General features: G+C 55.3%; 60 protein-coding genes and 4 tRNA genes. 58 read left to right on the top strand and 6 right to left on the bottom strand.

What is annotated here, in order from left to right:
- The first annotated feature begins 212 nt into the window (after nt 1–212).
- The 50 genes from birA to bfr all read left to right on the top strand — a co-directional run bounded on the left by birA (nt 213) and on the right by bfr (nt 36,803).
- Nucleotides 213–1,169 (top strand): bifunctional biotin--[acetyl-CoA-carboxylase] ligase/biotin operon repressor BirA, encoded by a 957-nt coding sequence (birA, locus tag B0E42_RS29325; protein WP_053182468.1) that lies wholly within the window; start codon nt 213–215, stop codon nt 1,167–1,169.
- Nucleotides 1,159–1,908: a pantothenate kinase gene (locus tag B0E42_RS29320; protein WP_053182466.1), complete on the top strand. Its 750-nt coding sequence runs from the start codon at nt 1,159–1,161 to the stop codon at nt 1,906–1,908. The genes birA and B0E42_RS29320 overlap by 11 nt, the downstream gene beginning before the upstream one ends.
- A gap of 7 nt (nt 1,909–1,915) precedes the next feature.
- Entirely contained in the window at nt 1,916–2,371 is a 456-nt protein-coding gene (locus B0E42_RS29315; RefSeq protein WP_077508796.1) for a hypothetical protein, read from the top strand.
- A gap of 142 nt (nt 2,372–2,513) precedes the next feature.
- Nucleotides 2,514–2,598 (top strand) — tRNA-Tyr (locus tag B0E42_RS29310).
- A gap of 24 nt (nt 2,599–2,622) precedes the next feature.
- Nucleotides 2,623–2,696, top strand: a tRNA-Gly gene (locus B0E42_RS29305).
- 26 nt (nt 2,697–2,722) lie between these two features.
- Nucleotides 2,723–2,798: transfer RNA gene (locus tag B0E42_RS29300), tRNA-Thr, on the top strand.
- 84 nt (nt 2,799–2,882) lie between these two features.
- Entirely contained in the window at nt 2,883–4,076 is a 1,194-nt protein-coding gene (gene tuf, locus B0E42_RS29295) for an elongation factor Tu (RefSeq protein ID WP_003186103.1), read from the top strand.
- Nucleotides 4,077–4,129: 53 nt separating this feature from the next.
- Nucleotides 4,130–4,205, top strand: a tRNA-Trp gene (locus tag B0E42_RS29290).
- A gap of 45 nt (nt 4,206–4,250) precedes the next feature.
- The gene (gene secE / locus B0E42_RS29285; protein ID WP_003206102.1) at nt 4,251–4,619 is read left to right on the top strand and encodes a preprotein translocase subunit SecE; all 369 of its coding nucleotides are present in this window, start codon (nt 4,251–4,253) and stop codon (nt 4,617–4,619) included.
- 9 nt (nt 4,620–4,628) lie between these two features.
- A complete protein-coding gene (gene nusG / locus B0E42_RS29280) occupies nt 4,629–5,162 on the top strand; it encodes a transcription termination/antitermination protein NusG (RefSeq protein ID WP_003186097.1) in 534 nt (177 codons plus the stop codon).
- Nucleotides 5,163–5,279: 117 nt separating this feature from the next.
- Complete coding sequence (rplK, locus tag B0E42_RS29275; RefSeq protein WP_003176435.1) at nt 5,280–5,711, top strand: 50S ribosomal protein L11; 432 nt, start codon at nt 5,280–5,282, stop codon at nt 5,709–5,711.
- On the top strand, nt 5,711–6,406 hold the full coding sequence (rplA, locus tag B0E42_RS29270; protein ID WP_003186095.1) for a 50S ribosomal protein L1: 696 nt from the start codon (nt 5,711–5,713) through the stop codon (nt 6,404–6,406). Before rplK ends, rplA begins: the two co-directional genes overlap by 1 nt.
- A gap of 198 nt (nt 6,407–6,604) precedes the next feature.
- Nucleotides 6,605–7,105 carry a 50S ribosomal protein L10 gene (gene rplJ / locus B0E42_RS29265; RefSeq protein ID WP_003206099.1) on the top strand — a complete coding sequence of 167 codons (501 nt, stop codon included), beginning with the start codon at nt 6,605–6,607 and terminating at the stop codon, nt 7,103–7,105.
- Between the two features lie 78 nt (nt 7,106–7,183).
- Nucleotides 7,184–7,549 carry a 50S ribosomal protein L7/L12 gene (rplL, locus tag B0E42_RS29260; RefSeq protein WP_003206098.1) on the top strand — a complete coding sequence of 122 codons (366 nt, stop codon included), beginning with the start codon at nt 7,184–7,186 and terminating at the stop codon, nt 7,547–7,549.
- 220 nt (nt 7,550–7,769) lie between these two features.
- The gene (gene rpoB, locus B0E42_RS29255; RefSeq protein WP_024619109.1) at nt 7,770–11,843 is read left to right on the top strand and encodes a DNA-directed RNA polymerase subunit beta; all 4,074 of its coding nucleotides are present in this window, start codon (nt 7,770–7,772) and stop codon (nt 11,841–11,843) included.
- A 64-nt stretch (nt 11,844–11,907) separates the two neighbouring features.
- On the top strand, nt 11,908–16,107 hold the full coding sequence (gene rpoC, locus B0E42_RS29250; RefSeq protein ID WP_018611969.1) for a DNA-directed RNA polymerase subunit beta': 4,200 nt from the start codon (nt 11,908–11,910) through the stop codon (nt 16,105–16,107).
- Between the two features lie 216 nt (nt 16,108–16,323).
- Nucleotides 16,324–16,695, top strand: coding sequence for a 30S ribosomal protein S12 (rpsL, locus tag B0E42_RS29245; protein ID WP_002555494.1), 372 nt, complete (start codon nt 16,324–16,326; stop codon nt 16,693–16,695).
- 120 nt (nt 16,696–16,815) lie between these two features.
- The gene (gene rpsG / locus B0E42_RS29240) at nt 16,816–17,286 is read left to right on the top strand and encodes a 30S ribosomal protein S7 (protein WP_003186074.1); all 471 of its coding nucleotides are present in this window, start codon (nt 16,816–16,818) and stop codon (nt 17,284–17,286) included.
- 30 nt (nt 17,287–17,316) lie between these two features.
- On the top strand, nt 17,317–19,422 hold the full coding sequence (gene fusA, locus B0E42_RS29235; RefSeq protein WP_018612014.1) for an elongation factor G: 2,106 nt from the start codon (nt 17,317–17,319) through the stop codon (nt 19,420–19,422).
- Between the two features lie 30 nt (nt 19,423–19,452).
- The gene (tuf, locus tag B0E42_RS29230; RefSeq protein ID WP_003186071.1) at nt 19,453–20,646 is read left to right on the top strand and encodes an elongation factor Tu; all 1,194 of its coding nucleotides are present in this window, start codon (nt 19,453–19,455) and stop codon (nt 20,644–20,646) included.
- A gap of 156 nt (nt 20,647–20,802) precedes the next feature.
- The gene (gene rpsJ / locus B0E42_RS29225) at nt 20,803–21,114 is read left to right on the top strand and encodes a 30S ribosomal protein S10 (protein WP_003186070.1); all 312 of its coding nucleotides are present in this window, start codon (nt 20,803–20,805) and stop codon (nt 21,112–21,114) included.
- 80 nt (nt 21,115–21,194) lie between these two features.
- Complete coding sequence (gene rplC, locus B0E42_RS29220) at nt 21,195–21,830, top strand: 50S ribosomal protein L3 (RefSeq protein ID WP_003186059.1); 636 nt, start codon at nt 21,195–21,197, stop codon at nt 21,828–21,830.
- 12 nt (nt 21,831–21,842) lie between these two features.
- Nucleotides 21,843–22,445, top strand: a complete 603-nt coding sequence (gene rplD, locus B0E42_RS29215; protein WP_003186057.1) for a 50S ribosomal protein L4 — start codon at nt 21,843–21,845, stop codon at nt 22,443–22,445.
- Nucleotides 22,442–22,741 carry a 50S ribosomal protein L23 gene (rplW, locus tag B0E42_RS29210; RefSeq protein WP_002555488.1) on the top strand — a complete coding sequence of 100 codons (300 nt, stop codon included), beginning with the start codon at nt 22,442–22,444 and terminating at the stop codon, nt 22,739–22,741. The genes rplD and rplW overlap by 4 nt, the downstream gene beginning before the upstream one ends.
- A gap of 14 nt (nt 22,742–22,755) precedes the next feature.
- The gene (gene rplB, locus B0E42_RS29205; RefSeq protein ID WP_003186055.1) at nt 22,756–23,580 is read left to right on the top strand and encodes a 50S ribosomal protein L2; all 825 of its coding nucleotides are present in this window, start codon (nt 22,756–22,758) and stop codon (nt 23,578–23,580) included.
- A gap of 16 nt (nt 23,581–23,596) precedes the next feature.
- Complete coding sequence (rpsS, locus tag B0E42_RS29200) at nt 23,597–23,872, top strand: 30S ribosomal protein S19 (RefSeq protein ID WP_002555486.1); 276 nt, start codon at nt 23,597–23,599, stop codon at nt 23,870–23,872.
- An 11-nt stretch (nt 23,873–23,883) separates the two neighbouring features.
- On the top strand, nt 23,884–24,216 hold the full coding sequence (gene rplV, locus B0E42_RS29195; RefSeq protein WP_003103908.1) for a 50S ribosomal protein L22: 333 nt from the start codon (nt 23,884–23,886) through the stop codon (nt 24,214–24,216).
- Nucleotides 24,217–24,229: 13 nt separating this feature from the next.
- Nucleotides 24,230–24,916, top strand: a complete 687-nt coding sequence (rpsC, locus tag B0E42_RS29190) for a 30S ribosomal protein S3 (RefSeq protein WP_003176422.1) — start codon at nt 24,230–24,232, stop codon at nt 24,914–24,916.
- Nucleotides 24,917–24,928: 12 nt separating this feature from the next.
- Nucleotides 24,929–25,342: a 50S ribosomal protein L16 gene (gene rplP / locus B0E42_RS29185; RefSeq protein ID WP_003186052.1), complete on the top strand. Its 414-nt coding sequence runs from the start codon at nt 24,929–24,931 to the stop codon at nt 25,340–25,342.
- Nucleotides 25,342–25,533: a 50S ribosomal protein L29 gene (gene rpmC / locus B0E42_RS29180; RefSeq protein ID WP_002555481.1), complete on the top strand. Its 192-nt coding sequence runs from the start codon at nt 25,342–25,344 to the stop codon at nt 25,531–25,533. Before rplP ends, rpmC begins: the two co-directional genes overlap by 1 nt.
- A 2-nt stretch (nt 25,534–25,535) precedes the next feature.
- A complete protein-coding gene (gene rpsQ / locus B0E42_RS29175; protein WP_003176419.1) occupies nt 25,536–25,802 on the top strand; it encodes a 30S ribosomal protein S17 in 267 nt (88 codons plus the stop codon).
- Between the two features lie 23 nt (nt 25,803–25,825).
- Complete coding sequence (gene rplN, locus B0E42_RS29170; RefSeq protein WP_002555479.1) at nt 25,826–26,194, top strand: 50S ribosomal protein L14; 369 nt, start codon at nt 25,826–25,828, stop codon at nt 26,192–26,194.
- A gap of 11 nt (nt 26,195–26,205) precedes the next feature.
- Nucleotides 26,206–26,520: a 50S ribosomal protein L24 gene (rplX, locus tag B0E42_RS29165; RefSeq protein WP_007896770.1), complete on the top strand. Its 315-nt coding sequence runs from the start codon at nt 26,206–26,208 to the stop codon at nt 26,518–26,520.
- Between the two features lie 20 nt (nt 26,521–26,540).
- Nucleotides 26,541–27,080, top strand: coding sequence for a 50S ribosomal protein L5 (gene rplE / locus B0E42_RS29160; RefSeq protein WP_003186044.1), 540 nt, complete (start codon nt 26,541–26,543; stop codon nt 27,078–27,080).
- Between the two features lie 13 nt (nt 27,081–27,093).
- Nucleotides 27,094–27,399 carry a 30S ribosomal protein S14 gene (rpsN, locus tag B0E42_RS29155; RefSeq protein WP_003186042.1) on the top strand — a complete coding sequence of 102 codons (306 nt, stop codon included), beginning with the start codon at nt 27,094–27,096 and terminating at the stop codon, nt 27,397–27,399.
- Nucleotides 27,400–27,609: 210 nt separating this feature from the next.
- Nucleotides 27,610–28,002, top strand: coding sequence for a 30S ribosomal protein S8 (rpsH, locus tag B0E42_RS29150; protein ID WP_003186040.1), 393 nt, complete (start codon nt 27,610–27,612; stop codon nt 28,000–28,002).
- Nucleotides 28,003–28,014: 12 nt separating this feature from the next.
- Nucleotides 28,015–28,548 carry a 50S ribosomal protein L6 gene (gene rplF / locus B0E42_RS29145; protein WP_003186039.1) on the top strand — a complete coding sequence of 178 codons (534 nt, stop codon included), beginning with the start codon at nt 28,015–28,017 and terminating at the stop codon, nt 28,546–28,548.
- 10 nt (nt 28,549–28,558) lie between these two features.
- Nucleotides 28,559–28,909 (top strand): 50S ribosomal protein L18, encoded by a 351-nt coding sequence (gene rplR / locus B0E42_RS29140; protein ID WP_003186037.1) that lies wholly within the window; start codon nt 28,559–28,561, stop codon nt 28,907–28,909.
- Nucleotides 28,910–28,912: 3 nt separating this feature from the next.
- Nucleotides 28,913–29,413 carry a 30S ribosomal protein S5 gene (rpsE, locus tag B0E42_RS29135; protein WP_003186035.1) on the top strand — a complete coding sequence of 167 codons (501 nt, stop codon included), beginning with the start codon at nt 28,913–28,915 and terminating at the stop codon, nt 29,411–29,413.
- 2 nt (nt 29,414–29,415) lie between these two features.
- The gene (gene rpmD, locus B0E42_RS29130) at nt 29,416–29,592 is read left to right on the top strand and encodes a 50S ribosomal protein L30 (RefSeq protein ID WP_010438202.1); all 177 of its coding nucleotides are present in this window, start codon (nt 29,416–29,418) and stop codon (nt 29,590–29,592) included.
- A gap of 3 nt (nt 29,593–29,595) precedes the next feature.
- On the top strand, nt 29,596–30,033 hold the full coding sequence (gene rplO / locus B0E42_RS29125; protein ID WP_003186032.1) for a 50S ribosomal protein L15: 438 nt from the start codon (nt 29,596–29,598) through the stop codon (nt 30,031–30,033).
- The gene (secY, locus tag B0E42_RS29120; RefSeq protein WP_018612224.1) at nt 30,034–31,362 is read left to right on the top strand and encodes a preprotein translocase subunit SecY; all 1,329 of its coding nucleotides are present in this window, start codon (nt 30,034–30,036) and stop codon (nt 31,360–31,362) included.
- 30 nt (nt 31,363–31,392) lie between these two features.
- Nucleotides 31,393–31,509: a 50S ribosomal protein L36 gene (gene rpmJ, locus B0E42_RS29115; protein WP_002555468.1), complete on the top strand. Its 117-nt coding sequence runs from the start codon at nt 31,393–31,395 to the stop codon at nt 31,507–31,509.
- Between the two features lie 129 nt (nt 31,510–31,638).
- The gene (gene rpsM, locus B0E42_RS29110) at nt 31,639–31,995 is read left to right on the top strand and encodes a 30S ribosomal protein S13 (RefSeq protein WP_003186020.1); all 357 of its coding nucleotides are present in this window, start codon (nt 31,639–31,641) and stop codon (nt 31,993–31,995) included.
- A 30-nt stretch (nt 31,996–32,025) separates the two neighbouring features.
- On the top strand, nt 32,026–32,415 hold the full coding sequence (gene rpsK, locus B0E42_RS29105; protein ID WP_002555466.1) for a 30S ribosomal protein S11: 390 nt from the start codon (nt 32,026–32,028) through the stop codon (nt 32,413–32,415).
- 18 nt (nt 32,416–32,433) lie between these two features.
- The gene (gene rpsD / locus B0E42_RS29100; protein ID WP_003176404.1) at nt 32,434–33,054 is read left to right on the top strand and encodes a 30S ribosomal protein S4; all 621 of its coding nucleotides are present in this window, start codon (nt 32,434–32,436) and stop codon (nt 33,052–33,054) included.
- 22 nt (nt 33,055–33,076) lie between these two features.
- A complete protein-coding gene (gene rpoA, locus B0E42_RS29095) occupies nt 33,077–34,078 on the top strand; it encodes a DNA-directed RNA polymerase subunit alpha (protein WP_003186012.1) in 1,002 nt (333 codons plus the stop codon).
- Between the two features lie 42 nt (nt 34,079–34,120).
- The gene (gene rplQ, locus B0E42_RS29090; RefSeq protein ID WP_003186009.1) at nt 34,121–34,507 is read left to right on the top strand and encodes a 50S ribosomal protein L17; all 387 of its coding nucleotides are present in this window, start codon (nt 34,121–34,123) and stop codon (nt 34,505–34,507) included.
- 224 nt (nt 34,508–34,731) lie between these two features.
- Entirely contained in the window at nt 34,732–36,180 is a 1,449-nt protein-coding gene (locus tag B0E42_RS29085; RefSeq protein WP_077508794.1) for a catalase, read from the top strand.
- 158 nt (nt 36,181–36,338) lie between these two features.
- Complete coding sequence (gene bfr, locus B0E42_RS29080; RefSeq protein WP_014340470.1) at nt 36,339–36,803, top strand: bacterioferritin; 465 nt, start codon at nt 36,339–36,341, stop codon at nt 36,801–36,803.
- Between the two features lie 123 nt (nt 36,804–36,926).
- Here bfr and uvrA read toward each other — a convergent pair whose 3' ends face one another.
- Complete coding sequence (uvrA, locus tag B0E42_RS29075; RefSeq protein WP_014340469.1) at nt 36,927–39,761, bottom strand: excinuclease ABC subunit UvrA; 2,835 nt, start codon at nt 39,759–39,761, stop codon at nt 36,927–36,929.
- Nucleotides 39,762–39,940: 179 nt separating this feature from the next.
- Between uvrA and B0E42_RS29070 the strand changes: the two genes are divergently transcribed.
- The 6 genes from B0E42_RS29070 (at nt 39,941) to B0E42_RS29045 (ending at nt 47,484) form a co-directional block, all read left to right on the top strand.
- A complete protein-coding gene (locus B0E42_RS29070; RefSeq protein WP_077508792.1) occupies nt 39,941–41,338 on the top strand; it encodes an MFS transporter in 1,398 nt (465 codons plus the stop codon).
- Nucleotides 41,339–41,347: 9 nt separating this feature from the next.
- Nucleotides 41,348–41,869 carry a single-stranded DNA-binding protein gene (locus tag B0E42_RS29065; protein WP_003206078.1) on the top strand — a complete coding sequence of 174 codons (522 nt, stop codon included), beginning with the start codon at nt 41,348–41,350 and terminating at the stop codon, nt 41,867–41,869.
- 212 nt (nt 41,870–42,081) lie between these two features.
- Nucleotides 42,082–43,269 carry a site-specific integrase gene (locus tag B0E42_RS29060; RefSeq protein ID WP_168188551.1) on the top strand — a complete coding sequence of 396 codons (1,188 nt, stop codon included), beginning with the start codon at nt 42,082–42,084 and terminating at the stop codon, nt 43,267–43,269.
- Nucleotides 43,256–44,842, top strand: coding sequence for a hypothetical protein (locus B0E42_RS29055; RefSeq protein ID WP_077508788.1), 1,587 nt, complete (start codon nt 43,256–43,258; stop codon nt 44,840–44,842). The genes B0E42_RS29060 and B0E42_RS29055 overlap by 14 nt, the downstream gene beginning before the upstream one ends.
- Nucleotides 44,839–46,989, top strand: coding sequence for a hypothetical protein (locus B0E42_RS29050; protein WP_139353247.1), 2,151 nt, complete (start codon nt 44,839–44,841; stop codon nt 46,987–46,989). The genes B0E42_RS29055 and B0E42_RS29050 overlap by 4 nt, the downstream gene beginning before the upstream one ends.
- An 18-nt stretch (nt 46,990–47,007) precedes the next feature.
- Nucleotides 47,008–47,484, top strand: a complete 477-nt coding sequence (locus B0E42_RS29045) for a hypothetical protein (protein ID WP_077508784.1) — start codon at nt 47,008–47,010, stop codon at nt 47,482–47,484.
- A 61-nt stretch (nt 47,485–47,545) separates the two neighbouring features.
- Here B0E42_RS29045 and B0E42_RS31635 read toward each other — a convergent pair whose 3' ends face one another.
- The 5 genes from B0E42_RS31635 to B0E42_RS29015 form a co-directional block, all read right to left on the bottom strand.
- Nucleotides 47,546–48,742 carry a hypothetical protein gene (locus B0E42_RS31635; protein WP_256578371.1) on the bottom strand — a complete coding sequence of 399 codons (1,197 nt, stop codon included), beginning with the start codon at nt 48,740–48,742 and terminating at the stop codon, nt 47,546–47,548.
- A 42-nt stretch (nt 48,743–48,784) separates the two neighbouring features.
- Nucleotides 48,785–49,657, bottom strand: a complete 873-nt coding sequence (locus tag B0E42_RS29030) for a restriction endonuclease (protein WP_077508778.1) — start codon at nt 49,655–49,657, stop codon at nt 48,785–48,787.
- Between the two features lie 299 nt (nt 49,658–49,956).
- A complete protein-coding gene (locus tag B0E42_RS31630) occupies nt 49,957–50,346 on the bottom strand; it encodes a hypothetical protein (protein ID WP_077508776.1) in 390 nt (129 codons plus the stop codon).
- A gap of 2 nt (nt 50,347–50,348) precedes the next feature.
- A complete protein-coding gene (locus B0E42_RS29020) occupies nt 50,349–50,819 on the bottom strand; it encodes a hypothetical protein (RefSeq protein ID WP_077508774.1) in 471 nt (156 codons plus the stop codon).
- Nucleotides 50,820–50,859: 40 nt separating this feature from the next.
- Nucleotides 50,860–51,255, bottom strand: coding sequence for a hypothetical protein (locus B0E42_RS29015; RefSeq protein ID WP_077508798.1), 396 nt, complete (start codon nt 51,253–51,255; stop codon nt 50,860–50,862).
- A 156-nt stretch (nt 51,256–51,411) separates the two neighbouring features.
- Between B0E42_RS29015 and B0E42_RS29010 the strand changes: the two genes are divergently transcribed.
- Nucleotides 51,412–51,864: a helix-turn-helix domain-containing protein gene (locus B0E42_RS29010; protein ID WP_077508772.1), complete on the top strand. Its 453-nt coding sequence runs from the start codon at nt 51,412–51,414 to the stop codon at nt 51,862–51,864.
- 81 nt (nt 51,865–51,945) lie between these two features.
- The gene (locus B0E42_RS29005) at nt 51,946–52,551 is read left to right on the top strand and encodes a DUF4238 domain-containing protein (RefSeq protein ID WP_077508770.1); all 606 of its coding nucleotides are present in this window, start codon (nt 51,946–51,948) and stop codon (nt 52,549–52,551) included.
- The last annotated feature ends 114 nt before the right edge of the window (nt 52,552–52,665 follow it).

Below are 52,665 nucleotides of genomic sequence, written 5' to 3'. Positions count from 1 at the left end.
CCCGAACTCAGCAGTGAAACGATGCATCGCCGATGGTAGTGTGGGGTTTCCCCATGTGAGAGTAGGTCATCGTCAAGATTAAATTCCGAAACCCCTATCTGCTGATGCAGGTAGGGGTTTTGTTTTTGCCCGCAGGAAAGTCATTTTGTGTTTCTATGCAACTGTCTTGTGCATGGCTATCATGCGGGCCTCATTATCAGGGCGCAGTCCGCATGCTCACGTTGCTAAAACTTCTGAAGGATGGTCGCTTTCATTCAGGGCAGGCGCTGGGTGCTGCGCTGGGTATCAGCCGTAGTGCTGTATGGAAGCAATTGCAGCACTTGGAAGCAGAAATAGGGCTGTCTGTTCATAAGGTTCGAGGTAGGGGGTATCAGTTGGCTAAGCCTCTGGTGCTTTTGGATGCCGCAGAGATTCACGCAAAAGGCCTTCATGAGTGGCCTGTCCATATCTTTGATGCTATCGACTCGACCAACGCCGAGGCGCTGCGTTTGATCGAGCGTGGGGCGGCGGCGCCGTTCATGGTTTTGGCCGAGCGACAGACCGCTGGTCGCGGTCGTCGTGGCCGTAAGTGGGTCAGTCCGTTTGCCGAGAACCTCTATCACAGCCTGGTCCTGCGCATTGACGGTGGCATGCGGCAGATCGAAGGGCTGAGCCTGGTCGTCGGACTTGCTGTCATGCATGCCCTGCGCGATATGGGGATCGCTGAGGCGGGGCTGAAATGGCCTAATGATGTCCTGGTGGGAGAGAAAAAGATCGCCGGCATCTTGCTTGAGTTGGTGGGGGATCCTGCAGACGTTTGCCATGTTGTCCTGGGCGTGGGGATTAATGTGAATATGCAATCGACTGATGAGGTCGACCAGCAGTGGACATCCATGTGCCTTGAAGCAGGAAGGGATTTTGATCGAAATGAGCTGGTGGCACGATTGGGTGCGAAGCTTCAGCACTATCTGAGGCTTCATCACGCATCGGGGTTTGCCGCAATACAGTCGGAGTGGGAGCAATATCATCTTTGGCAGGGCAGGGCTGTCTCCCTGATTGCTGGTGTTAATAGAATTGACGGTGTTGTGCTGGGCATTGATCACCAGGGTGCGCTGCGTTTGAAGGTAGACGGTGTGGAAAAAAACTTTAGCGGTGGTGAGCTCAGTCTGAGGTTGCGTAATGATTCTTGAGCTTGACTGCGGCAATAGCTTTATCAAATGGCGTGTTCTTCGTGCTGACGGAGTGACGCCTGTCGAAGGTGGCGTGGTCAGCTCCGATAGCGATTTGCTGGTGAGCCTGAGTAACGCCGAGAAGTTCCAGCTCGAGAAATGTCGTCTTGTTAGCGTGAGGACTCTGGAGGAGACAGATTCATTGGTCGCCTCTCTCGTTGATGTGTTTGGGGTGTCGGTGACCCGTGCTGTGCCTGCCCGAGAGATGGCGGGGGTGAAAAACGGCTACCAGGATTACGAACGGTTGGGGCTCGATCGATGGTTGGCCTTGCTTGGTGGGTACCATCTTGCTTCAGGCGCGTGTCTGGTCCTTGATTTTGGTACTGCCATTACGGCTGATTTTGTGGCGGCGGACGGTGAGCATCTCGGCGGATTCATTTGTCCGGGCATGCCTTTGATGCGCAACCAATTGCGTACTCATACGCGAAGAATTCGCTATGACGATATGGCCGCCGAGCGAGCCCATGAGAGTCTCGCTCCAGGTCGGACAACTGTCGAAGCGGTCGAGCGCGGTTGCATGTTGATGCTCAGAGGGTTTGTCCTGACGCAGCTTGAATTGGCGCAGCAATATTGGGGAAAGGATTTCGTGGTGTTTCTCACGGGTGGGGACGCCAATCTGGTTTCCGGGGTTGTTCCTGATGCCAAGGTGGTGCCCGACCTGGTTTTTGTCGGTTTGGCGATGGCCTGTCCCTTGTCTTGAGGTTTCTATGCGGTGGTTGTTTCTGTTGTTGCTGGTTTTGAATGTCTTCTACTACATCTGGCATCAGCAGGAGGCCCCACTTCGCGCCAAGGATGTGACTCCGCTCAGTTTGTACCGCGGTTCGCAGCAGGATATTCACCTGTTGAGCGAAACGGCGGATGCACTTGTCAGGCGCGACCTGGGTAAATCCGGTGAGGCGCAAAAGACTTGTGTTTACTTGGGTGGTTTTGTTCGTCCGGAGCTGGCCAGGCAGTTGGAGCAGCGATTGGCTGCCTCGGGCATCGTAAGTCGTTCTGCTGCGCCGAACTCGCCAAATGTCCCTGAGGGTGGGGGATTCTGGGTTCAGGTTTCCCAGGAAGGCGCGGGAAAGGTGAATGAAACGTTGCTTCAAAACCTTTCTAAAGAATTCAATGAGTTAAAACATAAAATAATGCCATGCGAGGGGGTTGCACCCGCTGGGTAGTTTGCATAGAATGGCGCCCGCTTCGCAGCGAAGACCTTTAAAGGTTAGCGATACGAAGCGACGTCAACGCAGCTAACCTCAGGTTTTTAATGAGAAAATGCTTGACAGAAGGCTGGCATCATATAGAATGCCGGCTCGCTTAGGAGGGGTTCCCGAGCGGCCAAAGGGATCAGACTGTAAATCTGACGTCTACGACTTCGAAGGTTCGAATCCTTCCCCCTCCACCATTTTTAGCGTGAGCTGCAAGCTCCGCGGGTATAGTTTAGTGGTAGAACCTCAGCCTTCCAAGCTGATGATGCGGGTTCGATTCCCGCTACCCGCTCCAAGTTTGCAGGTTGTGCAAAGTGTTTCGCTCTTGTAGCTCAGTTGGTAGAGCACACCCTTGGTAAGGGTGAGGTCAGCGGTTCAAATCCGCTCAAGAGCTCCATATAACAAGGCAGATATGAAAATATCTGCCTTTGTTTTAATGGCTTGTGTGACTCGCTAAATTCTTCTCCTAGGGGTGATTTCGATGGCTAAGGAAAAGTTCGAACGTAATAAGCCGCACGTCAACGTTGGTACCATTGGTCACGTTGACCACGGTAAAACCACGCTGACCGCTGCTCTGACCCGTGTCTGCTCCGAAGTTTTCGGTTCGGCCAAGGTTGACTTCGACAAGATCGACAGCGCCCCGGAAGAGAAAGCTCGCGGTATCACCATCAACACCGCTCACGTTGAATACGATTCGGCCGTGCGTCACTACGCACACGTTGACTGCCCAGGTCACGCCGACTACGTAAAAAACATGATTACTGGTGCTGCCCAGATGGATGGCGCGATCCTGGTTTGCTCGGCCGCTGATGGTCCGATGCCTCAAACCCGTGAGCACATCCTGCTGTCCCGCCAGGTAGGCGTTCCGTACATCGTTGTCTTCCTGAACAAGGCTGACATGGTTGACGACGCTGAGCTGCTGGAACTGGTTGAGATGGAAGTGCGCGACCTGCTGAGCACTTACGATTTCCCAGGTGATGACACTCCAATCATCATCGGTTCGGCTCTGATGGCTCTGAACGGCCAAGACGACAACGAAATGGGCACCACTGCTGTCAAGAAGCTGGTGGAAACTCTGGACAGCTACATCCCAGAGCCAGAGCGTGCTATCGACAAGCCGTTCCTGATGCCAATCGAAGACGTATTCTCGATCTCCGGTCGCGGTACTGTTGTGACTGGTCGTGTTGAGCGTGGCATCGTCCGTATCCAGGAGGAAGTTGAGATCGTCGGTCTGCGCGATACTCAGAAAACTACCTGCACTGGCGTTGAAATGTTCCGCAAGCTGCTCGACGAAGGTCGTGCTGGCGAGAACTGCGGCGTGCTGCTGCGCGGCACCAAGCGTGACGACGTTGAGCGTGGCCAGGTTCTGGTCAAGCCAGGCACCGTCAAGCCGCACACCAAGTTCACCGCAGAGGTTTACGTTCTGAGCAAGGAGGAAGGCGGTCGTCATACTCCGTTCTTCAAAGGCTACCGTCCACAGTTCTACTTCCGTACGACTGACGTGACTGGTAACTGCGAGCTGCCAGAAGGCGTTGAAATGGTAATGCCAGGTGACAACATTCAGATGACTGTTACCTTGATCAAGACCATTGCGATGGAAGACGGTCTGCGTTTCGCTATCCGTGAAGGCGGTCGTACCGTCGGCGCCGGCGTCGTAGCCAAAGTCATCGAGTAAACAGTTGTAATGTCTTTTTCGGGCCGGCATAATGGTCGGCCTGATTTTGTTTTAGGTCAGTAGCTCAATTGGCAGAGCGACGGTCTCCAAAACCGTAGGTTGGGGGTTCGATTCCCTCCTGACCTGCCAGATTCACTCAGTGTGTTTGGCTTTCTTTTCACAGGATCTTCATAGATGACTCCTAAAGCTGAAGCTCAAGGCTCTCGCTTCGATCTGCTCAAGTGGCTAGTGGTAGTCGCTTTGGTGGTTATTGGCGTTGTTGGCAATCAGTATTATTCTGCTTCGCCGATCCTGTACCGCGTACTTGCATTGCTCGCCATTGCTGCTGTTGCTGCCTTTGTAGGCCTGCAGACAGCCAAGGGCAAGTCTTTCTTTGTACTCGCTAAGGAAGCTCGCACTGAAATTCGTAAAGTCGTATGGCCGACTCGCCAAGAAACCACGCAGACCACGTTGATCGTTGTGGCTGTTGTTCTGGTAATGGCGTTGCTGTTGTGGGGGCTCGATTCCCTGCTCGGCTGGCTTGTTTCCTTGATTGTTGGCTAAGGGTGTCCCGTGGCTAAGCGTTGGTACGTTGTGCATGCTTACTCGGGTTACGAGAAGCATGTTATGCGCTCGCTGGTAGAGCGCGTAAAGCTGGCTGGCATGGAAGATGGCTTTGGCGAAATTCTGGTCCCCACTGAAGAAGTGGTTGAGATGCGTAATGGCCAGAAGCGCAAAAGTGAACGTAAGTTCTTTCCTGGCTACGTGCTGGTACAGATGGACATGAACGAAGGGACTTGGCACTTGGTCAAGGATACCCCTCGGGTGATGGGCTTCATTGGCGGTACCGCCGACAAGCCTGCGCCGATCACAGATAAAGAGGCAGAAGCGATTCTGCGTCGCGTCGCTGATGGTAGCGACAAGCCGAAGCCGAAGACACTGTTTGAACCAGGTGAGGTTGTACGCGTCACCGACGGTCCATTCGCTGATTTCAATGGCACGGTTGAAGAAGTTAACTACGAAAAGAGCCGGATCCAAGTGGCAGTGCTCATTTTCGGTCGCTCTACTCCGGTAGAGCTAGAGTTCAGTCAGGTCGAAAAGGTCTGATTGAGCAGGCATCCCAACCCCGCAGCCCAAGGCTGTGGGGTTTTGTCGTCACTGGGATAAACGCGCAAGTAACCGGGGAGCCTTTCGAGGCGTTCGAACCCGTAATTGGAGTGCCTCATGGCCAAGAAAATTACCGCTTACATCAAGCTGCAAGTGAAGGCCGCTCAGGCTAACCCAAGCCCACCTGTTGGTCCTGCCCTGGGTCAGCACGGCGTGAACATCATGGAATTCTGCAAGGCCTTCAACGCCCGTACTCAGGGTCTTGAGCCAGGTCTGCCGACTCCAGTGATCATCACTGTCTACAGCGACCGTAGCTTCACTTTCGAAACAAAAAGCACCCCAGCTTCGGTTCTGCTGAAGAAGGCTGCAGGTTTGACCAGCGGTTCCGCTCGTCCAAACACCGTTAAGGTTGGCACCGTTACCCGTGCTCAGCTGGAAGAAATCGCGAAAACCAAAAACGCGGATCTGACTGCAGCTGATATGGATGCAGCCGTGCGTACTATCGCCGGTTCTGCTCGTAGCATGGGCCTTAACGTGGAGGGTGTGTAATGGCTAAGCTGACCAAGCGTCAAAAGGCTATCGCCGGCAAAATCGAAGCAGGCAAGGCCTACAACTTTGTAGACGCCGCCGCTCTGCTGGCTGAGCTGTCGACTGTCAAGTTCAGCGAGTCGTTCGACGTTGCTGTAAACCTGGGCGTTGACCCACGTAAATCCGACCAGGTCGTTCGTAGCGCTACTGTGCTGCCACACGGCACTGGCAAGACCGTTCGTGTTGCTGTCTTCACCCAGGGCCCAGCAGCTGAAGCTGCTCTGGCTGCTGGTGCTGATCGCGTAGGCATGGACGATCTGGCTGCTGAAATGAAGGGCGGCGACCTGAACTATGACGTAGTGATCGCATCCCCGGATGCCATGCGCGTTGTAGGTCAGTTGGGTCAGATCCTCGGTCCACGTGGTCTGATGCCTAACCCTAAAGTCGGCACCGTAACGCCAGACGTAGCCACCGCGGTTAAAAACGCCAAGGCTGGTCAGGTTCGTTATCGCACCGACAAAAACGGCATCATCCACACTTCCGTTGGCAAGATCGGCTTCGACGCCGTCAAGCTGAAGGAAAACGTTGAAGCCCTGATCGCTGATCTGAAGCGTATCAAGCCAGCTTCTTCGAAAGGTATCTACGTCAAGCGCGTTACCCTGAGCACCACTATGGGCCCAGGTCTGGTTATCGATCAGAGCTCGCTCGACGCGTAAGACTCAGGTTGGCGCAAGTAATTGCGCCAATCAAAAAATTGGGGTCCCTGCCTGGCGGGGGCTGTCCAAGACCGTAGGCGACGCAAGTCTTAAACCACAAGCCTACGCAGATGGTGCTCCCGGTTCCTTACCGAATCAGACACCAAAACGACATTCGGTTTCGACCGGATGAAACGGTAACAAGCAGGAGTTAAACCCGTGGCAATTAAACTCGAAGACAAGAAGGCCATCGTCGCTGAAGTCAACGAGGCTGCCAAAGCTGCTCTGTCCGCTGTCGTGGCTGATGCCCGTGGCGTAACAGTAGGCGCTATGACCGGACTCCGTAAAGAGGCTCGTGAAGCTGGCGTTTACGTACGTGTTGTACGTAACACCCTGCTCAAGCGCGCTGTTGCTGACACTGAATACAGTGTCCTCAACGACGTGTTCACCGGCCCGACCTTGATCGCGTTCTCCACCCAACATCCTGGCGCAGCTGCCCGTTTGTTCAAGGAATTCGCCAAAGGTCAGGACAAGTTCGAGATTAAGGCAGCTGCGTTCGAGGGCAAGTTCCTCGCAGCTAACCAGATCGACGTACTGGCAACTCTGCCGACCCGTGACGAAGCAATTTCCCAGCTGATGAGCGTGATTCAAGGCGCAACCAGCAAATTGGCTCGTACTCTGGCGGCACTGCGCGACCAGAAAGAAGCTGCCGCAGCCTAAGGCTCGACACTCCTTTTCGCGTTTTTTGTTTATTTCGATGGTCGCGTAGGCCGTCCCCCAATCCAGGAATTTAGAGTCATGTCTATCTCTCAAAACGATATCCTCGAAGCCGTTGGCAACATGTCCGTAATGGAAGTTGTTGAGCTGATCAAAGCTTTCGAAGAAAAATTCGGTGTTACCGCTGCTGCTGCTTCCGCTGGTCCAGCTGTTGCTGCTGCCGTTGCTGAAGAGCAAACCGAATTCAACGTCATGCTGACCGAAGCTGGCGAGAAGAAAGTAAACGTGATCAAGGCAGTACGTGAACTGACCGGTCTGGGCCTGAAAGAAGCCAAGGCTGTAGTTGACGGCGCTCCTGCCATGGTTCTGGAAGCTGTTGCCAAAGACGCAGCTGACAAAGCCAAAGCAGTTCTGGAAGAAGCAGGCGCTAAAGTCGAGCTGAAGTAAGCATCGACTTTGCGTCTCCAGCCCGAGCGTTAAGCGACAGGCTGATGGCTGGTGGCTCTTGCCACCGGCCTTTTTCCGTTATTGGCAGCCGACTGGGTCGGTGCTGATCGCGAGCTGTAACCACCCGATGTGGTGGCGCAAACCATGGGGTTTGCACGATTTTCTGGCTGCTCCCGTCGGGAGGGGCCAAACAAGCAGGTGACCAAGCTGGGGAACGCTGATGGCTTACTCATATACTGAGAAAAAACGTATCCGCAAGGACTTTAGCAAGTTGCCGGACGTCATGGATGTGCCGTACCTCCTGGCCATCCAGCTGGATTCGTATCGTGAATTCTTGCAAGCGGGAGCGACTAAAGATCAGTTCCGCGACGTGGGCCTGCATGCGGCCTTCAAATCCGTTTTCCCGATCATCAGCTACTCCGGCAATGCTGCGCTGGAGTACGTCGGTTATCGCCTGGGCGAACCGGCATTTGATGTCAAAGAATGCGTATTGCGCGGTGTTACTTACGCCGTACCTTTGCGGGTAAAAGTGCGCCTGATCATTTTCGACAAAGAATCGTCGAACAAAGCGATCAAGGACATCAAAGAGCAAGAAGTCTACATGGGTGAAATTCCCCTGATGACTGAGAACGGTACCTTCGTAATCAACGGTACCGAGCGTGTAATCGTTTCCCAGCTGCACCGTTCTCCGGGCGTGTTCTTCGACCACGACCGTGGCAAGACGCACAGCTCCGGCAAACTGCTTTACTCCGCGCGCATCATTCCTTACCGCGGTTCGTGGTTGGACTTCGAGTTCGACCCGAAAGACTGCGTATTCGTGCGTATCGACCGTCGTCGCAAGCTGCCTGCATCGGTACTGCTGCGCGCGCTCGGCTATACCACCGAAGAAGTGCTGGACGCGTTCTACACCACCAACGTCTTCCATGTGCAAGGTGAAAACCTCAGCCTGGAACTGGTGCCTCAGCGCCTGCGCGGTGAAATCGCTGTCCTCGATATCCAGGATGACAAAGGCAAGGTTATTGTCGAGCAGGGTCGTCGTATCACCGCTCGCCACATCAACCAGCTGGAAAAAGCCGGGATCAAAGAGCTGCAGGTGCCTCTGGACTACGTCCTGGGTCGCACCACGGCCAAGGTCATCGTGCATCCGGCCACCGGCGAAATCCTGGCGGAGTGCAACACCGAGCTGAACACCGAGATCTTGGCAAAAATCGCCAAGGCCCAGGTCGTTCGCATCGAGACGCTGTACACCAACGACATCGACTGCGGTCCGTTCATCTCCGACACGCTGAAGATCGACTCCACCGGCAACCAACTGGAAGCCCTGGTCGAGATCTATCGCATGATGCGTCCTGGCGAGCCGCCAACCAAGGATGCAGCCGAGACCCTGTTCAACAACCTGTTCTTCAGCCCTGAGCGTTATGACCTGTCTGCGGTCGGCCGGATGAAGTTCAACCGTCGTATCGGTCGTACCGAGATCGAAGGTTCGGGTGTACTGAACAAGGACGACATCGTCGCGGTCCTCAAGACCCTGGTCGACATCCGTAACGGCAAGGGCATCGTCGATGACATCGACCACCTGGGTAACCGTCGTGTTCGCTGTGTAGGCGAGATGGCCGAGAACCAGTTCCGTGTTGGCCTGGTGCGCGTAGAGCGCGCGGTCAAGGAACGTCTGTCGATGGCTGAAAGCGAAGGCCTGATGCCGCAAGACCTGATCAACGCCAAGCCTGTGGCTGCGGCGGTGAAGGAGTTCTTCGGTTCGAGCCAGCTGTCCCAGTTCATGGACCAGAACAACCCGCTGTCCGAGATCACCCACAAGCGTCGTGTCTCCGCACTTGGCCCGGGCGGTCTGACCCGTGAGCGTGCAGGCTTCGAAGTTCGTGACGTACACCCGACGCACTACGGTCGTGTCTGCCCGATCGAAACGCCGGAAGGTCCGAACATCGGTCTGATCAACTCCCTGGCTGCCTATGCGCGCACCAACCAGTACGGCTTCCTCGAGAGCCCGTACCGTGTGGTGAAAGACGCCCTGGTGACCGACGAGATCGTGTTCCTGTCCGCCATCGAAGAAGCAGATCACGTGATCGCTCAGGCTTCGGCCACGATGAACGACAAGAAAGTCCTGATCGACGAGCTGGTCGCTGTTCGTCACTTGAACGAGTTCACCGTCAAGGCGCCGGAAGACGTCACCTTGATGGACGTATCGCCGAAGCAGGTAGTTTCGGTTGCAGCGTCGCTGATCCCGTTCCTCGAGCACGACGACGCCAACCGTGCGTTGATGGGTTCGAACATGCAGCGTCAAGCTGTACCCACCCTGCGTGCCGACAAGCCGCTGGTAGGTACCGGCATGGAGCGTAACGTTGCCCGTGACTCCGGCGTTTGCGTCGTGGCTCGTCGTGGTGGCGTGATCGACTCCGTCGACGCCAGCCGTATCGTGGTTCGTGTTGCCGATGACGAAGTTGAAACTGGCGAAGCCGGTGTCGACATCTACAACCTGACCAAATACACCCGCTCCAACCAGAACACCTGCATCAACCAGCGTCCGCTGGTAAGCAAGGGTGATCGGGTTCAGCGCAGCGACATCATGGCCGACGGTCCGTCCACCGATATGGGTGAACTGGCGCTGGGTCAGAACATGCGCATCGCGTTCATGGCATGGAACGGCTTCAACTTCGAAGACTCCATCTGCCTGTCCGAGCGTGTGGTTCAGGAAGACCGCTTCACCACGATCCACATCCAGGAACTGACCTGTGTGGCCCGTGACACCAAGCTTGGCCCAGAGGAAATCACTGCGGACATCCCGAACGTGGGTGAAGCTGCGCTGAACAAGCTGGACGAAGCCGGTATCGTTTACGTAGGTGCTGAAGTAGGCGCAGGCGACATCCTGGTGGGCAAGGTCACTCCGAAAGGCGAGACCCAGCTGACTCCGGAAGAAAAACTGCTGCGTGCCATCTTCGGTGAAAAAGCCAGCGACGTTAAAGACACCTCCCTGCGCGTGCCTACCGGCACCAAGGGTACCGTCATCGACGTCCAGGTCTTCACTCGCGACGGCGTTGAGCGTGATGCTCGTGCACTGTCCATCGAGAAGACTCAACTCGACGAGATCCGCAAGGACCTGAACGAAGAGTTCCGTATCGTTGAAGGCGCAACTTTCGAGCGTCTGCGCTCCGCTCTGGTCGGCCACAAAGCCGAAGGCGGCGCCGGCCTGAAGAAAGGTCAGGAAATCACCGACGAAGTTCTCGACGGTCTTGAGCATGGCCAGTGGTTCAAACTGCGCATGGCTGAAGATGCTCTGAACGAGCAGCTCGAGAAGGCTCAGGCCTACATCGTTGATCGCCGCCGTCTGCTGGACGACAAGTTCGAAGACAAGAAGCGCAAACTGCAGCAGGGCGATGACCTGGCTCCAGGCGTGCTGAAAATCGTCAAGGTTTACCTGGCAATCCGTCGCCGCATCCAGCCGGGCGACAAGATGGCCGGTCGTCACGGTAACAAGGGTGTGGTCTCCGTGATCATGCCGGTTGAAGACATGCCGCACGATGCCAATGGCACCCCGGTCGATGTGGTCCTCAACCCGTTGGGCGTACCTTCGCGTATGAACGTTGGTCAGATCCTTGAAACCCACCTGGGCCTCGCGGCCAAGGGCTTGGGCGAGAAGATCAACCGTATGATCGAAGAGCAGCGCAAGGTCGCTGACCTGCGTAAGTTCCTGCACGAGATCTACAACGAGATCGGCGGCCGCAACGAAGAGCTGGACACCTTCACCGACCAGGAAATCCTGGATCTGGCGAAGAACCTGCGCGGCGGCGTTCCAATGGCTACTCCGGTGTTCGACGGTGCCAAGGAAAGCGAAATCAAGGCCATGCTGAAACTGGCAGACCTGCCAGAAAGCGGCCAGATGCAGCTGTTCGACGGCCGTACCGGCAACAAGTTCGAGCGCCCGGTTACCGTTGGCTACATGTACATGCTGAAGCTGAACCACTTGGTAGACGACAAGATGCACGCTCGTTCTACCGGTTCTTACAGCCTGGTTACCCAGCAGCCGCTGGGTGGTAAGGCGCAGTTCGGTGGTCAGCGTTTCGGGGAGATGGAGGTCTGGGCACTGGAAGCGTACGGTGCTGCATACACTCTGCAAGAAATGCTCACAGTGAAGTCGGACGATGTGAACGGCCGGACCAAGATGTACAAAAACATCGTGGACGGCGATCACCGTATGGAGCCGGGCATGCCCGAGTCTTTCAACGTGTTGATCAAGGAAATTCGTTCCCTCGGCATCGATATCGATCTGGAAACCGAATAACACGTGACGCGAATCGAGAGCGGGGCTGTTTTGCCCGCTCTCTGCTCCGCCAGGAGGAAAGGCCTTGAAAGACCTACTGAATTTGCTGAAAAACCAGGGTCAAGTCGAAGAGTTCGACGCCATCCGTATTGGATTGGCCTCGCCTGAGATGATCCGTTCGTGGTCGTTCGGTGAAGTTAAAAAGCCGGAAACCATCAACTACCGTACGTTCAAACCTGAGCGTGACGGCCTGTTCTGCGCCAAGATCTTTGGCCCGGTCAAGGATTACGAGTGCCTGTGCGGTAAGTACAAGCGCTTGAAGCACCGCGGTGTGATCTGCGAGAAGTGCGGCGTTGAAGTCGCGCTGGCAAAAGTTCGTCGTGAGCGCATGGCGCACATCGAACTGGCCTCGCCGGTTGCTCACATCTGGTTCCTGAAATCGCTGCCGTCCCGTATCGGCCTGCTGATGGACATGACCCTGCGTGATATCGAACGCGTTCTCTACTTCGAGAGCTATGTCGTTATCGATCCAGGCATGACCACCCTTGAAAAAGGTCAGCTGCTCAACGACGAGCAGTACTTCGAAGCGCTGGAAGAGTTCGGCGACGATTTCGATGCCCGCATGGGTGCCGAAGCTGTTCGCGAACTGCTGCACGCGATCGACCTAGAGCACGAGATTGGCCGTCTGCGCGAAGAAATTCCGCAAACCAACTCCGAAACCAAGATCAAGAAGCTGTCCAAGCGTCTGAAGTTGATGGAAGCCTTCCAGGGTTCCGGCAACCTGCCAGAGTGGATGGTGCTGACCGTTCTGCCGGTTCTGCCGCCAGACCTGCGTCCACTGGTTCCGCTCGATGGCGGTCGTTTCGCGACTTCCGACCTCAACGATCTGTATCGTCGAGTGATCAACCGTAACAACCGCTTGAAGCGCCTGCTTGATCTGTCCGCTCCGGACATCATCGTGCGCAACGAAAAGCGTATGTTGCAGGAAGCGGTCGATGCACTGCTCGACAACGGTCGTCGTGGCCGCGCTATCACCGGTTCCAACAAGCGTCCTCTGAAATCCCTGGCTGACATGATCAAGGGTAAGCAGGGTCGTTTCCGTCAGAACTTGCTCGGTAAGCGTGTTGACTACTCCGGTCGTTCGGTAATTACCGTAGGCCCGACCCTGCGTCTGCACCAGTGCGGTCTGCCTAAGAAAATGGCTCTGGAGCTGTTCAAGCCGTTCATTTTCGGCAAGCTGGAAATGCGTGGTCTCGCGACTACCATCAAGGCCGCCAAGAAGATGGTCGAGCGCGAGCTGCCAGAGGTCTGGGACGTTCTCGCCGAAGTGATTCGCGAACACCCGGTTCTGCTCAACCGTGCACCGACCCTTCACCGTCTGGGTATCCAGGCGTTTGAACCGGTACTGATCGAAGGTAAGGCTATCCAGCTGCACCCATTGGTCTGTGCTGCGTACAACGCCGACTTCGACGGCGACCAAATGGCCGTGCACGTACCGCTGACACTGGAAGCCCAGTTGGAAGCGCGTGCGTTGATGATGTCGACCAACAACATTCTGTCGCCAGCCAACGGTGAGCCAATCATCGTTCCGTCGCAGGACGTTGTATTGGGTCTGTACTACATGACGCGTGAAGCGATCAACGCCAAGGGCGAAGGTCGTGTGTTCGCGGATCTGCAAGAAGTTGACCGTGTGTTCCGTGCCGGCGAAGCCGCACTGCACGCCAAGGTCAAGGTGCGGATCAACGAAACCGTGAACGATCGTGATGGCGGCAGCGTGACCAACACTCGTATTGTCGACACTACCGTCGGCCGTGCGCTGTTGTTCCAGGTTGTGCCAAAAGGTCTGTCCTACGACGTCGTCAACCTGCCGATGAAGAAAAAGGCGATCTCCAAGCTGATCAACCAGTGCTACCGCGTGGTTGGTCTGAAAGAGACCGTGATCTTCGCTGACCAGTTGATGTACACCGGTTTTGCCTATTCGACCATTTCCGGCGTTTCCATCGGTGTTAACGACTTCGTTATCCCGGATGAAAAAGCCCGCATCATCGGTGCTGCTACCGAAGAAGTGAAAGAGATCGAAAGTCAGTACGCCTCCGGCCTGGTAACCCAGGGCGAGAAGTACAACAAGGTGATCGACCTCTGGTCCAAGGCGAACGACGAAGTTTCCAAGGCGATGATGGCCAACCTCTCGAAAGAGAAAGTCATCGACCGTCATGGCAACGAAGTCGACCAGGAATCCTTCAACTCGATGTACATGATGGCCGACTCGGGCGCACGGGGTTCTGCTGCGCAGATCCGTCAGCTCGCCGGTATGCGTGGCCTGATGGCCAAACCGGACGGTTCCATCATCGAGACCCCGATTACCGCGAACTTCCGTGAAGGTTTGAGCGTACTCCAGTACTTCATCTCCACTCACGGTGCTCGTAAGGGTCTTGCGGATACCGCGTTGAAAACCGCGAACTCCGGTTACCTGACTCGTCGTCTGGTAGACGTTGCCCAGGATCTGGTCGTGACCGAGATCGATTGCGGCACCGAACATGGCCTGGTAATGACTCCGCACATTGAAGGCGGTGACGTTGTAGAGCCGTTGGGTGAGCGCGTATTGGGTCGTGTCATCGCCCGTGACGTATTCAAGCCGGGTACCGAGGACGTCATCGTTCCTGCGGGCACCCTGGTTGACGAGAAGTGGGTCGAGTTCATCGAACTCAACAGCATCGACGAAGTGATCGTACGTTCGCCGATCAGCTGTGAAACCCGCTATGGCATCTGCGCCAAGTGCTACGGTCGCGACCTGGCACGTGGTCACCAGGTGAACATCGGTGAAGCGGTCGGCGTTATCGCTGCCCAGTCCATCGGTGAGCCGGGTACCCAGCTGACGATGCGTACGTTCCACATCGGTGGTGCGGCAAGCCGGACCTCCGCGGCCGACAGCGTTCAGGTGAAGAATGGCGGTACCGTCCGTCTGCACAACCTGAAGCACGTTGAGCGAGTGGATGGTCACCTGGTTGCTGTGTCCCGTTCCGGTGAGCTGGCCATCGCTGACGACTTCGGTCGTGAGCGCGAGCGCTACAAGCTGCCGTACGGTGCTGTGATTTCGGTGAAGGAAGGCGACAAGGTCGACGCTGGCGCCATCGTGGCCAAGTGGGACCCGCACACTCACCCGATCGTTACCGAAATGAAAGGTACCGTGACCTACGTGGGCATGGAAGAAGGCATCACGATCAAGCGTCAGACCGACGAATTGACCGGTATGACCAACATTGAAGTACTCGATGCGAAAGATCGTCCAGCTGCCGGCAAGGACATCCGTCCTGCTGTGAAGATGGTCGACGACAACGGCAAGGATCTGTTGCTGCCAGGCACTGACGTTATCGCTCAGTACTTCCTGCCAGCCAACGCCCTGGTCGGTGTAGCGGATGGTGCGAAGATCGCGATCGGTGATGTTATCGCTCGTATCCCGCAAGAGACTTCGAAAACTCGCGACATCACCGGTGGTCTGCCGCGTGTTGCCGACTTGTTCGAAGCCCGTCGTCCGAAAGAAGCCTCGATTCTGGCTGAAGTCAGCGGCACCATCGCGTTCGGTAAAGAGACCAAGGGCAAACGCCGTCTGGTTATCACCCCGAACGACGGTACCGATCCGTACGAAGAGCTGATTCCGAAGTGGCGTCACCTGAACGTGTTCGAAGGCGAACAGGTAAACCGCGGCGAAGTTATCTCGGACGGTCCGAGCGATCCACACGACATCCTGCGTCTGCTGGGTGTGAGTGCGCTGGCCAAGTACATCGTGAACGAGATCCAGGACGTTTACCGTCTGCAAGGCGTGAAGATCAACGACAAGCACATCGAGACCATCCTGCGTCAGATGCTGCGTAAAGTTGAGATCGCTGAATCCGGCGATTCCAGTTTCATCAAGGGCGACCAGATGGAATTGACTCACGTACTGGTAGAGAACGAGCGTCTGAGCGGCGAAGACAAATTTGTCTCCAAGTTCACTCGCGTTCTGCTGGGTATCACCAAGGCGTCGTTGTCCACCGAATCGTTCATCTCGGCGGCTTCCTTCCAGGAAACCACTCGCGTACTGACCGAAGCGGCGGTAACCGGCAAGCGCGATTACCTGCGCGGCCTGAAAGAAAACGTGGTCGTGGGTCGTCTGATCCCGGCCGGTACCGGTTTGGCCTATCACAGCGAACGCAAGCGTCGCCGTGAAGCTGACAAGCCGTTGCGCGTAAGCGCCAGTGAAGTGGAAGCTGCACTGACCGAAGCACTGAACTCGAGTGGTAACTGAGTTCTGCGGTAATTGAGTGCCTGGCCCTGGTCACCCCGTTCGGCGGATCGAGACAAATTGTCGAGATCCGGCGGGCGGGGAGGTCGGGGCCTTGCCTTGACTGGGGACAAGATCCTCTTTAGACTCTTGATCCCCTAAATTTGGCGGGAATTCGTTCCTGCCATTTTGCTTTTCTTGTAAGACAATAGCGTCGCAAGACAACAGTGGAGCTAGTAGATGGCAACTATCAACCAGCTGGTACGTCAGCCGCGTAAGCGTATCGTCGAGAAATCCGACGTGCCTGCGCTGCAGAACTGCCCGCAACGTCGTGGCGTATGCACCCGTGTGTATACCACCACGCCGAAAAAACCTAACTCGGCACTGCGTAAAGTATGCCGTGTGCGTCTGACCAACGGTTTCGAGGTTTCCTCGTACATCGGCGGTGAAGGCCACAACCTGCAAGAGCACAGCGTGGTACTGATCCGCGGCGGTCGTGTAAAAGACTTGCCAGGTGTTCGTTACCACACCGTTCGCGGCTCTCTGGATACCTCTGGCGTCAAAGGCCGGAACCAGGGTCGTTCGAAATACGGTACCAAGAAGCCTAAGTAGTGGTTTCTGGTAGCAAAAAACTGATTTTTATTTTTATGAGTCGATAAGAGTAAGGTCGGGCGCACATCCCTAGGATGTGGTGGTCCCGGGCTAACCTGAAGACCGTTTGAGGGCTTATCAATGCCAAGACGTCGCGTAGCAGCCAAACGTGAGATTCTGGACGATCCGAAATACGGAAGCCAGATTCTCGCCAAGTTCATGAACCACGTAATGGAAAGCGGCAAGAAAGCCGTTGCCGAGCGTATCGTTTATGGCGCACTGGACAAAGTTAAGGAACGCAAGAACAGCGATCCCCTGGAAATCTTCGAGAAAGCTCTCGACGCCATCGCTCCGCTGGTCGAAGTGAAGTCGCGCCGTGTAGGCGGTGCTACTTACCAGGTTCCGGTCGAAGTTCGTCCGTCCCGTCGTAACGCCCTGGCAATGCGCTGGTTGGTAGACTTCGCCCGCAAGCGCGGCGAGAAGTCCATGGCTCTGCGTTTGGCTGGCGAACTGTTGGACGCTGCTGAAGGTAAAGGTGCTGCAGTTAAGAAGCGTGAAGACGTGCACCGTATGGCTGAAGCCAACAAGGCTTTCTCGCACTACCGCTTCTAATTTTAGCGTCACTCAATTTGCGAGGGCTTTATGGCTCGTACTACACCGATTAACCGCTACCGTAACATTGGTATCGTTGCTCACGTGGATGCTGGTAAAACCACCACCACCGAGCGCGTCCTTTTTTACACCGGCAAAAGTCACAAGATGGGCGAGGTGCATGATGGCGCCGCGACCACCGACTGGATGGTGCAGGAGCAGGAGCGTGGTATTACCATTACTTCTGCTGCCATTACCGCTTTCTGGAAGGGTTCCGAGAAGCAGTACAAGGACGAGCACCGCTTCAACGTCATCGATACCCCGGGCCACGTTGACTTCACCATTGAAGTAGAACGTTCCCTGCGCGTACTCGACGGCGCTGTGGTTGTGTTCTGCGGTACCTCGGGCGTTGAGCCTCAGTCGGAAACCGTATGGCGTCAAGCCAACAAATACGGCGTTCCACGTCTTGTTTACGTAAACAAGATGGACCGTGCTGGTGCCAACTTCCTGCGCGTGATTGCTCAGATCAAGCAGCGCCTGGGTCACACTCCAGTGCCTATCCAGCTGGCTATCGGTTCCGAAGACAACTTCCAGGGTCAGATCGATCTGATCAACATGCAAGCGGTCTACTGGAACGATGCTGACAAGGGTATGGTCCCTGTTCGCAAGGATATTCCTGCTGAATTGCTGGAAGAAGCCGAGAAGTGGCGCGGCAACATGGTTGAGGCTGCGGCCGAAGCCAACGAAGAGCTGATGAACAAGTACCTCGAGGGTGAAGAACTCACCAACGAGGAAATCAAGGCCGCTCTGCGTCAGCGTACTATCGCTGGTGAAATCGTCCTGGCTGTTTGCGGTTCTTCCTTCAAGAACAAGGGTGTTCCCCTGGTTCTCGACGCCGTTATCGACTTCCTGCCTGCGCCAACCGACATTCCTGCCATCAAGGGTACCGACCCGGATGACGAGACTATCGAGCTGGAGCGTCATGCAGACGACAACGAGCCGTTCTCGGCTCTGGCGTTCAAGATCGCTACCGACCCATTCGTGGGTACCTTGACCTTTGTCCGTGTTTACTCGGGCGTGTTGAACTCCGGCGACGGCGTGATCAACTCTGTAAAAGGCAAGAAAGAGCGCGTAGGCCGTATGGTGCAAATGCACGCAAACGCCCGCGAAGAGATCAAGGAAGTGCGCGCTGGTGACATCGCGGCCTTGATCGGCATGAAGGACGTCACCACTGGTGAAACCTTGTGCAATGGCGACAAGCCAATCATCCTGGTTCGCATGGACTTCCCGGAGCCGGTTATTTCGGTTGCCGTTGAGCCTAAGACCAAGGACGACCAGGAAAAAATGGGTATCGCTCTGGGCAAGCTTGCTCAGGAAGACCCGTCTTTCCGCGTCAAGACTGATGAAGAGACTGGTCAGACGATCATCTCCGGCATGGGCGAGTTGCACCTGGACATCCTGGTTGACCGGATGCGCCGTGAGTTCAACGTCGAGGCCAACATCGGTAAGCCTCAGGTTTCCTATCGTGAGCGCATCACGAAGAACTGTGAAATCGAAGGCAAGTTCGTTCGCCAATCCGGCGGTCGTGGCCAGTTCGGTCACTGCTGGATCCGTTTTGCACCGGCTGACGAAGGTCAGGAAGGTCTGCAATTCGTGAACGAAGTCGTAGGTGGTGTGGTTCCTAAGGAATACATCCCGGCGATCCAGAAGGGTATCGAAGAGCAGATGAAGAACGGCGTTGTTGCCGGCTATCCGCTGATCGGCCTGAAGGCGACTGTGTTTGATGGTTCTTACCACGACGTCGACTCCAACGAGATGGCGTTCAAGGTGGCTGCTTCCATGGCAACCAAGCAACTGGCCCAGAAGGGCGGTGGTGAGTTGCTCGAGCCGATCATGGCGGTAGAAGTCGTTACGCCTGAAGACTACATGGGTGATGTCATGGGCGACCTTAACCGTCGTCGTGGCATGATTCTGGGTATGGAAGATACGGTTTCCGGCAAGGTTATTCGTGCCGAGGTTCCGTTGGGCGAGATGTTCGGTTACGCGACCGATGTTCGTTCCATGTCTCAGGGTCGCGCAAGCTACTCTATGGAATTCAAAAAATACAATACAGCCCCGTCGCATATCGTCGAGACTGTTACCAAAAAACAAGGCTGATTCAGCCCTTTAGGCAAGGAGTTAATTGTCGTGGCTAAAGAAAAATTTGATCGTTCCCTACCGCACGTCAACGTTGGCACCATTGGTCACGTTGACCACGGTAAAACCACTCTGACTGCTGCTCTGACTCGCGTCTGCTCCGAAGTTTTCGGTTCGGCCGTTGTTGCTTTCGACAAGATCGACAGCGCTCCGGAAGAAAAGGCTCGTGGTATCACCATCAACACCGCGCACGTTGAGTACAACTCTTCGATTCGTCACTACGCTCACGTTGACTGCCCAGGTCACGCTGACTATGTGAAGAACATGATCACCGGTGCTGCCCAGATGGACGGCGCGATCCTGGTTTGCTCGGCCGCTGATGGTCCGATGCCACAAACTCGTGAGCACATCCTGCTGTCCCGTCAGGTAGGCGTTCCGTACATCGTTGTCTTCCTGAACAAGGCTGACATGGTTGACGACGCTGAGCTGCTGGAACTGGTTGAGATGGAAGTGCGCGACCTGCTGAGCACTTACGACTTCCCAGGTGATGACACTCCAATCATCATCGGTTCGGCTCTGATGGCTCTGAACGGCCAAGACGACAACGAAATGGGTACCACCGCTGTCAAGCGTCTGGTAGAAACTCTGGACAGCTACATCCCAGAGCCAGTTCGTGTTATCGACAAGCCGTTCCTGATGCCAATCGAAGACGTGTTCTCGATCTCTGGTCGCGGTACTGTTGTGACTGGTCGTATCGAGCGCGGTATCGTCAAGGTTCAGGATCCACTGGAAATCGTAGGTCTGCGTGACACCACCGTCACCACCTGCACCGGTGTTGAAATGTTCCGTAAACTGCTCGACGAAGGTCGTGCTGGCGAGAACTGCGGCGTTCTGCTGCGTGGTACCAAGCGTGACGACGTTGAGCGTGGCCAGGTTCTGGTTAAGCCGGGTTCGGTCAAGCCGCACACCAAGTTCGAAGCTGAAGTGTACGTTCTGAGCAAAGAAGAAGGCGGTCGTCACACTCCGTTCTTCAAAGGCTACCGTCCACAGTTCTACTTCCGGACCACTGACGTGACCGGTAACTGCGAACTGCCGGAAGGCGTTGAAATGGTAATGCCAGGCGACAACATCAAAATGGTTGTCACCCTGATCAAGACCATCGCAATGGAAGACGGTCTGCGTTTCGCTATTCGTGAAGGCGGTCGTACCGTCGGCGCTGGCGTCGTAGCCAAAATCATCGAGTAAGCTCTTTTTGAGTCGGCTTCGATGAGTTGAAAAAGCCCCCGCCCAGCGGGGGCTTTTTTATTGGGTTGACACCTATATGGGGCGTCTATAGAATTGCGCCTCCTTTTAACGGGCGTATTGCGCTCGGTGGGAATAGCAGCCGGAGTCTGAAATCCAATGCAAAATCAGCAAATCCGTATCAGGTTGAAGGCTTTCGACCATCGCCTGATCGACCAATCCACCCAGGAAATCGTGGAAACCGCGAAACGTACTGGTGCTCAAGTGCGTGGTCCAATTCCACTGCCTACCCGTAAAGAGCGGTTCACCGTTCTGGTCTCCCCGCACGTCAACAAAGACGCGCGCGACCAGTACGAGATCCGTACTCATAAGCGCGTTCTGGACATCGTCCAGCCAACGGATAAAACCGTTGATGCACTTATGAAGCTTGATCTTGCGGCCGGTGTGGAAGTGCAGATCAGCCTCGGCTAAGACTCGGTCTTAGTCGTGTAACGCTCTGAAATGGGCGGCCATAGCGGGTGAAAGCCCCGTACACTCATGAGGTTTACAACATGACTATTGGTGTAGTCGGTCGTAAATGCGGTATGACCCGTATTTTCACCGAAGAAGGTGTCTCCATTCCGGTCACGGTCATTGAGATCGAGCCGAATCGCGTCACCCAGTTCAAAACTGAAGAGACCGATGGCTATCGTGCAGTGCAAGTCACTGTCGGCGAGCGTCGTGCTTCGCGTGTAACAGCAGCTCAGGCTGGCCACTTCGCCAAGGCGAACGTTGCCGCTGGTCGTACCGTAATGGAATTCCGCCTTGAAGAAGGCGAGTACCAGGCCGGCGATCTGATCAACGCTGAAATCTTCGCCGCTGGTCAACTGGTTGATGTGACCGGTCAGTCCAAGGGTAAAGGCTTCCAGGGTACGATCAAGCGTTGGAACTTCCGCGGGCAAGATAACACCCACGGTAACTCCGTATCCCACCGCGTTCCAGGCTCTATCGGCCAGTGCCAGACTCCTGGTCGTGTATTCAAGGGCAAAAAAATGTCCGGTCATATGGGCGCTGAGCGCGTGACCGTGCAGTCCCTCGAAGTAGTGCGCGTGGACGCTGAACGCAATCTGTTGTTGGTCAAGGGCGCTGTTCCTGGCGCTACTGGCGGCAACTTGGTTGTACGTCCAGCAGCCAAGGCTCGCGGTTAAGGGGAAGCTGACATGCAATTAAATGTAAATGACGCTCAAGCGATCGAAGTTTCCGAACTGACATTTGGCGGCGAATTCAACGAGACGCTGGTTCACCAAGCAGTCGTGGCCTACATGGCCGGCGGCCGTCAAGGTAGCAAGCAGCAAAAGACCCGTTCCGACGTTTCCGGTGGCGGCAAGCGCCCATGGCGTCAGAAAGGTACTGGCCGTGCTCGTGCCGGTACTATCCGTAGCCCAATCTGGCGTGGCGGCGGTACCACTTTCGCAGCTCGTCCTCAGGATCACTCCCAGAAGCTGAACAAGAAGATGTATCGCGCAGCAATGCGTTCCATCCTTGCTGAGCTGGTGCGTACTGATCGTCTGGTCGTGGTTCAGGACTTCGCTGTTGAAGCACCGAAAACCAAAGATCTGCTGAACAAGCTGAACGGCATGGGCCTGACTGACGTCCTGATCGTGTCTGACGCTGTTGATCAGAACCTGTACCTGGCTGCTCGCAACCTGCCACACGTCGACGTTCGTGACGTGCAGGGTTCCGATCCGGTCAGTCTGATCGCATACGACAAGGTGTTGATCACCGTGTCGGCCGTGAAGAAATTCGAGGAGCTGCTGGGATGAACCAGGAACGCGTATTTAAAGTTCTGCTTGGCCCGCACGTTTCCGAGAAGGCTACGGTTCTGGCAGACAAGAAAGGCCAGTTCGTTTTCAAGGTTGCGACCGACGCAACCAAGCTGGAAATCAAGAAGGCCGTCGAAAGCCTGTTCAGCGTGAAAGTAGAGCGCGTGACTACCCTGAACGTTCTGGGTAAAAGCAAGCGCACTGCTCGCGGTCTGGGCAAGCGTAATGACTGGAAGAAGGCAGTTATCTCCCTTCAGCCAGGCCAAGATCTCGATTTCAGCAGCAGTGCTGAGTAAGGAAGGGGTGCATCATGGCAATCGTTAAATGCAAACCGACTTCCCCTGGCCGCCGTTTTGTGGTCAAGGTGGTCAACCAGGAGCTGCATAAAGGCGCTCCTCACGCACCGCTGCTCGAGAAAAAATCGAAGTCTGGTGGTCGTAACAACAATGGCCGTATTACCACTCGTCACATCGGTGGTGGTCATAAGCAGCATTATCGTCTGGTCGACTTCCGTCGCAACGACAAGGATGGCATCGCTGCCACCGTCGAGCGTATCGAATACGATCCAAACCGTACTGCTCACATCGCTCTGCTGCTGTACGCAGATGGCGAGCGCCGCTACATCATCGCCCCTAAAGGCGTGAGTGCTGGCGACCAGCTGATCGCAGGTGCCCTGGCACCGATCAAGCCGGGCAACGCTCTGCAACTGCGTAACATTCCAGTTGGTAGCACCGTACACGGCATCGAATTGAAGCCAGGTAAAGGCGCACAGATCGCTCGTTCCGCTGGTGCTTCGGCTCAGCTGATCGCTCGTGAAGGTGTCTACGTGACCCTGCGTCTGCGTTCTGGTGAGATGCGTAAAGTACTGGCTGAATGCCGCGCGACCCTGGGCGAAGTCTCGAACTCCGAGCACAGCCTGCGTTCGTTGGGTAAAGCTGGTGCCAAGCGCTGGCGTGGCGTTCGCCCAACCGTTCGTGGTGTTGCCATGAACCCGGTTGACCACCCACATGGTGGTGGTGAAGGTCGTACCTCTGGTGGTCGTCATCCGGTATCGCCATGGGGCTTCCCGACTAAGGGCGCGAAGACTCGTGGTAATAAGCGTACCGACAAAATGATCGTCCGTCGTCGCAAGTAAATAGAGGGATACGACAGTGCCACGTTCTCTGAAAAAAGGTCCTTTTATTGATCTTCACCTACTGAAGAAGATCGAAGTGGCGGCGGAAAAGAACGATCGCAAACCAGTTAAGACCTGGTCGCGTCGTTCGATGATCCTGCCACAAATGGTCGGTCTGACCATCGCAGTACACAACGGTCGTCAACACGTCCCAGTTCTCGTTAACGAAGACATGGTCGGCCACAAACTGGGCGAGTTCGCCGGTACCCGCACTTATCGTGGGCACGTGGCAGACAAGAAAGCCAAGCGTTAAGGGGTTAGGAAATGGAAGTAGCCGCTAAGTTGTCGGGCGCTCGAATCTCCGCCCAGAAAGCCCGCTTGGTCGCCGACCAGATCCGCGGGAAGAAGGTGGGCGAAGCGCTCAACCTGTTGGCTTTCAGCAGTAAGAAAGCCGCCGAGATCATGAAGAAAGTGCTGGAGTCGGCCGTAGCCAACGCCGAGCATAACGAAGGCGCAGACGTTGATGACCTGAAGGTCAGCACCGTTTTCGTCAACGAAGGGCGTTCGCTGAAGCGCATCATGCCACGTGCCAAAGGCCGTGCTGATCGCATCGTCAAGCGGTCTTGCCATATCACTGTCAAGGTTGCTGACAAGTAACGGAGTCGAAGAGATGGGTCAGAAAGTACATCCCATTGGCATTCGCCTGGGAATCGTCAAGGAGCACACCTCCGTCTGGTACGCAGACGGTCGGACTTATGCGGACTACTTGTTCGCTGATCTGAAGGTGCGTGAGTATCTCCAAGACAAACTAAAAAGCGCGTCCGTAAGCCGTATCGATATCCATCGTCCGGCGCAGACTGCACGTATCACCATCCACACCGCTCGTCCAGGTATCGTTATCGGGAAGAAAGGTGAAGATGTTGAGAAGCTGCGTCAGGACCTGACCAAGCAAATGGGTGTGCCTGTGCACATCAATATCGAAGAGATCCGCAAGCCGGAGCTCGACGGTATGCTGGTTGCGCAGAGCGTAGCTCAGCAGCTGGAGCGTCGCGTAATGTTCCGTCGCGCTATGAAGCGCGCTGTACAGAACGCAATGCGCATTGGTGCCAAAGGCATCAAAATCCAAGTGAGCGGTCGTCTCGGCGGTGCTGAAATCGCACGTACTGAATGGTATCGCGAAGGTCGTGTGCCACTGCACACCCTGCGTGCCGACATCGACTATGCCAACTACGAAGCTCACACCACTTACGGTGTGATCGGTGTAAAGGTTTGGATCTTCAAAGGCGAAGTAATTGGTGGTCGCCAAGAAGAACTGAAACCACAAGCACCAGCGCCTCGTAAAAAAGCTGCTAAGTAAGGGGTACGCCAAATGTTGCAACCAAAGCGTACGAAGTTCCGCAAGCAGATGACCGGTCACAACCGTGGCCTGGCATTGCGCGGTAGCAAAGTCAGCTTCGGCGAGTTCGCGCTGAAGTCTGTTGCTCGTGGTCGTCTCACCGCTCGTCAGATCGAGTCAGCGCGTCGTGCTCTGACCCGTCACGTAAAACGTGGCGGCAAGATCTGGATCCGTGTATTCCCGGACAAGCCTGTCACCAAGAAGCCACTCGAAGTTCGGATGGGTAAAGGTAAGGGTAACGTGGAGTACTGGGTTGCCCAGATTCAGCCAGGCAAAGTCCTGTATGAAATCGAGGGTGTTTCTGAAGAGCTGGCGCGTGAGGCTTTCGCCCTGGCTGCTGCAAAGCTGCCGCTCGCCACCTCCTTTGTTAAACGGACGGTGATGTGATGAAAGCGAATGAACTTCGTGAAAAATCAGCACAGCAGCTGAACGAGCAACTGCTCGGCCTGCTGCGCGACCAGTTCAATCTGCGTATGCAGAAAGCAACTGGCCAGTTGGGGCAGTCTCATCTGCTCTCGCAAGTTAAGCGTGACATCGCTCGCGTGAAAACTGTGCTCAACCAGCAGGCAGGTAAGTAATCATGGCTGAAGCCGAAAAAACTGTCCGTACGCTGACTGGCCGTGTTGTCAGCGACAAGATGGACAAAACCATCACCGTTCTGATCGAGCGTCGCGTTAAGCACCCGATCTACGGTAAATACGTTAAGCGTTCGACTAAGCTGCACGCGCACGACGAAACCAATCAGTGCCACATCGGCGACAAAGTCACTATTCGTGAAACTCGTCCTTTGGCCAAGACCAAGTCTTGGGCGCTGGTTGATGTTCTCGAACGCGCTGTGGAAGTCTAAGGACTAGGGGTCGGAGAAATTATATGATTCAGACTCAATCCATGCTCGATGTGGCCGATAACAGCGGCGCTCGCCGCGTTATGTGCATCAAGGTGCTGGGTGGCTCCCATCGTCGTTACGCTGGTATCGGTGACATCATCAAGGTTACCGTCAAGGAAGCAATTCCTCGCGGTAAAGTGAAAAAAGGCCAAGTGATGACTGCTGTTGTAGTCCGCACTCGTCACGGTGTTCGCCGTGCAGATGGCTCCATTATCCGCTTTGATGGCAACGCTGCTGTTCTGTTGAACAACAAGCAAGAGCCGATCGGCACCCGTATCTTTGGGCCAGTGACCCGTGAACTTCGTACTGAGAAGTTCATGAAGATCGTCTCGCTCGCCCCAGAAGTGCTGTAAGGAGATCCGACATGCAAAAGATTCGTCGTGACGACGAGATCATCGTGATCGCCGGCAAAGACAAAGGTAAGCGCGGTAAGGTGCTTAAGGTTCTCGCTGATGACCGTCTGGTTGTTGGTGGTCTGAACCTGGTCAAGCGCCATACCAAGCCAAACCCGATGTCGGGCGTACAAGGCGGTATCGTCGAGAAAGAAGCGCCACTGCACGCTTCCAACGTCGCCATCTTCAACGGCGAAACCAACAAGGCTGACCGCGTTGGTTTCAAAGTAGAAGACGGTAAGAAAATTCGTGTCTTCAAGTCGACCCAAAAAGCGGTTGATGCTTGAACACTGCTAGGTAGAAGACCATGGCACGACTAAAAGAGATTTACCGGAAGGAAATCGCACCGAAACTTAAGGAAGAACTTAAGCTTTCGAACGTGATGGAAGTTCCGCGCGTTACCAAAATCACCCTGAACATGGGTCTGGGCGAAGCGATCGGCGACAAAAAAGTCATCGAGCACGCTGTTGCCGACCTGGAAAAGATCACCGGTCAGAAAGTCGTTGTGACTTACGCTCGGAAATCCATCGCTGGCTTTAAAGTCCGTGAAGGTTGGCCGATCGGCGTCAAAGTGACCCTGCGCCGTGAGCGTATGTACGAGTTCCTGGATCGTCTGCTGTCGATCTCCCTGCCTCGGGTTCGCGACTTCCGCGGCCTGAATGCCAAGTCCTTCGATGGTCGTGGTAACTACAGCATGGGCGTTAAAGAGCAGATCATTTTCCCGGAAATCGATTACGACAAGATCGATGCTCTCCGCGGTCTGGACATTACCCTGACCACCACTGCTCGGACGGATGACGAAGGTCGCGCACTGCTGCGCGCTTTCAAATTCCCGTTCCGCAACTGATTGGAGTAGGAAAATGGCCAAGAAGAGCATGAAGAACCGTGAGCTGAAGCGTCAGCTCACCGTTGCCAAGTACGCCACCAAGCGTGCAGCGCTGAAAGCTATCATCGTTGATCTGAACGCAAGTCCAGAAGCACGTTGGGAAGCTACCGTAGCCCTGCAGAAGCAGCCACGTGACGCAAGCGCCTCGCGCATGCGTAACCGCTGCCGCCTGACTGGTCGTCCGCACGGCGTGTACCGCAAGTTCGGCCTCGGCCGTAACATGCTGCGTCAAGCTGCAATGCGTGGTGACGTTCCAGGTCTGGTTAAAGCCAGCTGGTAAGCACTGTCAAAGTCGCGGCGTTCGGGATCGCAAGATCCTGACCGCCGGTGGCCTTGAACTTGAATCAAGCCCCTTTTGGGGCTTGATTCATTTGTGGGGTGTGTCTAGAATACCCGGCTCGCCTGAGCCCGTGTTTTTATTGCACGGATGCGCTCGGCGACACGTACTAGCCGAAAGGCTAATTTTTTGTGTATTAGGAGCGTCTAGCCCATGAGTATGCAGGACCCGTTAGCGGACATGCTAACTCGTATCCGTAATGCCCAGATGGCTGAAAAGTCCGTCGTAAGCATGCCATCTTCTACTTTGAAGGTAGCTGTTGCCAAAGTCCTGAAGGACGAAGGTTACATTGCGGGTTATCAGATCAGCAGCGAAATCAAGCCTCTGCTGTCCATCGAGCTGAAGTACTTCGAAGGCCGTCCGGTCATCGAGGAAGTGAAGCGCGTTAGCCGTCCAGGCCTGCGTCAGTACAAGTCCGTCGATGATCTGCCAAAAGTTCGTGGCGGTCTCGGTGTGTCTATCGTCTCCACCAACAAAGGTGTGATGACGGATCGTGCTGCGCGCGCTGCCGGTGTCGGCGGCGAAGTTCTTTGCACTGTGTTCTAAGGGGGGATAAGCATGTCACGCGTCGCTAAGAACCCCGTTAAGCTGCCAGCCGGTGTCGAAGTCAAATTCGCAGGCCAACAGCTTTCGGTGAAGGGTGCCAAGGGCACTCTGCAACTGAACATCCATTCGTCCGTTGAGATTGTTGAAGAAGCTGGTGAGCTGCGTTTCGCTGCTCGCAATGGCGATCAACAGACTCGCGCAATGGCTGGTACCACTCGTGCGTTGGTAAACAACATGGTCCAAGGCGTAAGCCAAGGCTTCGAGCGCAAGCTCCAGCTGGTCGGTGTTGGTTACAAAGCGCAAGCAAAAGGCACAGTGCTGAACCTGGCTCTTGGCTTCTCGCACCCAGTGGATTATGAACTGCCGGAAGGCATCACCGCTGAGACTCCTAGCCAGACCGATATCCTGATCAAGGGCATCGACAAGCAGCTGGTAGGTCAAGTGGCCGCCGAGATCCGCGACTTCCGTCCACCAGAGCCGTACAAAGGCAAAGGTGTGCGCTACGCGGACGAAGTCGTCCGTCGTAAAGAAGCCAAGAAGAAGTAGGGCATAGCAAATGACCGACAAAAAAGTTACTCGACTGCGTCGCGCTCGCAAAGCACGCCTGAAAATGCACGAACTCGAAGTCGTGCGTCTCTGCGTGTTCCGCTCGTCGCAGCACATCTACGCCCAGGTCATTTCGGCCGACGGCAACAAAGTCCTGGCAAGTGCCTCGACTTTGGATAAAGAACTGCGTGATGGCGCCACTGGCAACATCGACGCGGCCACTAAGGTTGGCCAGCTGGTCGCTACGCGTGCTAAAGCCGCTGGCGTCTCGCAGGTGGCTTTCGACCGCTCTGGCTTCAAGTACCACGGCCGCGTCAAGGCGCTGGCTGATGCTGCTCGTGAAGCTGGGCTGGAGTTCTAAGTTATGTCAAATAACGACCAAAAGCGCGACGAAGGCTACATCGAGAAGCTGGTTCAAGTTAACCGCGTAGCCAAAACCGTTAAAGGCGGCCGTATCTTCACTTTCACTGCGTTGACCGTAGTGGGTGATGGTAAGGGCCGTGTTGGCTTCGGCCGTGGCAAGTCGCGTGAAGTGCCTGCTGCGATCCAGAAGGCAATGGAAGCTGCTCGCCGCAACATGATCCAGGTTGATCTGAACGGCACCACTCTGCAGTACGCAATGAAGTCCGCCCATGGCGCTTCGAAGGTGTACATGCAGCCTGCTTCTGAAGGTACCGGTATCATCGCTGGCGGCGCTATGCGTGCTGTCCTCGAAGTTGCTGGCGTTCAGAACGTTCTGGCCAAGTGCTACGGCTCGACTAACCCGGTAAACGTGGTTCACGCCACTTTCAAGGGTTTGAAAGCAATGCAGTCTCCTGAATCCATTGCCGCCAAGCGTGGCAAAAGCGTCAAGGAGATCTTCTGATCATGGCTACCGTAAAAGTTACGCTGATCAAAAGCATGACCGGCCGCATCCCTAACCACAGACTGTGTGTTAAGGGTTTGGGTCTGCGTCGCATCGGTCACACTGTAGAAGTCCTGGATACTCCCGAGAATCGCGGGATGATCAACAAGGCTTACTACATGCTGCGTGTCGAGGGTTAATCGATGAAACTCAATGATCTGAGTCCAGCGCCGGGTTCCCGTCGTGAAAAGCATCGTCCGGGCCGTGGTATCGGTAGTGGTTTGGGCAAGACCGGTGGCCGTGGCCACAAAGGTCAGACCTCCCGCTCCGGTGGCACCATTGCTCCAGGCTTTGAAGGCGGTCAACAGCCGCTGCATCGTCGCCTGCCGAAGTTCGGTTTCGTTTCCCTGAAAGCCATGGACCGCGCAGAAGTGCGTCTGTCCGAGCTGGCCAAAGTGGATGGCGACATCGTCACCGTGCAGTCCCTGAAGGATGCCAACGTGATCAACCAGAACGTTCAGCGTGTGAAAATCATGCTGTCGGGCGAAGTTGCTCGTGCTGTCACCATCGGAAAGGGAATCGGCGCCACCAAAGGTGCGCGCGCGGCTATCGAAGCAGCTGGCGGCAAGTTCGAGGAATAAATGGCTAAGCAAGGTGCTCTCTCTGCGCTCGGCAAAGGCGGTATGTCTGAACTCTGGGCTCGTCTGCGTTTTCTGTTCCTGGCGATTATCGTCTACCGAATAGGCGCACACATCCCGGTTCCAGGTATCAACCCGGACCGACTCGCGGACCTGTTTCGACAGAATGAGGGGACCATTCTTAGCTTGTTCAACATGTTTTCCGGCGGCGCGCTGGAGCGGATGAGCATCTTTGCACTGGGGATCATGCCGTACATTTCGGCATCGATCATCATGCAATTGATGAGCGCCGTCAGCCCGCAGCTGGAGCAGTTGAAGAAGGAAGGTGAAGCTGGCCGTCGCAAGATCAGCCAGTACACCCGCTACCTCACTGTCGTCCTCGCTCTCGTCCAGGCTGTTGGCATGTCCATCGGTCTGGCGGGGCAGGGCGTAGCGTTCACTGGTGACTTTGGCTTCCATTTCGTTGCGGTAACCACTTTTGTGGCGGGCGCGATGTTCATGATGTGGCTGGGTGAGCAGATTACTGAGCGTGGTGTTGGCAACGGTATCTCGATGTTGATCTTCGCAGGTATCGTCGCCGGTCTTCCGAGAGCAATCGGGCAGTCTTTCGAGTCTGCGCGTCAGGGCGATATCAATATTTTCGCCCTGGTTGCCATCGGTCTGTTGGCAGTAGCGATTATCGGTTTCGTGGTGTTCATTGAGCGTGGTCAGCGGCGTATTGCTGTTCACTACGCCAAGCGTCAGCAGGGCCGCAAGGTGTTTGCTGCGCAGACCAGCCACTTGCCGTTGAAGGTGAACATGGCCGGCGTTATTCCGGCTATTTTCGCGAGCAGCATCCTGCTGTTCCCAGCTTCGTTGGGTGCCTGGTTCGGCCAGTCTGAAGGTATGGGCTGGTTGCAGGACATCTCGCAGTCGATCGCTCCTGGTCAGCCGTTGAATATTCTGCTGTTTAGTGCAGGGATTATTTTCTTCTGCTTCTTCTATACGGCGTTGATGTTCAATCCGAAAGACGTAGCGGAAAACCTGAAGAAGTCCGGTGCCTTTATTCCGGGTATCCGTCCAGGTGAGCAGTCGGCGCGCTACATTGATGGCGTTTTGACTCGTTTGACCTTGTTCGGTGCTCTTTACATGACGGCCGTGTGCCTGCTTCCCCAGTTCCTGGTGGTTGCGGCAAACGTACCGTTCTACCTTGGCGGGACCTCGTTGCTGATCGTGGTCGTGGTTGTGATGGACTTCATGTCCCAAGTACAATCGCACCTCGTTTCGCACCAGTACGAATCCCTGATGAAGAAAGCCAACCTGAAGGGCTACGGCAGCGGCATGTTGCGCTGAGTAGCGTCCATAAGGTTCGAGGAGTTGGTGATGAAAGTTCGTGCATCGGTGAAAAAGCTGTGCCGTAACTGCAAGATTATTCGCCGCGAAGGTGTTGTTCGGGTAATTTGCAGCGCGGAACCGCGTCACAAACAGCGCCAAGGCTGAGTGTGATTGTGCTTAAGCCCGGCAGCTAGTGCGCTGCCGGGTTGATTATTTGTTATTACAGCGATATTATCTCGCGCCCTATTTCTTGGCTTCCGGGGCGTAGGTAGCTGTCAATTGGAGTCCCACTGAATGGCCCGTATTGCAGGCGTCAACATTCCAGATAACAAGCATACTGTTATCTCGCTGACCTACATCTATGGTGTTGGTCGCACTACTGCACAGAAAATTTGTGCAGTGACTGGGGTCAACCCAGCGGCAAAGATCAAAGATCTGAGCGACGAGCAGATTGAACAGCTGCGTGGCGAAGTGGCGAAGTTCACCACTGAAGGTGACCTGCGTCGCGAAATCAACATGAAAATCAAGCGCTTGATGGACCTCGGTTGCTATCGCGGTCTGCGTCATCGTCGTGGTCTGCCAGTACGCGGTCAGCGTACCAAGACCAACGCGCGTACCCGTAAAGGTCCGCGTAAGCCGATCCGCAAGTAATCGCCCCAGCGAATCGACAGGAATTTAATCATGGCAAAACCTGCTGCTCGTCCTCGTAAAAAAGTTAAAAAGACAGTGGTTGATGGCATCGCCCACATCCATGCTTCTTTTAACAACACCATCGTGACCATTACCGACCGTCAAGGTAACGCTCTTTCCTGGGCTACCTCCGGTGGTTCGGGTTTCCGCGGTTCCCGCAAGTCCACCCCGTTCGCTGCTCAAGTAGCTGCTGAACGTGCTGGTCAAGCTGCGCTGGAATACGGCCTGAAAAACCTCGACGTCAACGTCAAAGGTCCAGGTCCAGGTCGTGAATCCGCAGTCCGCGCTTTGAACGGCTGTGGCTACAAGATCGCCAGCATCACCGACGTGACGCCAATCCCGCACAACGGGTGCCGTCCGCCGAAGAAGCGCCGCGTGTAATCCAGGAGATTGTAAAGAATGGCTCGTTACATTGGTCCAAAATGCAAACTCGCTCGTCGCGAAGGCACCGATCTTTTTCTGAAGAGCGGCGTGCGCGCGATCGAATCGAAGTGCAACATTGAAGCAGCACCTGGTATCCACGGCCAACGCCGCGGTCGCCAGTCCGACTACGGCACCCAACTGCGTGAAAAGCAGAAGGTCCGTCGTATCTACGGCGTTCTCGAGCGTCAATTCAGCGGCTACTACAAAGAAGCAGCTGGCAAGAAAGGCGCAACCGGCGAAAACCTGTTGCAACTGCTCGAATGCCGTCTGGACAACGTTGTATACCGTATGGGTTTCGGTTCTACTCGTGCCGAATCCCGTCAGCTGGTATCGCACAAGTCGATCAGCGTTAACGGTCAGACCGTAAACGTTCCGTCCTACCAGGTTCGTGCTGGTGACGTGGTTGCTGTTCGCGAGAAAGCAAAGAACCAACTTCGCATTGTCCAAGCTCTCGATCTGTGTGCCCAACGTGGCCGCGTAGAATGGGTAGAAGTAGACACTGAGAAGAAGTCGGGCGTTTTCAAGAACGTTCCTGCTCGCAGTGATCTGTCCGCCGACATCAACGAAAGCCTGATTGTCGAGCTCTACTCCAAGTAAGGGCTAGAAAATAGGTGCATCCATGCAGATTTCGGTAAATGAGTTCCTGACACCCCGCCATATTGATGTGCAGGTTGTCAGTCCAACCCGCGCCAAGATCACACTCGAGCCTCTCGAGCGTGGTTTCGGCCACACCCTGGGCAACGCGCTGCGCCGCATCCTGTTGTCCTCAATGCCCGGCTGTGCAGTAGTCGAGGCCGAGATTGACGGTGTGCTCCACGAGTACAGCGCCATCGAAGGTGTACAGGAAGATGTAATTGAAATCCTGTTGAACCTTAAAGGTCTGGCTATCAAGCTGCACGGTCGTGACGAAGTTACGCTGACCTTGTCGAAGAAGGGTTCGGGGGTGGTTACCGCTGCCGATATTCAGCTGGATCATGATGTCGAGATCGTTAACCCCGATCACGTAATCGCTAACCTGGCGTCTAACGGCGCCCTGAACATGAAGCTCACTGTAGCTCGTGGTCGTGGTTATGAACCGGCAGACTCGCGTCAGAGCGATGAAGACGAAAGCCGCAGCATCGGTCGCTTGCAGCTTGACTCTTCGTTCAGCCCAGTTCGCCGTATCGCATACGTGGTGGAAAACGCCCGTGTCGAACAGCGTACCAACCTGGACAAGCTGGTTATTGATCTGGAAACCAACGGTACCCTGGATCCTGAAGAGGCTATCCGCCGTGCTGCAACCATCCTGCAACAGCAGTTGGCTGCGTTCGTCGACCTCAAAGGTGACAGTGAGCCAGTGGTTGTCGAGCAGGAAGACGAGATCGATCCGATCCTGCTTCGCCCGGTTGACGATCTGGAACTGACTGTACGTTCGGCTAACTGCCTTAAGGCGGAAAACATCTACTACATCGGCGACCTGATTCAGCGTACCGAAGTAGAGCTGTTGAAGACTCCGAACCTTGGCAAGAAATCCTTGACTGAAATCAAGGACGTTCTGGCCTCCCGCGGTCTGTCCCTCGGCATGCGCCTCGACAACTGGCCGCCTGCAAGTCTTAAGAAGGACGACAAGGCGACTGCCTGATCGTCGTAATCACCGAACGTTGTGTTTGGTAAGGAATGAACCATGCGTCATCGTAAAAGTGGTCGTCACCTGAGCCGCACCAGCTCGCACCGCAAGGCCATGTTCCAAAACATGGCGGTGTCGCTGTTCGAGCACGAGCTGATCAAAACTACACTGCCGAAAGCCAAAGAACTGCGTCGCGTTGCTGAGCCGCTGATCACTCTGGCCAAGACAGATAGCCTGGCTAACCGCCGTCTGGCTTTCGACCGTACTCGTTCGAAAGCTATCGTTGGTAAGCTCTTCAACGACCTGGGCAAGCGTTACGCTACCCGTGAGGGTGGCTACCTGCGCATCCTCAAGTGCGGTTTCCGCGCTGGCGACAACGCGCCTATGGCGTACGTCGAGTTGGTTGATCGTGCTACCAGCGGTGAAGCTGTATCCGCTGAGTAAGTCGGCAACATACAAAAAACCGGGCCTTGTGCCCGGTTTTTTGTTGCCTGAAGGAAAAGCAGGCAAGCCGCTTCGGCCGGCTTGGCTATTGGCAAGTATTCAGTGTTAGATAATGACTATCGATGTCCATGATTTAATGAATTTGGATACTGTCATTAATATGATCAATACTCCTTTCCAGCCGATTAGCCGGCAGTTCGAAGACCGACCTAGGAAGATTGAGCATGAGCCAGACCAAAACGCTTACGACCGCCAGCGGCGCTCCTGTCGCCGATAACCAGAACTCTCGTTCCGCCGGCCCGCGCGGCCCGCTGCTGCTCGACGATTTCCACCTGATCGAGAAGCTTGCTCACTTCAATCGCGAGAACATTCCTGAGCGCCGTGTGCATGCCAAAGGCTCGGGCGCCTACGGCACATTCACCGTCACCCAGGACATTACCCCGTACACCAGCGCCAAGTTGTTCGAGTCGGTCGGCAAGCAGACGCCCACCTTCCTGCGGTTCTCCACCGTGGGTGGCGAGCGTGGTTCGGCCGACACTGAACGTGACCCGCGCGGTTTCGCCCTGAAGTTCTACACCGAGGAAGGTAACTGGGACATCGTCGGCAACAACACGCCGGTATTCTTCATTCGTGATCCGTTGAAGTTTCCAGACTTCATCCACACCCAGAAACGTCTGCCGCAAAGCAACCTGAAAAGCGCCCAGGCGATGTGGGATTTCTGGTCGCATTCGCCTGAGGCGTTGCACCAGGTCACCATTCTGTTCTCTGATCGCGGCATTCCGGATGGCTACCGCCACATGCACGGCTTCGGTAGTCACACCTACAGCCTGATCAGCGCGCAGGGTGAGCGCCACTGGGTGAAGTGGCACTACAAGACCCAGCAAGGGATCAAGAACCTCGCGCCGGCAGAGGCAGCACGTCTGGCGGGTACCGACCCGGATTACGCCCAGCGTGACTTGTTCAGCGCCATCGAGCGCGGTGATTTCCCGAAATGGAGCGTTTGCATCCAGGTCATGACCGAGGCCCAGGCCGCAGCGCATTACGAGAATCCGTTCGACGTCACCAAGACCTGGTCGCAGAAAGAATTCCCGTTGATCGAAGTCGGTGTGCTTGAGCTCAACCGTAACCCGCTGAACTACTTTGCCGAAGTCGAGCAAGCGGCGTTCGGCCCGAGCAACATGGTGCCAGGGGTTGGTCTCTCGCCGGACCGTATGCTGCAGGGTCGCGTCTTCGCCTACGCTGATGCGCACCGCTACCGTGTGGGCACCAATCACCAGCAATTGCCGGTGAATGCGCCGCGCAGTCCGGTCAATACCTACCAGCGCGACGGAGCGATGGCGTTTGGCAACAATGGCGGAGCAGCACCGAACTACGAGCCTAACAGCTACGTGGAGGCGCCGAAGCAGGCCCCGCGTTATGCAGAACCAGCACTGGCCCTCAGTGGCGCGGCGGACCGTTTTGATCATCGCGAAGACACCGACTACTACAGTCACGCCGGTGCGCTGTTCCGCTTGATGAGCGAGGAGCAGAAGGCGCTGTTGATCAGCAACATCGCCGGTGCAATGGGGGGCGTGTCGGCAGATGTGGTTGACCGTCAGTTGCAGCATTTCTTCAAGGCCGATGTTGCCTATGGAGAGGGCATCGCAAATGCCTTGGGTGTAGCGCTTAACTAAGTCTAAACGAGAAGCAGAACCGCCCTCATTAGGGCGGTTTTTGCGTTATTTAACCCGGTTTTCTCGGATTTTCTTCGCTTTTGTAGCGTTGAGACAGTGACCTTGCGGTCAGCTTGGTTCAAACTACAACCTTTAAAAGCTTGTGGAGATGTAGGGCGATGCAAGGTCACCCAGACGTAATCGATTACCTCAACACGTTGCTGACCGGCGAGCTGGCAGCCCGTGATCAATATTTCATCCATTCGCGGATGTACGAGGATTGGGGTTTTACCGAGCTCTACGAACGTATCAACCACGAGATGGAAGAAGAGACCCAGCACGCCGATGCACTGATGCGCCGGATCCTGATGCTCGAAGGTACGCCACGCATGCGTGCCGATGATCTCGACGTCGGTACCACGGTGCCCGACATGCTCGCCGCCGACCTGCGCCTGGAATACAAAGTCCGCGCTGCGCTGTGCAAAGGCATCGAGCTCTGCGAGCAGCACAACGACTATGTGACCCGCGAGATCCTGCGGATCCAGCTCAACGACACCGAAGAAGACCATACCTACTGGCTGGAGAAGCAGTTGGGTCTGATCAAGTTGATCGGGTTGGAGAACTACCTGCAATCGCAGTTCTGATTGCTGGGAAAGGGAACGCAGAGCGTCCCAAGCTGCATTCCCACGCAGAGCGTGGGAACGATCAAACAAAAAAAGCCCCTGCCATCGATGAGATGACAGGGGCTTTTTCGTGCTCGGGTGAAATCAGTCCCGATCACGTTCCAGCAGCGGCTTGAGGTAGTAGCCAGTGTAGGACTGCTTCATCTCGGCCACTTGTTCCGGTGTACCCACGGCGATGATCTGGCCGCCTTTGGAGCCGCCTTCCGGCCCCAGGTCCACCAGCCAGTCAGCGGTCTTGATCACGTCCAGGTTGTGTTCGATCACCACCACGGTGTTGCCGTGGTCGCGAAGGCGGTGCAGCACGTCGAGCAATTGCTGGATATCGGCGAAGTGCAGGCCTGTGGTCGGCTCGTCGAGGATATACAGGGTCTTGCCGGTGTCGCGCTTGGACAGCTCGCGGGACAACTTGACCCGCTGGGCCTCACCGCCGGACAACGTCGTTGCCGACTGCCCCAGCTTGATATACGACAGGCCGACATCCATCAGCGTCTGGAGCTTGCGCGCCAGGGCCGGCACCGCGTCGAAGAACACTCGGGCCTCCTCGATGGTCATCTCGAGGGTTTCGTGGATGTTCTTGCCCTTGTACTTGATCTCCAGGGTCTCGCGGTTGTAGCGCTTGCTCTTGCACACATCGCACGGCACGTAGATGTCGGGCAGGAAGTGCATTTCCACCTTGATCAGGCCATCGCCCTGGCAGGCTTCGCAGCGCCCGCCCTTGACGTTGAACGAGAAACGCCCCGGGCCGTAGCCCCGTGAGCGGGACTCCGGCACGCCGGCGAACAGTTCACGGATCGGTGTGAACAACCCGGTATAGGTCGCCGGGTTGGAGCGCGGGGTACGGCCGATGGGGCTTTGGTCGATGTCGACGACTTTATCCAGGTGCTCCAGGCCCTTGATGCTGTCGTGGGCGGCCGCTTCCAGGGTGGTGGCGCCGTTCAGGGCCGTGGCACTGAGGGGGAACAGGGTGTTGTTGATCAGCGTCGATTTGCCGGAGCCGGACACGCCGGTAACGCAGGTCAGCAGGCCGATCGGGATTTCCAGGTCGACGTTGCGCAAGTTGTTGCCGCGAGCACCCTTGAGGGTCAGCGACAATTTCTTGTTGCGCGGCGTACGTTTGGCCGGGACCTTGATCTTGACCCGGCCCGACAGGTATTTGCCCGTCAGCGAATCAGGGTGCGCCATGACTTCGGCGGCGGTGCCCTGGGCGACGATATGCCCGCCATGCACGCCCGCGCCCGGGCCGATGTCGACGACGTAGTCGGCCAGGCGGATGGCGTCCTCGTCGTGCTCGACCACGATCACCGTGTTGCCGATGTCCCGCAGGTGCTTCAGGGTTCCGAGCAGTCGGTCGTTATCCCGTTGATGCAGGCCGATGGACGGCTCGTCGAGGATGTACATCACTCCCACCAGGCCGGCGCCGATCTGGCTGGCGAGGCGGATACGCTGGGCTTCGCCGCCGGACAGGGTGTCGGCGCTGCGATCGAGGGTCAGGTAATCCAGGCCGACGTTTACCAGGAACTGCAGGCGCTCGCGGATTTCCTTGAGGATCTTGTCGGCGATTTCGCCACGACGACCGGTGAGCTTCAAACCGCCGAAATACTCGGTGGCGTCGCCAATCGGCAGGTTGGTCACCGCCGGCAGCGTCTTCTCGCCGACCCACACATGCCGCGCTTCGCGACGCAGACGGGTGCCACGGCAATCGGGGCAGGGCTGGGTGCTGAGGAACTTGGCCAGTTCTTCGCGCACGCTGGCTGACTCTGTCTCGCGGTAGCGTCGCTCCAGGTTCGGTACGATGCCTTCGAACGGGTGGGAGCGCTTGACGATATCGCCGCGGTCGTTGAGGTACTTGAAGTCGACATTCTGCGAGCCACTGCCCTGCAGGATGAATTTCTGCTGGTCAGCGGGCAACTCGTTGAACGGCATGTCCAGGCTGAACTTGTAATGGGCTGCCAGCGAACCGAGCATCTGGAAGTAATAGACATTGCGCCTGTCCCAGCCGCGAATCGCGCCTTCGGCCAGGGTCAGCTCGCCATTGACCAGCCGCTTGGTGTCGAAGAACTGCTTGACCCCCAGGCCGTCGCAGGTCGGGCAGGCGCCGGCCGGGTTGTTGAAGGAGAACAGCTTGGGTTCCAGCTCGCTGATGGCGTGGCCGCAGATCGGGCAGGCGAAGCGCGCGGAGAAAATGATCTCTTCGCCAGGCTCGTCGTCCATTGGTGCGACCAGGGCGATACCGTCGGCCAGTTTCAGCGCCGTCTCGAAGGACTCGGCCAGCCGCTGTTGCAGGTCGGCCCGGACCTTGAAGCGGTCGACCACCACATCGATCGAATGCTTCTTCTGTTTATCCAGCTTCGGCAATTCGTCCAGTTCGCACAGCTTGCCGTTGACCCGGGCCCGCACGAAGCCCTGGGCGCGCAGTTCTTCGAAAACCATCAGGTGTTCGCCCTTGCGCTCGCGAATTACTGGCGCCAGCAGCATCAGCTTGCTGCCTTCCGGCTGGGCCAGCACCAGGTCGACCATCTGGCTGACGGTCTGGGCTTCCAGGGGGATGTCGTGATCGGGGCAACGGGGAATACCGACCCGCGCATACAGCAAGCGCAGGTAGTCGTAGATCTCGGTGATGGTGCCGACCGTCGACCGGGGGTTATGGGAGGTCGACTTCTGTTCGATGGAAATCGCCGGCGACAGGCCTTCGATGGTGTCGACGTCGGGTTTTTCCATCATCGACAGGAACTGCCGGGCGTAGGCCGACAGCGATTCGACATAGCGCCGCTGGCCTTCAGCGTACAACGTGTCGAAGGCCAGGGATGATTTGCCGGATCCGGACAGGCCGGTGATGACGATCAGCTTGTCCCGTGGCAGGGTCAGGTCGATGTTCTTCAGGTTGTGGGTACGGGCCCCACGAATCAGGATCTTGTCCAAAGTGGCCTCGCTCGGCGGGCGTCGAAAACGTAGGAGTATACGGGCAAATACTGGATGGATGCACACTATTGAAGGTGCGATTGCAGCCATACATGAAGACTGCGCGGCAAACGGTCGCCATATACCCTCTCAATCGATGGGACTGGTAGAATCGCCGCCGGTTCACATGAGGTTTTTCCATGCAAGATCCCCACAGCGAACGCATGAGTAGTGGCGAGACACGCGCAGCAAGCGGTCTGGCCCTGGTGTTCGCCTTCCGTATGCTGGGCATGTTCATGGTGTTGCCGGTGCTGGCGACCTATGGCATGGACCTGGCTGGCGCGACCCCGGCCCTCATCGGGTTGGCGATTGGCGCCTATGGCCTGACCCAGGCGATCTTCCAGATCCCGTTCGGGGTCATTTCCGACCGCATCGGCCGGCGTCCGGTCATCTACCTGGGGTTGATCGTCTTCGCCCTTGGCAGTGTGCTGGCGGCCAATGCCGACTCGATCTGGGGCGTGATCGCCGGACGGATCCTACAGGGCGCCGGGGCTATTTCCGCGGCTGTCATGGCGCTGTTGTCAGACTTGACCCGCGAACAGCATCGGACCAAGGCCATGGCCATGATCGGCATGACCATCGGTCTGTCATTCGCAGTCGCCATGGTGGTAGGCCCCTTGCTGACCCGTGCCTTTGGTTTGTCGGGCCTGTTCCTGGCAACCGGTGCCATGGCATTGGTGGGGATCCTGATCGTGGCGTTCATGGTGCCGCGCTCCACCGGGCCGCTGCAGCACCGGGAATCCGGGGTGGCGCGCCAGGCACTGATCCCGACGCTCAAGCACCCGGACCTGTTGCGCCTGGACCTGGGCATTTTCGTGCTCCACGCCATGCTGATGTCCAGCTTCGTGGCCCTGCCGCTGGCCCTGGTCCAGAAGGCCGGCCTGCCCAAGGAACAGCACTGGTGGGTCTACCTGACCGCGCTGCTGATTTCGTTCTTCGCCATGATCCCGTTCATCATCTATGGCGAGAAACGACGCAAAATGAAACGAGTTTTGCTCGGCGCCGTCATGACGCTGATGCTCACTGAGCTATTCTTCTGGCAGTTCGGCGATAGCTTGCGGGCCCTGGTGATCGGCACGGTGGTGTTCTTCACCGCGTTCAATCTGCTGGAAGCATCGCTGCCGTCGTTGATCAGCAAGGTTTCACCGGCGGGCGGCAAGGGCACGGCGATGGGGGTCTATTCCACCAGCCAGTTCCTGGGTTCGGCGTTGGGCGGGATCCTCGGCGGCTGGCTGTTCCAGCATGGCGGTTTGTCGGTTGTGTTCCTGGGTTGTGCCGCGCTGGCTGCACTTTGGTTCGCCTTTGCTGTTACCATGCGCGAACCTCCCTATGTGACGAGCCTGCGCTTGCCCTTATCGCCCGAGGCGATTCGTGAGGCTGGCCTGACCGAGCGTCTGAAGGCCGTCGTTGGAGTAACCGATGCAGTGGTGGTCGCCGACGAAGCGGCCGTGTATATCAAACTCGACACCGAATTATTGGATCGCGCGACGCTCGAGCGCCTGGTGAACAACCCGGCCCCGACTACGTGCGAAGCCTAGGAGAACGTTATGGCCCGTGGGGTTAACAAAGTCATATTGGTCGGTACTTGCGGCCAGGATCCCGAAGTTCGCTACCTGCCGAACGGCAACGCCGTGACCAACCTGAGTCTGGCGACCAGCGAACAGTGGACCGACAAGCAGACCGGCCAGAAGGTCGAGAAGACCGAATGGCACCGCGTGTCGATGTTCGGCAAGGTGGCTGAGATCGCCGGCGAATACCTGCGCAAGGGTTCGCAGGTGTACATCGAGGGCAAGTTGCAGACTCGCGAGTGGGAAAAGGACGGTATCAAGCGTTACACCACCGAAATCGTGGTCGACATGCAAGGCACCATGCAACTGCTGGGCGGTCGTCCACAGGGCGACCAGCAGCAAGGTGGCAACAACTACCAGCAGTCGGCTCCGGCCCCGCGTCAACAGGCACCTCGTCCGCAGTCGGCGCCACAGCCACAGCGCGAACGCCCGGCCCCACAACAGGCCGCGCCGCAACCAGCTCCGGATTTCGACAGCTTTGATGACGATATTCCGTTCTAGCCCGGATAAAAGTCACGTATGTAAAGAAAGTTACATAACTGACTGAACTACCTAGTATTTTTCTGATGAAAGACCTCCAAGATTTGTAAAGATCTTGGAGGTTTTTTTTGGGTATGTGTAAAGCAAGGCGGGATAAACCGGACAAACGGTTTTGACAAGAAAAGGAAACGCGCTAAACCAAAATGTAAAGAACGGGGGGCGCGGTTATGCGAGTGGAACAGGTGATTTTTTCGTCCGGCGAGCGTTTGCCTATGTTGTTGGATGACGATGATCTTCCCGTTCCGGAAGCGTGTGAATGGTTCCTTCGTCGTCGTCACCTTGCACTTCAAACTCTGATGCGCAATAGCGGCGAAGTGCTGGTCATTCACCGATGGGCGCGCAAGCGCCGTATGAATATTTACGACCGTATTCGCTCTGGGAAACAATTTTCTGAGGCTGACTTGACCAGTCTGATTGAAGAACTGAGCCGGCCACAGCCCACCAGCAATAAAGTCGCAAAACTTGCCGTTAGTCCTAATACCCGCAACAAACGCCTTAGTACAGCATCACAACATCTTCTCTGGTACATCGACGAGCTGATCGCTGCTCCTTCTTCAGGTGAAGCGTTGCGGATTAATTTGACCGCGATGCGTGAGAAGGTGGCCAAAGCATTCATAGATGCTTACCAGTCCCCCGAGGGGAATCGGAAGTTCCATAAGCATTTGACTCTTGCCCAAGCCCGATTTGTTCAGGATGCGTTGGATCCTGAAGGTGAGATTTTGCTCGGTAGGGACTCTCGGGGAAGGGTTCGAAACTTCATCATTGTTTGCCTCCTGTTGTTCTTAGGTCTGCGCATAGGTGAGCTTCTGAGCCTTCGAACGCATGACGTCAAGTTTGGAGCCATTACCTACGTTCTCGTCCGGAAGCGGAATATGAGCCCTTTAGACACTCGAAGAAGGCCGCCGCGTGTAAAGCGACTGGGACGATTGCTGCCGATTGATAATTCACGTCTGGCGATTCTGCTGGATGATTACATCACAGAAGACCGGGAGTGGTCTCTTAAGCACGGTGGCGTCAATGACAGTGGTTTTCTCTTCCTTAGCGACGATGGGAAACCGTTGTCCGCTGACCGGGTGCGGCAACTGTTCAAAGAACTTCGTAATCGTTTTCCGAAGGAGCTACCCGAGGATCTAACTCCGCATTCGATGCGGTACACGTTCACTGACTCAGTGACCAAAGTGATGCGTAGCCAAGGTGCTGATGAGGATCACATCGTCAAGTGCCTGATGTGGCTCCGGGGTGATGGCTCACCAAAGTCCCAAGATATCTACATCGACTATGCGGCTCTGACGAAAGAGGCTGTAGCTCGCTTCCAGGCACAGTATGCAAGTGGGAGGAATTCTCACGATGTCCCTTTTTAGTGAAAACCTCTCATTAGAGCAGCTGGTTTCGGATAATGGCTGGGCAGAGATTCCCGAAGAGTTCGTCACTAGGGAAGGTAAGTTGGCCGTTATTAAAGAAGGACGGTGGTTCTTGCCATGCGAAACACGGGCGGGTTGGGTGAATATCCGACGTTTTGGATCGCCTATTCTGCAGTGGCTGATGGCCAAGTATATGATCCATACCGCACAAGTGACGTCGTCGATCCACGCGGTAAGTTGCGTGGATGCTGTTTACTCGCAACTCAAGGAGCGGGATTTTTTCAACAAGGCGGTCGTTTGTGCCGATCCACTTCTCCTCAAACCTGCCCTGATTGAGCAGATGGAGCGCATGCTTACCCGACTGAAGATCAAGCGCCAGTTGTGGAATGCCTATCGTCCCATACGCTGGTATCTCTGGTGTGCTGAACATTATCCAGAGCTTGGTTTCTGTGAGATCTACGCTTCCGAGCTCGACTCGCTCAGAATTCCAGGCGGGCCGAAAGGGGAAGCGGTGCGTTCGCTCGATCCAGAGCAGGGGCCATTGCATCCCCACTTGGAAGTTTCTTTGATCACTAATGCCCTCCGCACGGATACAGGCACTGAGTATGAGCATTACCAGCAGCGTGCTGCGGTGGCGCTGGCTAATACATATGGACGGAACCCTGGCAACTTCATTGCGCTAAGGGAAGAGGATGTCTATGACGAGTTGGATCATCCGGAAGATCCTGTCTGGGTTATCAAAATTCCGCGTATCAAAAAAGGTTTCAGGTCAGCTCGGTCTGACTTCATTGTCGAGGCTTTGGACAAGGAGACATTCCGATATGTCCAAGAGCTTATTCAAGCCAACCAGGCATATGAAAGCCTGGTAGAGGTCAATGATATCGTTACCCCCTGTGCTCGACCCTTGTTTCGGCTAGATACGCCGAACCATATGCGGCTTCAAACGGGTGATTACGAGTCTGCATTTCATATGTACTCCGTCGGTTTCGGGAAACTGCTGCGGGATTTCGTCGAACGGATGGACTTGATTTCGCCCTTAACGAAGCAGCCGATGATCCTATCAGCGCGGCGGTTTCGCTACACGGTCGGGACAACTTACGCAGCAATGGGGGTGTCTCGTAGGGAACTGGCATACAGGCTCGACCATTCGGATGAGCAGCACGTGCAAGTCTATTACGACATCATGGATGTGCTGACCTATGCCTTGGACAAAGCTGCTGTCCTGGAGTATTCGCGCTTCGTCCATTTGTACTGCGGCGGCGCAACCATTTCTGCAGATTCGATCATCGCCACTGACGCGCTCATCGTTACTGATGAGCACTCACAGCCTGGGGATGTGGACGCAATAGGTGCATGTGGACTGAATGATCTTTGCCATAAGTTCCCGCCGTTTTCCTGTTATCTGTGTCCCAAATTTCGGCCTTACAAATCGACGATTCACGAGTATCTGCTCGACTCATTGGTGCGGATGCACAACGAACGCCCCGAATCTCAGACGCTTGGGGTGCATCGTGTGGATGTCATTCTCGCTATCGGGCAAGTGGTCAAAATGTGCCAGGGAGTTTCAGCATGAGGAGGCGCCAGCGGTATAGGCTCCGCCGTCGTGGCGCTCTGTCGCACGTTGACCGATCAAATCCTACAGCTAATCTGAACGGGCTTGTGGCGCGAGCGGCTGAGCGCTTGGGGAGTCTGGGCGTAACCCATGATTGGAGCCAAAGGTGCTGGATTCTATGCCCTGAGATCTTCAGCTTAACGGGTAAGCATACCCAATCCGTCTCGCTGAATTTCTCTACCCGCCCTTCGCTCGGCTCGATACCGTTGGCTGAATCATGGGGTGACGCTGCGCGTGCTCTTTTTATTGAACGAGAGCGCGAACAACACAAATCAATTTCCTCACATCGCACTTTCGTCAAGGTGTTTGGATACATCATGATCGCAGCACGAGGGCGTGATTTGGAGCAACTGACCCCGGCGATTTTGGACGAGGCATGCCGCGCCATTGCGCAAGATTGCACCGAGAAGGAAGCTTACAAGCAGCAGAACCTAGTCAGCGAAATCGCTCGACGTTGCACCCAACACGGCTTATGTAGGGCCGATCTTTCGGACTATTTTTTCCATGGGAGGTCTAGGCCAGAGTCGTGGGGAGGAATGTCCGGGCGGATGCTCGATGATCCAAAAATTGTCGAAGAGCGGCCTTCTAGACTCTTGGCAGAGTCAACTTTTAAGGTGTTAGGGGAGCTGTTTGCAAATGTTCCCCGCAATCACAACTATCGTGTGTACCTCCTAATCATCACAGTTTTGGTCTGTCTGGGCCGGAGGTTGAGCGAGGTCATGCTGCTGCCGAGGCAACGGCTTATCAAAAGGCCGTCAGGGTATTATTTTAAGTACCTGAAACTCAAAGGAGCGCTTGGCAGTCAGCAATATGTCCTTGAAGTGATGCCTGTCATGACAGAGGTTGTCCCACTACTGAGCGCCGTATTGCTTGAGCTTGAGGAGAGGAGTGCGGATCAGTATGCATGTGCAGAGGAAATGTGCCTAACCAACGGGCCTGACCTGAGGTTTCTGTCTGAAATTGAGCAGGATCATCCATTGTTTTACCCTGAGCTGCTCGCAATGGGGATGCCGGAATCCATGTTTGGTACCAGTTGGTTTACCAAGCATAACCGGATCAAAAGGGGCAATGTGTTTGGCCCTGCCAACAGAGTCGCCTACTTGCTTCGGAATGATGTAGAAGCTTATTGCCGAACTCATTATCAGGAGCGAATGACTCGACCCTTGTACATTGCAGATGGTCAGCCTTATTACATCAAAGATATGCTCATCCTTAAGTGGTTGGGAACATCCTCGGGCCATTATGTGCGCTGGATTGTTGATACCTGCAGTGCAGCTTCGTTTGACAAGTTCTTGCAACAGCTAGAAAAACTTTGCCTAAAGTTTGCATCTGCACAGCTTGATCAAGCGTTCACTTCGCATGATTTTCGACACACTATGAATGATGCTCTGGATCGCGGTGGGCTTCCTGACATCATGCAAAGTGTGTTTTTCGGTCGAAAAAATCCAGTGGATACGAAGGCTTATCAGCATACGTCTCCCGAGAGAAGGGCATTGGAGATTCGTGAGCAGATCTTGCTCGGCCAGGTAGGGGGTAAGCTAGCGGAACGAACCATGCGTCTCCCGGTAGACAGGCGAGAAAGTTTTGTAACCTCCCAGATCAGAGCCGTTCATGATCTAGGCCCAACCGGTATGTGTTTTCACAATTGGGGGGCGGGCCCTTGTGACCGGCACCAAGAGTGTCACGGGGGCGAGGGGTGTGACCAACTGGGCTGGGTTGTTCAGCCTGCTGAATCTGCTGAGATTTTTGAAGAGTTGATTCAGCAAGCTGCTCATAACCTTATTCAACTCGAAGTAGGTTTCAGTATTTATCCGACCCTTGAAACCATTCCTAATTGGGAAAAGCACCTTTGTTTGAAGATCTCGAACCTCTTGGATCGGGCTAACAAACTCGTTCCGGGCACTGGTCTCACGCAGCTTTACGAATTTGTAAATACTGGTGGGTTTGATGAGTACGCTCTTCCCAGGTTAAGAAACGGTATAGGTAAAGGCTATGAATTATATAAACAATGTCGTGAAAGATTTTATGAGCAATTTGTGGCGGGTGAGCGGGAGCAGTGGCAAGACCCTGATCGGACACCGCTCTATATCCCTGTAGAGATCCTTTGAGTTAATTGTGGAACTAATATGAAATCCTACCGAAGAGTGACAGAGGGTGACATAAAGCGAATTATTGGCTACCTCGCTTCATATAGCTCCCAGGAGCAGGCTCTCACTTGGAAGCATGTTGAGCAGTTCTCAAAATTTACTCGACAGGCTCTTCAGTCACACTCAAAAATCAAAGAGGAATTTCAATCGGCCAAGTCAAGATTATCTCTTGAACGGGAGTCTAAAAAAAATGCTAAGCCGTTATTAGAACCTTTGGCTTCGTCTGACTTGCTAGAAAAACTCTACGCAAGGATTGCATTACTGGAGAATCAGCAGGAGTTGTGGAGACGAAGATGGTTTTGTATAGCCTATAATATTCGCAGTCAAGGGGTTCAGATGTTCGATATTGATAAGCCAGTGCCGATTGGTGCCAAGCAGCTTGCCGATAGAGAGGTACGTTCTGAATTAAGTCGTTTTGACCACGATATACCACCTGTTGCGGATCGGGGCGAGTGATACCTAGTCCAGTGCAGGAGGTCGTTGAGGTAACGCTTCATGGGCTGGCCATGGTGGTGAATCAGCGCGGGGGCAGCTCAGTGAAGCGAAGTCTGGGATAGATCCTCTGTTCAACCGCGCACTCGGAAATTTGCCAGAATGCCGAAAGGAGTGCCTGCTCTGACGGGCAGTGCCGCGTCATAACCTCGAACTCGTTGTAGTCAAATGCCACCACACGAACACGTACATCATCCATGAAATCCAAGATCATGGCCCCGTACTCTTCATAGGTATCGCTAAACAGCTCTTTTACCACCACGACTCCTACAAGGGGACGTGCTGCAAGATCGATTTTGAGAGGAGTACCATCAACAAGCCGCAGCGCGGGATTTCCCTCACGCTCGATAGTTGAAATTGCGCCACGTAGCTGCGACAGGCCTCCTTTCAACTGACTCAGGGCCTTCTTACGCTTTCGTTCAAGCTTTGTCCCCATCATCTCAGCGGTGTTTGGGCTGTCCTTAGCCTGCAGTAACAGCGTGACCTCCGTCCCCAAAACAACAGCATCTGTCAGCTCTTCCCCATCGGAGACTTTCACTGGCCCATGGATGATTTGCTCTGCCGAGTAAGCACGCTGGAGCAGATAGATGATATCCAGCTCCTGAAGGTGTCCTGGCTCCGGTCGCTCAAGGTGAGTGTTCGAGAAACCTCTTGAACCCTGGAAGCCTTGGCGAGTGAGGTCGGTGATCAGGAAGTCGCTTGGAAATAGATCCTCCAAGAGCGTCACCGTTACTGCTCGGCTGTCATCTTCCCTGGTCGTAAAGCTGAACCATTCATCTGCCTGCTCCATCATGAGATGCCAGTGCTCCTTCCCCAAGGGATGGACACCCTTTGCATACTCTCGGAGCCTTTCAAGGCTAGCGTGCGCTGTACTACTAAGAAGCTCGCGATTGTGTTCATCAAAAAAACAGACGCTAAAACGGTCAGGAAGACTTTTCAGTCCCTCTGTAAAAGGATCGCTACCCATCAGGGGTGTTTTAATAGTCAGCGGACTAATCGGATCATCAAAGCAGGCCGTCAACAGCGTCAGGCCTTGCGCCTCATCAGACTCGTATGGCGCAAGATAGAACTTCAGCTCGCGCTTCTCACGTGCGGCGAGGATAAATTCTTTGCCCGCTTTGACCACGAGCGCTGGGCCATCAGGGCCTTCTACAATCCAAAGACCACGACCAAGCGATGCAACGTCCTGAAGCACTTCGGGCTTCATGATGGTTAGGTACATTGGAGCCCCTGATGAAATTTCCCATAGCTCTGCAGCATGGGCTTAGAACAATTGATCCAAAGGTACGAATACTGAACCTGTCTCAGCAGCCGCCCGCACTTTGCGGTCGATTACATCCGCGAATGGTATGTGCTTCTCTAATGCATCGTTGATATCTTTTCCCGAAATGCATATCAGGCTCTTGCCGCGTCCAAATGCCTCCAGCCCAACGTCAGTGAATCCGTAGTAACTGATAAAAACACCTCGTGTCCAAGCTGCCTTTTCGCTGATCTTGCCTTGAAGGATGTGCAGCTCCCCTGCACCGACAGGGTTCACTACCCATTTCGCCTCAACAAGGTAGATATCCCCTCGACACTGGAAGCTTCCATCTATCTGTTCACCCGTATTCCGAAATGGTGCGCGAGGTTGGAGGTTGGATGCCTCAAACAGCTGCTGGAGGAACGTCTCGAATGCGTAGCCACGTGCTTGAGGAGCGAGCTTATGAATGTCCAATAGAGCCCTCTTCAACTGAGCCGCCTGATCAACATCTACCTGACGCACAGTTGCGAACGGATCGCCTTTGACGACGTCGGCAGATGAGCCGGATTCCAAGCCTTGAATCAAAGTCAGGAAGCGCCCCTCGGCGTTAACCACAGGCTCATCTTTGTGTTGGTTGGCCAGCGCAGCCTGACGATATTGCCAGAGTGCTTTGAGCGCTCGCACGCAAGTCGGTGTATCGGCAAGCGTGAGGAAACTCCGCAGGCGCCTAGCTTTGGATGTGCCATCCGCAGTGAACAGCGAATCATCAATATCGATCTCCAGCTCTCCGAGGAAGAACTGGGACATGGTGCGGTCTGAGAAGTCCAACACGTAACCCCCTTCCATCTCGAAAAGAAGGTCGATTAGCTTCATATCCAGTGGTTTGATCTTCGGCATGCCACACGTCCTTGGCTAAGCATAGAGAACCGAGCATACGATATCGCTGAAAGTGTCCAATAACTATCTGCTCCCGAGGACGCGGTCAAAACCTCGGAGACCGGATTCAATGGTCAACGGTTAAGGAATCGAGCAGGCACCATTGTTCTGGCGTTCGAAATGGCAAGCGGAGCGCGCAGGCCCATGCAGGGCCGGAGACTTGAGGATGGAAGCCCGAAGGGGCCAAGTCCCGCAACAGCGGGATTGGTTTACGACAGCCGTCCCCGAGGCGGGGCAAGCCCAAAACAACGACCGAGGTGCTACTGGAGGCGATCAGGCGTTGGCAGATACCTGGCGCCCGCTATGCACATGAACTCACGCAGACTACTCCGTCCTACGTCACGTCTAAACGTCGCAATGACGTACTTGGAGTTGACCGTGTTGATAACCCAAAACTTACCTTCCTTCGTAACGGACTGAATATCCGATGTCCTAATCAGCCTACCATCTGAAAATCGTTGGTACGGCCCAGGGCAAATGTGACTGAACACCACGCCAACGGCACTGCACGCATGAATGTGGACATTTACTAGGTAGGCCGTCACCAGCCCGTCGTAGTCTTGACTCACTGCTTTGGCGATGCGAAGGAGGTCGAAGTCCGAGTAGCGCTTTTCGTGTAAATCGACTGCGACTGTATTGATGTCGTCCATGGCTACATAGCCTCCGAAGCTGAGGCTACGCCGGTGGTCGCAGCACTGCGCCGATATAGCTCCCTGACGCCAACTAAGGCATTAACATCGAGGTCGCGCTGATGGGTATTGACGTACATATCACCACTCTCGACCTGCAGAACACAGATCGGCACTTCTGCCTGGTTGAACCCCATGGAAAGTGATTTCAGCTTTTCCATCTTCCAGCCTGACCCTTTGTTCATCCATGCCGGGGTAACGACTTGGACATCTTGAATCACCATGCTTTCGTCTTGCGATACCAGCAGCTCCACCAAGCGAGGCTCATCGTTCAGCATCTCTTCATAAGCTACGAACCGTCCCTCATGCCAGCGCTTGAGACTGACGTGATACCAATGAGTAGCCAAGGATCGCGACATGGCGTGAAAATGAGCGAGACCGTCCCCAAACATACCCACCGGGCCGGCCTGGTCTTGCATGCTAATCCTGAACATCGTGTATCTCGTGTGGAGCAGGCCTGCTTAGCGCCTGCGATTAACATAAGCCGAATATTGTCTTGAGCGATGCGGTCATCTCGCGCCCTTTGCCTACCAAGGCGTACACCGTATTCCGGGTTTCGAACAGGCAAACGCCGTCGAACGACTTGCACAGGGTCGAGCGTACCCAGCCCCCTGGAGGGAACCGACCCTGGCTGTCGTAGGTGACGCAATGGGAATAAAGGAACATTGTCTGCAGGCCTATGGCGCGCACTCTGGCGAGCGATTCAGGTGGCTCGTCCACGTGAAATATGAGCCAATCCTCGACCAAACAGTACGGTTTCCGACCGAAGCGATCCGCCACCAATGCCTCTATTTCGGCTTGAGGTAGCTCTATTCCGAAGGACGATATCTCACCCTCCCGGAGCAACTCTTGCTCCGAAGAATTACCCATAAATTGATGATCCTCATGACGACAGCAAAATTCAGCGTGCGGCGCACGTGTTGATTGGCGCAGGCTGGCCGCAAATCCCATCGCTATGACTATATACATTTGAATGGGATCAATCAAACGCGGCATACCGTCTCCTTTTGGGGGAGAACAGCCCGGATGTCTTTGCGCAAGGCGTACGCAGCAACATTACAGTGGCTAAGGATGCGGCGGGGCTTATCGCAGACAGAGCTCCAAGCTCAGACCGATCAAGGCCACATTAGCCGATTGGAGGCATCGACTAGATCAGCCAGTGTCGACCTAACTGCTGATATCGCTCAGGCATTGGGTGTAACACCACTTACATTTCTCACACTGGTGGCTGCCTCCCATGAGGGTAAGACGGCACGCTCAGCTTTGAATGAGACGCTCGCTGAATTGCTCGTCTTGGGTGTTCTCGACGAGGTGCTTCCTGGTGAGCCAAACAAACTTGTAGCCCCCCAATCAGCCGCTGCTGCAGAAAAACTGAAGGCGGTACGGGAACTGAAGAATACTGGGCTTTCGCAGTTGGAAGTCAGTCGGCAGTTGGGACTGCCACGCAGCACCGTTGGGCGGCTTTGGCACATAGAGTGAGTGCCGGGTGTCCAGCCTCATGCTCCTGTCGAAATTTCTGGTAGGCAAACATTGCTACATGGGATAAATACGGAAGTTCACATGGTTAACATCACAAAAAATCAGCATTATGTCCCCCGATTATTAATTAGAAACTTTGCTATCAAAGGCAAAGTTTGGACATACGATGGCTCTCGCGATATTCTTCGCTCCACCAAGCCTGAAGGTGTTTTATCAGAAAACTTCTTTTACGACAAAGATAACCAAGTTGAAAATTTTCTTTGTACCGTTGAGGCGCTGGCAGCCCCGAAGATTGCTCAGATATTAGCCAGCCCAACTGAGAGAATTCCGCGTCAGGACATCGATCTTCTTCGTTTTATTTTGGTTCAGTTAGGAAGAACACCCGGCGCTTATGGGACGGCAAGGGGTAATTTGAAAAGCTACACAGACTCATATGTGACCCAGCAGCTTAAAATCCATGGTCATGATCCCAAGGAGTTTGAAGGGGTATCGATAGTGCTTGAGGATGAGAAGGATCTGTTAAGGATCTCAGCAGTCGGAAGCGCTTTGAATTGGCCTCTCATTCGAGATCTGGAGCCCCACGTATTTATCAACTCAACACCCTTGGATTTTGTACTTTCAGACAATCCATCCTGCTTTTATAACTGGTATTTAAGAGACGAAACGGGTATGAGTGTAGTGGTCTAATGAAACCGGACACCCATTTAGGCGAGAATGCTCGCCAGATCGAGGTGTCAGATGACCAAACAACGCCGCTCCTTTACTCCTGAATTCAAGCGCGAGGCTGCCGACCTTGTGCTC

The organism is Pseudomonas sp. A25(2017), assembly GCF_002001065.1.
GTDB classification, from domain to species: domain Bacteria; phylum Pseudomonadota; class Gammaproteobacteria; order Pseudomonadales; family Pseudomonadaceae; genus Aquipseudomonas; species Aquipseudomonas kilonensis.
Note: the sequence above shows the minus strand (reverse complement) of the source record. Positions and strands in the feature narration are given on the sequence as shown.

Bases quoted from the DNA above. Each gene is read 5' to 3' on its own strand.
- tuf (WP_003186103.1), top strand. From the start codon at position 2,883: ATGGCTAAGGAAAAGTTCGAACGTAATAAGCCGCACGTCAACGTTGGT.
- rplX (WP_007896770.1), top strand. From the start codon at position 26,206: ATGCAAAAGATTCGTCGTGACGACGAGATCATCGTGATCGCCGGCAAA.
- rplL (WP_003206098.1), top strand. From the start codon at position 7,184: ATGTCTATCTCTCAAAACGATATCCTCGAAGCCGTTGGCAACATGTCC.
- rpmJ (WP_002555468.1), top strand. From the start codon at position 31,393: ATGAAAGTTCGTGCATCGGTGAAAAAGCTGTGCCGTAACTGCAAGATT.
- rplN (WP_002555479.1), top strand. From the start codon at position 25,826: ATGATTCAGACTCAATCCATGCTCGATGTGGCCGATAACAGCGGCGCT.
- fusA (WP_018612014.1), top strand. From the start codon at position 17,317: ATGGCTCGTACTACACCGATTAACCGCTACCGTAACATTGGTATCGTT.
- B0E42_RS29045 (WP_077508784.1), top strand. From the start codon at position 47,008: ATGAAATCCTACCGAAGAGTGACAGAGGGTGACATAAAGCGAATTATT.
- rpsJ (WP_003186070.1), top strand. From the start codon at position 20,803: ATGCAAAATCAGCAAATCCGTATCAGGTTGAAGGCTTTCGACCATCGC.
- rplC (WP_003186059.1), top strand. From the start codon at position 21,195: ATGACTATTGGTGTAGTCGGTCGTAAATGCGGTATGACCCGTATTTTC.
- B0E42_RS31635 (WP_256578371.1), bottom strand. From the start codon at position 48,742: ATGTACCTAACCATCATGAAGCCCGAAGTGCTTCAGGACGTTGCATCG.
- B0E42_RS29050 (WP_139353247.1), top strand. From the start codon at position 44,839: ATGAGGAGGCGCCAGCGGTATAGGCTCCGCCGTCGTGGCGCTCTGTCG.
- secE (WP_003206102.1), top strand. From the start codon at position 4,251: ATGACTCCTAAAGCTGAAGCTCAAGGCTCTCGCTTCGATCTGCTCAAG.
- secY (WP_018612224.1), top strand. From the start codon at position 30,034: ATGGCTAAGCAAGGTGCTCTCTCTGCGCTCGGCAAAGGCGGTATGTCT.
- rpsM (WP_003186020.1), top strand. From the start codon at position 31,639: ATGGCCCGTATTGCAGGCGTCAACATTCCAGATAACAAGCATACTGTT.
- B0E42_RS31630 (WP_077508776.1), bottom strand. From the start codon at position 50,346: ATGGACGACATCAATACAGTCGCAGTCGATTTACACGAAAAGCGCTAC.
- rplP (WP_003186052.1), top strand. From the start codon at position 24,929: ATGTTGCAACCAAAGCGTACGAAGTTCCGCAAGCAGATGACCGGTCAC.
- rpsK (WP_002555466.1), top strand. From the start codon at position 32,026: ATGGCAAAACCTGCTGCTCGTCCTCGTAAAAAAGTTAAAAAGACAGTG.
- rplA (WP_003186095.1), top strand. From the start codon at position 5,711: ATGGCTAAGCTGACCAAGCGTCAAAAGGCTATCGCCGGCAAAATCGAA.
- B0E42_RS29030 (WP_077508778.1), bottom strand. From the start codon at position 49,657: ATGCCGAAGATCAAACCACTGGATATGAAGCTAATCGACCTTCTTTTC.
- rpsH (WP_003186040.1), top strand. From the start codon at position 27,610: ATGAGTATGCAGGACCCGTTAGCGGACATGCTAACTCGTATCCGTAAT.
- B0E42_RS29065 (WP_003206078.1), top strand. From the start codon at position 41,348: ATGGCCCGTGGGGTTAACAAAGTCATATTGGTCGGTACTTGCGGCCAG.
- rplW (WP_002555488.1), top strand. From the start codon at position 22,442: ATGAACCAGGAACGCGTATTTAAAGTTCTGCTTGGCCCGCACGTTTCC.
- rpsG (WP_003186074.1), top strand. From the start codon at position 16,816: ATGCCAAGACGTCGCGTAGCAGCCAAACGTGAGATTCTGGACGATCCG.
- rpsN (WP_003186042.1), top strand. From the start codon at position 27,094: ATGGCCAAGAAGAGCATGAAGAACCGTGAGCTGAAGCGTCAGCTCACC.
- rplE (WP_003186044.1), top strand. From the start codon at position 26,541: ATGGCACGACTAAAAGAGATTTACCGGAAGGAAATCGCACCGAAACTT.
- B0E42_RS29020 (WP_077508774.1), bottom strand. From the start codon at position 50,819: ATGTTCAGGATTAGCATGCAAGACCAGGCCGGCCCGGTGGGTATGTTT.
- rplD (WP_003186057.1), top strand. From the start codon at position 21,843: ATGCAATTAAATGTAAATGACGCTCAAGCGATCGAAGTTTCCGAACTG.
- B0E42_RS29070 (WP_077508792.1), top strand. From the start codon at position 39,941: ATGCAAGATCCCCACAGCGAACGCATGAGTAGTGGCGAGACACGCGCA.
- birA (WP_053182468.1), top strand. From the start codon at position 213: ATGCTCACGTTGCTAAAACTTCTGAAGGATGGTCGCTTTCATTCAGGG.
- rpsL (WP_002555494.1), top strand. From the start codon at position 16,324: ATGGCAACTATCAACCAGCTGGTACGTCAGCCGCGTAAGCGTATCGTC.
- rpmC (WP_002555481.1), top strand. From the start codon at position 25,342: ATGAAAGCGAATGAACTTCGTGAAAAATCAGCACAGCAGCTGAACGAG.
- B0E42_RS29015 (WP_077508798.1), bottom strand. From the start codon at position 51,255: ATGGGTAATTCTTCGGAGCAAGAGTTGCTCCGGGAGGGTGAGATATCG.
- rpsE (WP_003186035.1), top strand. From the start codon at position 28,913: ATGTCAAATAACGACCAAAAGCGCGACGAAGGCTACATCGAGAAGCTG.
- rpoA (WP_003186012.1), top strand. From the start codon at position 33,077: ATGCAGATTTCGGTAAATGAGTTCCTGACACCCCGCCATATTGATGTG.
- rpoB (WP_024619109.1), top strand. From the start codon at position 7,770: ATGGCTTACTCATATACTGAGAAAAAACGTATCCGCAAGGACTTTAGC.
- rplO (WP_003186032.1), top strand. From the start codon at position 29,596: ATGAAACTCAATGATCTGAGTCCAGCGCCGGGTTCCCGTCGTGAAAAG.
- rplK (WP_003176435.1), top strand. From the start codon at position 5,280: ATGGCCAAGAAAATTACCGCTTACATCAAGCTGCAAGTGAAGGCCGCT.
- rplR (WP_003186037.1), top strand. From the start codon at position 28,559: ATGACCGACAAAAAAGTTACTCGACTGCGTCGCGCTCGCAAAGCACGC.
- rplV (WP_003103908.1), top strand. From the start codon at position 23,884: ATGGAAGTAGCCGCTAAGTTGTCGGGCGCTCGAATCTCCGCCCAGAAA.
- B0E42_RS29010 (WP_077508772.1), top strand. From the start codon at position 51,412: ATGTCTTTGCGCAAGGCGTACGCAGCAACATTACAGTGGCTAAGGATG.
- B0E42_RS29055 (WP_077508788.1), top strand. From the start codon at position 43,256: ATGTCCCTTTTTAGTGAAAACCTCTCATTAGAGCAGCTGGTTTCGGAT.
- rpsQ (WP_003176419.1), top strand. From the start codon at position 25,536: ATGGCTGAAGCCGAAAAAACTGTCCGTACGCTGACTGGCCGTGTTGTC.
- bfr (WP_014340470.1), top strand. From the start codon at position 36,339: ATGCAAGGTCACCCAGACGTAATCGATTACCTCAACACGTTGCTGACC.
- rplQ (WP_003186009.1), top strand. From the start codon at position 34,121: ATGCGTCATCGTAAAAGTGGTCGTCACCTGAGCCGCACCAGCTCGCAC.
- rpsC (WP_003176422.1), top strand. From the start codon at position 24,230: ATGGGTCAGAAAGTACATCCCATTGGCATTCGCCTGGGAATCGTCAAG.
- B0E42_RS29085 (WP_077508794.1), top strand. From the start codon at position 34,732: ATGAGCCAGACCAAAACGCTTACGACCGCCAGCGGCGCTCCTGTCGCC.
- B0E42_RS29320 (WP_053182466.1), top strand. From the start codon at position 1,159: ATGATTCTTGAGCTTGACTGCGGCAATAGCTTTATCAAATGGCGTGTT.
- rpsD (WP_003176404.1), top strand. From the start codon at position 32,434: ATGGCTCGTTACATTGGTCCAAAATGCAAACTCGCTCGTCGCGAAGGC.
- rpmD (WP_010438202.1), top strand. From the start codon at position 29,416: ATGGCTACCGTAAAAGTTACGCTGATCAAAAGCATGACCGGCCGCATC.
- rplF (WP_003186039.1), top strand. From the start codon at position 28,015: ATGTCACGCGTCGCTAAGAACCCCGTTAAGCTGCCAGCCGGTGTCGAA.
- B0E42_RS29315 (WP_077508796.1), top strand. From the start codon at position 1,916: ATGCGGTGGTTGTTTCTGTTGTTGCTGGTTTTGAATGTCTTCTACTAC.
- rplB (WP_003186055.1), top strand. From the start codon at position 22,756: ATGGCAATCGTTAAATGCAAACCGACTTCCCCTGGCCGCCGTTTTGTG.
- B0E42_RS29005 (WP_077508770.1), top strand. From the start codon at position 51,946: ATGGTTAACATCACAAAAAATCAGCATTATGTCCCCCGATTATTAATT.